The organism is Bradyrhizobium sp. CW1 (genome assembly GCF_023100665.1).
Lineage (GTDB): Bacteria > Pseudomonadota > Alphaproteobacteria > Rhizobiales > Xanthobacteraceae > Bradyrhizobium > Bradyrhizobium canariense_D.
In genome coordinates, this window is sequence record NZ_CP064684.1 from 338,040 (window position 1) to 395,710 (window position 57,671).

The 57,671-nt window shown below is 62.3% G+C and carries 36 protein-coding genes and 1 pseudogene (1 of these 37 only partly in view); 22 read left to right on the forward strand and 15 right to left on the reverse strand.

The window, feature by feature from the left end; all coding sequences use genetic code 11:
- The first annotated feature begins 82 nt into the window (after positions 1–82).
- From IVB54_RS01545 to istB, 7 genes and pseudogenes are all read left to right on the forward strand, one after another.
- On the forward strand, positions 83–1,345 hold the full coding sequence (locus IVB54_RS01545; RefSeq protein WP_247777041.1) for a metallophosphoesterase: 1,263 nt from the start codon (positions 83–85) through the stop codon (positions 1,343–1,345).
- 31 nt (positions 1,346–1,376) lie between these two features.
- Positions 1,377–2,600, forward strand: a complete 1,224-nt coding sequence (locus IVB54_RS01550) for a trypsin-like peptidase domain-containing protein (protein WP_247777042.1) — start codon at positions 1,377–1,379, stop codon at positions 2,598–2,600.
- A gap of 344 nt (positions 2,601–2,944) precedes the next feature.
- Entirely contained in the window at positions 2,945–4,243 is a 1,299-nt protein-coding gene (locus IVB54_RS01555) for a TIGR02594 family protein (protein ID WP_247777043.1), read from the forward strand.
- A 51-nt stretch (positions 4,244–4,294) separates the two neighbouring features.
- Positions 4,295–5,554 (forward strand): peptidoglycan-binding protein, encoded by a 1,260-nt coding sequence (locus IVB54_RS01560; protein ID WP_247777044.1) that lies wholly within the window; start codon positions 4,295–4,297, stop codon positions 5,552–5,554.
- A 409-nt stretch (positions 5,555–5,963) separates the two neighbouring features.
- Positions 5,964–6,887, forward strand: a complete 924-nt coding sequence (locus IVB54_RS01565; RefSeq protein WP_247777045.1) for a lipase family protein — start codon at positions 5,964–5,966, stop codon at positions 6,885–6,887.
- A gap of 581 nt (positions 6,888–7,468) precedes the next feature.
- Positions 7,469–8,959, forward strand: a pseudogene (gene istA / locus IVB54_RS01570) (IS21 family transposase); the annotation flags it as partial.
- A gap of 8 nt (positions 8,960–8,967) precedes the next feature.
- Complete coding sequence (gene istB, locus IVB54_RS01575; RefSeq protein WP_346658833.1) at positions 8,968–9,831, forward strand: IS21-like element helper ATPase IstB; 864 nt, start codon at positions 8,968–8,970, stop codon at positions 9,829–9,831.
- Here the strand turns inward: istB and IVB54_RS01580 are convergent.
- The 3 genes from IVB54_RS01580 to IVB54_RS01590 form a co-directional block, all read right to left on the reverse strand.
- Positions 9,758–14,641, reverse strand: coding sequence for a hypothetical protein (locus IVB54_RS01580; RefSeq protein WP_247777046.1), 4,884 nt, complete (start codon positions 14,639–14,641; stop codon positions 9,758–9,760). The two genes, istB and IVB54_RS01580, sit on opposite strands and share 74 nt — an antisense overlap.
- A gap of 2 nt (positions 14,642–14,643) precedes the next feature.
- On the reverse strand, positions 14,644–22,371 hold the full coding sequence (locus tag IVB54_RS01585) for a methyl-accepting chemotaxis protein (RefSeq protein WP_247360652.1): 7,728 nt from the start codon (positions 22,369–22,371) through the stop codon (positions 14,644–14,646).
- Between the two features lie 137 nt (positions 22,372–22,508).
- Entirely contained in the window at positions 22,509–23,483 is a 975-nt protein-coding gene (locus IVB54_RS01590; RefSeq protein WP_247360656.1) for a hypothetical protein, read from the reverse strand.
- A gap of 124 nt (positions 23,484–23,607) precedes the next feature.
- Here IVB54_RS01590 and IVB54_RS01595 point away from each other — a divergent pair, with 124 nt between their 5' ends.
- Both IVB54_RS01595 and IVB54_RS01600 read left to right on the forward strand, forming a co-directional pair.
- Positions 23,608–24,228, forward strand: a complete 621-nt coding sequence (locus IVB54_RS01595; RefSeq protein WP_247360658.1) for a DUF3238 domain-containing protein — start codon at positions 23,608–23,610, stop codon at positions 24,226–24,228.
- A 239-nt stretch (positions 24,229–24,467) separates the two neighbouring features.
- Positions 24,468–28,127: a DNA/RNA non-specific endonuclease gene (locus tag IVB54_RS01600; protein ID WP_247360659.1), complete on the forward strand. Its 3,660-nt coding sequence runs from the start codon at positions 24,468–24,470 to the stop codon at positions 28,125–28,127.
- Here IVB54_RS01600 and IVB54_RS01605 read toward each other — a convergent pair.
- Positions 28,120–31,449, reverse strand: a complete 3,330-nt coding sequence (locus tag IVB54_RS01605) for a hypothetical protein (RefSeq protein WP_247767449.1) — start codon at positions 31,447–31,449, stop codon at positions 28,120–28,122. The genes IVB54_RS01600 and IVB54_RS01605 overlap by 8 nt on opposite strands.
- Positions 31,450–31,454: 5 nt before the next feature.
- The gene (locus tag IVB54_RS01610; protein ID WP_247767839.1) at positions 31,455–33,110 is read right to left on the reverse strand and encodes a trypsin-like peptidase domain-containing protein; all 1,656 of its coding nucleotides are present in this window, start codon (positions 33,108–33,110) and stop codon (positions 31,455–31,457) included.
- Here IVB54_RS01610 and IVB54_RS01615 point away from each other — a divergent pair.
- Positions 33,099–33,704, forward strand: a complete 606-nt coding sequence (locus IVB54_RS01615) for a hypothetical protein (protein WP_247767450.1) — start codon at positions 33,099–33,101, stop codon at positions 33,702–33,704. The two genes, IVB54_RS01610 and IVB54_RS01615, sit on opposite strands and share 12 nt — an antisense overlap.
- On the opposite strand, the gene IVB54_RS01620 is transcribed toward IVB54_RS01615, so the two are convergent.
- Complete coding sequence (locus IVB54_RS01620; protein ID WP_247360669.1) at positions 33,605–34,801, reverse strand: serine protease; 1,197 nt, start codon at positions 34,799–34,801, stop codon at positions 33,605–33,607. The two genes, IVB54_RS01615 and IVB54_RS01620, sit on opposite strands and share 100 nt — an antisense overlap.
- A 962-nt stretch (positions 34,802–35,763) precedes the next feature.
- On the opposite strand from IVB54_RS01620, the gene IVB54_RS01625 reads away from it, so the two are divergent.
- The 3 genes from IVB54_RS01625 to IVB54_RS01635 are packed head-to-tail and all read left to right on the forward strand — an operon-like array spanning position 35,764 to position 37,854.
- Positions 35,764–35,910, forward strand: coding sequence for a hypothetical protein (locus IVB54_RS01625; protein WP_247777047.1), 147 nt, complete (start codon positions 35,764–35,766; stop codon positions 35,908–35,910).
- Positions 35,910–37,139 carry a hypothetical protein gene (locus IVB54_RS01630; RefSeq protein ID WP_247777048.1) on the forward strand — a complete coding sequence of 410 codons (1,230 nt, stop codon included), beginning with the start codon at positions 35,910–35,912 and terminating at the stop codon, positions 37,137–37,139. The genes IVB54_RS01625 and IVB54_RS01630 overlap by 1 nt, the downstream gene beginning before the upstream one ends.
- A complete protein-coding gene (locus IVB54_RS01635) occupies positions 37,102–37,854 on the forward strand; it encodes a nucleoside phosphorylase (RefSeq protein WP_247777049.1) in 753 nt (250 codons plus the stop codon). The genes IVB54_RS01630 and IVB54_RS01635 overlap by 38 nt, the downstream gene beginning before the upstream one ends.
- A 59-nt stretch (positions 37,855–37,913) precedes the next feature.
- On the opposite strand, the gene IVB54_RS01640 is transcribed toward IVB54_RS01635, so the two are convergent.
- From IVB54_RS01640 to IVB54_RS01655, 4 genes are all read right to left on the reverse strand, one after another.
- Positions 37,914–41,099: a CusA/CzcA family heavy metal efflux RND transporter gene (locus tag IVB54_RS01640; RefSeq protein WP_247476260.1), complete on the reverse strand. Its 3,186-nt coding sequence runs from the start codon at positions 41,097–41,099 to the stop codon at positions 37,914–37,916.
- Positions 41,096–42,508 carry an efflux RND transporter periplasmic adaptor subunit gene (locus tag IVB54_RS01645; protein ID WP_247360688.1) on the reverse strand — a complete coding sequence of 471 codons (1,413 nt, stop codon included), beginning with the start codon at positions 42,506–42,508 and terminating at the stop codon, positions 41,096–41,098. Before IVB54_RS01645 ends, IVB54_RS01640 begins: the two co-directional genes overlap by 4 nt.
- Positions 42,505–42,912 (reverse strand): FixH family protein, encoded by a 408-nt coding sequence (locus IVB54_RS01650; RefSeq protein WP_247360690.1) that lies wholly within the window; start codon positions 42,910–42,912, stop codon positions 42,505–42,507. Before IVB54_RS01650 ends, IVB54_RS01645 begins: the two co-directional genes overlap by 4 nt.
- Positions 42,913–43,006: 94 nt before the next feature.
- Positions 43,007–43,360 (reverse strand): hypothetical protein, encoded by a 354-nt coding sequence (locus IVB54_RS01655; protein ID WP_247360692.1) that lies wholly within the window; start codon positions 43,358–43,360, stop codon positions 43,007–43,009.
- Between the two features lie 557 nt (positions 43,361–43,917).
- Between IVB54_RS01655 and IVB54_RS01660 the strand changes: the two genes are divergently transcribed.
- A complete protein-coding gene (locus IVB54_RS01660) occupies positions 43,918–45,828 on the forward strand; it encodes a diguanylate cyclase (RefSeq protein ID WP_247767451.1) in 1,911 nt (636 codons plus the stop codon).
- 220 nt (positions 45,829–46,048) lie between these two features.
- Here IVB54_RS01660 and IVB54_RS01665 read toward each other — a convergent pair whose 3' ends face one another.
- Positions 46,049–46,279, reverse strand: a complete 231-nt coding sequence (locus tag IVB54_RS01665; RefSeq protein ID WP_018455636.1) for a hypothetical protein — start codon at positions 46,277–46,279, stop codon at positions 46,049–46,051.
- Between the two features lie 477 nt (positions 46,280–46,756).
- Here IVB54_RS01665 and IVB54_RS01670 point away from each other — a divergent pair, with 477 nt between their 5' ends.
- The 4 genes from IVB54_RS01670 to IVB54_RS01685 all read left to right on the forward strand — a co-directional run bounded on the left by IVB54_RS01670 (position 46,757) and on the right by IVB54_RS01685 (position 49,624).
- On the forward strand, positions 46,757–46,975 hold the full coding sequence (locus tag IVB54_RS01670; RefSeq protein WP_027568267.1) for a PF20097 family protein: 219 nt from the start codon (positions 46,757–46,759) through the stop codon (positions 46,973–46,975).
- A gap of 12 nt (positions 46,976–46,987) precedes the next feature.
- Positions 46,988–47,290: a hypothetical protein gene (locus IVB54_RS01675; RefSeq protein WP_247360696.1), complete on the forward strand. Its 303-nt coding sequence runs from the start codon at positions 46,988–46,990 to the stop codon at positions 47,288–47,290.
- Positions 47,291–47,408: 118 nt separating this feature from the next.
- Positions 47,409–49,226 carry a DNA ligase D gene (gene ligD / locus IVB54_RS01680; RefSeq protein WP_247376220.1) on the forward strand — a complete coding sequence of 606 codons (1,818 nt, stop codon included), beginning with the start codon at positions 47,409–47,411 and terminating at the stop codon, positions 49,224–49,226.
- A 5-nt stretch (positions 49,227–49,231) separates the two neighbouring features.
- Positions 49,232–49,624, forward strand: coding sequence for a hypothetical protein (locus tag IVB54_RS01685; protein WP_247360699.1), 393 nt, complete (start codon positions 49,232–49,234; stop codon positions 49,622–49,624).
- Here the strand turns inward: IVB54_RS01685 and IVB54_RS01690 are convergent.
- Entirely contained in the window at positions 49,621–51,594 is a 1,974-nt protein-coding gene (locus tag IVB54_RS01690; RefSeq protein WP_247777050.1) for a PAS domain S-box protein, read from the reverse strand. The genes IVB54_RS01685 and IVB54_RS01690 overlap by 4 nt on opposite strands.
- Before the next feature lie 817 nt (positions 51,595–52,411).
- Between IVB54_RS01690 and IVB54_RS01695 the strand changes: the two genes are divergently transcribed.
- From IVB54_RS01695 to IVB54_RS01710, 4 genes are all read left to right on the forward strand, one after another.
- Positions 52,412–52,780 (forward strand): DUF4142 domain-containing protein, encoded by a 369-nt coding sequence (locus tag IVB54_RS01695; RefSeq protein WP_247360704.1) that lies wholly within the window; start codon positions 52,412–52,414, stop codon positions 52,778–52,780.
- Positions 52,781–53,331: 551 nt separating this feature from the next.
- Positions 53,332–53,733 carry a response regulator gene (locus tag IVB54_RS01700; protein ID WP_247360705.1) on the forward strand — a complete coding sequence of 134 codons (402 nt, stop codon included), beginning with the start codon at positions 53,332–53,334 and terminating at the stop codon, positions 53,731–53,733.
- Between the two features lie 88 nt (positions 53,734–53,821).
- A complete protein-coding gene (locus tag IVB54_RS01705) occupies positions 53,822–54,610 on the forward strand; it encodes an alpha/beta hydrolase (protein WP_247777051.1) in 789 nt (262 codons plus the stop codon).
- Entirely contained in the window at positions 54,611–55,792 is a 1,182-nt protein-coding gene (locus IVB54_RS01710) for a PAS domain-containing sensor histidine kinase (protein WP_247360710.1), read from the forward strand.
- A 22-nt stretch (positions 55,793–55,814) separates the two neighbouring features.
- On the opposite strand, the gene IVB54_RS01715 is transcribed toward IVB54_RS01710, so the two are convergent.
- From IVB54_RS01715 to IVB54_RS01725, 3 genes are all read right to left on the reverse strand, one after another.
- Entirely contained in the window at positions 55,815–57,002 is a 1,188-nt protein-coding gene (locus tag IVB54_RS01715; RefSeq protein ID WP_247360713.1) for a PHB depolymerase family esterase, read from the reverse strand.
- A 3-nt stretch (positions 57,003–57,005) separates the two neighbouring features.
- The gene (locus IVB54_RS01720) at positions 57,006–57,425 is read right to left on the reverse strand and encodes a CopG family transcriptional regulator (RefSeq protein WP_018455630.1); all 420 of its coding nucleotides are present in this window, start codon (positions 57,423–57,425) and stop codon (positions 57,006–57,008) included.
- A gap of 216 nt (positions 57,426–57,641) precedes the next feature.
- A protein-coding gene (locus tag IVB54_RS01725; protein ID WP_247360716.1) for a hypothetical protein crosses the window boundary here: on the reverse strand, positions 57,642–57,671 show its 3' end. The gene runs 417 nt beyond the window's last position; only the last 30 of its 447 coding nucleotides appear in the window; its start codon lies beyond the right edge, outside the window; its stop codon occupies positions 57,642–57,644.

Genomic DNA, 57,671 nt, shown 5'->3' on the forward strand with positions numbered 1-57,671 from the left:
ATTTTCCACTAACCCGGCCTATGATTGCTGTGCGGTCTAGACGGCGCGTGCCGGGGCCGTGCGCTAGACAGTGGAGGACATTGTGGCAGGTGCCCTATCCAAAACTGAGGTCACCAGGGTAGTCACGCTGCGGACCCTGCTGAGCGCGGCCGGCGTAGAATCGTCGGGTCTTCATTCCCATCACGATGCGGTGCAGCACGCGGACCGCTACAATCGCATCCTCGAAAAACTGCAGGCCGAGACTGCGAAAACCAGCGCCGGTGTGCTGATCACCGTGCAGGATCGCGACGCATCGCTTCTTCAGAGTAGAATTGCTGAAGGGGGCGACGCCGGATCGCCGCTGCAGGCTGGCGGGCTCGAAGCGCAGTTCGGGGATGGTGTCACAGGCGGCGACGTCTGGGGCTGGATCCGCAGCATGTTCGACCATATCGACCAGACCCAATGGCATCCAATCGTGAGGCCTCCCGATAACAATATTGGAACCCTCGCCGACACCGGCCGCGTCGCTGTACTCGGTGACTGGGGCACCAACCTCTATGGAGCACCGGTCTCCGCTGCTTCGATCAAGCGAACCGGCGGCTACGAACTTCTGCTGCATCTCGGCGACATCTACTATTCCGGCACAAAGACGGAGGCACAGCAGCGCTTTCTGGAGGCTTGGCCCACGAGCGCCGGCAAGGTGAGCCGCGCTCTTAACGGCAATCACGAAATGTATTCCGGCGGTTTCGCCTATTTTGAGGATATCCTGCCGAAGTTCAAACAACAGTCGAGCTACTTCGCTCTGCAGAATAAGCATTGGTTGCTAGTCGGACTAGACACCGCCCATACCGATCATGCCCTCGACCACCAGCAGGTCGCGTGGGTTAAGTCGGTCGTGCAAAAGGGTGGGCCGCGGAAGGTGATCCTGTTCTCGCACCATCAGCCTTTTTCCCGGCTCGACAAACAGGGACCCGAGCTGCAGGCGGCGCTCGCCGACCTGTTTCAGAAGAAGGTGATCACGGCCTGGTACTGGGGCCATGAGCACGATTGCATTATCTACGACAAGCATCCGAGGTTCGGCCTGCTCGGTCGGTGCATAGGCCACGGTGGTATCCCGGCGCCTCGCAAGACGGGAGTATTGGATGCCGCCGCTGACCGGCGCCTAAACGGGGTCGCCTGGAAGCGCCTGTCGGCAAGCGCGGACGCTCCATCGTCGCTGGCACTCGACGGACCCAATCCGCTGGTGAAAGGCGAGGAGGAAAAGTTCGGACCGCACGGCTATCTTACACTCGATTTCGACGGACCCAATTTGATCGAGCGCGTGCATCTGCCTGACGGCACCGAGGTATTCAAAGGACCGTTGTGACCTGACGATCCGGACAGTGTGGAGGGATCGCATGAAGATCGATTGGCGTCGTAAGGCCGATGCCGAAAGCGTCGGCGAGAGCGCCTCGCTACTGCGGCGGCCGAGGCGTCGGGGCGGGCTAGAGAGCGGACTGGAGAGCACGTTTGAGGCGACGGGGACGGATGATGCGGCTAGCGCCACCCACGCAGGCCCTAGCGAGCGCGAGCGGCTAGACCGGTTGGATGAGGCGCTGGCCACCTTACATCCGGCGGTACCTAAAGTCGAGCAAGACGCGATCAAGGATGAAGTTTTAGCCGGTGCGCGCTCGGGTCTCGCCAAGGTCAACCAGGGCGAACCGCCGCAGAATTTCACGCTCGGCGAACAGATCGGTCTGGAAGCCGTCATTCTGACCAACGGCGAGCGCCCGAGCCTGTTCGTTCGCGATGGCTTTGTCGACCTCAATGCGCCGGATATCGGCGACTGGGGCTTGGGCCTGCACCGTTTCCAGAACGTGATCCGCAAGGTGATATCGTCGGTCGGGCGCATCGATGTTCCGGTCAGGCCATGGTTCGCCGGTACATGCTTTGTGGTCGCCGAAGGCCTAGTGATGACCAATCGGCACGTGCTCGAGGAGATTGCGACCCAGGACGCCGCCGGTACCTGGACGCTGAATTGGCCGGACGAAACCACGGTCGATTTCGTCGGTGAGGACGGCGCGGCCGCCGCCACCAAGTTCAAGGTCACAGGCGTCGCCTTTGCTGGGCCCGATCCAATCAATCGCAGCATCAATTTCGCGCATCTGGACATGGCGATCCTGCGTGTCGATCCCGCCAGCAACCCCACAAATCCATTTCCGATGCCGGTCACGTTCGAGACCGATACAGTGCAGCCGAAAGCGCGCGGCGACCTCTACGTGGTTGGCTTTCCGGGAGAGCCGCGGATTTGGGCGTTTGACGGCAACCCGCCGACCGGACACGAGACCACACAGGTTATCTCAACCCTCTTCAACAACAAGTTTGGGGTGAAACGGTTGGCGCCGGGCACGGTAAGGATAGGCGCTGGCGAGGTCGCTCGCGACGAACAGAATTGGATATGCGCGCATGACGTCAGCACGCTCGGCGGCAATTCGGGTTCCTGCGTTGCTGACCTAAGCGGAGACGGCTTCCGGGTCGTGGCCCTGCATTTTGCCGGTGCCAATCGTGAGCAGAACTGGGCTCACGTTGCGGCGCGCCTGCGCGATAAGCTCTCTAATTTTTCGGCGACGTTCGTGCCATGAGTGACGAGCGGAAAGGATTGATCGAAAGAACTCTAATTGGCTCATAAGCGAAGTGCGGCACCGACGCGGGCAAGAGGAAGAATTGCGAGGCGCCCTCGTGGCTGCATTTCTAAGCTTACCGGGTTTGGTCAGAAGGCGTCGCTGCAGGCCTCTGTGCCTATAAGCCAGTTTCTTCCGGCGCCCGCGATTGCAACCACTTGAGGCGTCAGTGATTGCGATGAGGATTTTGGCCACCATCATGCTAGCATCTGGGTCTGCGCAGAAGGCAGGTTGTATAGCGAAAAAGTACTTGCTTTGCTTGCGGCACAGGAGTGTACTATTTTTTTGTGCCTAGGGGGAAACAGATGCAATCACCCTGGTTTTCTGTTGCAATGCATTTCAAGGGCCTTACCGAAGTTCATGGCTCGGTGGACAATCCAAAGATTGTCGAGACGTTTCGGATCTCCGGTCACCCGGAAGTCAAGGATGATGAAACCCCTTGGTGTGCGGCTTTCGTCGGTGCCTGTCTGCGCCTATCAGGTTATCGCAGCTCGGGCAGCCTTGGCGCCCGCAGTTATCAGAACTTTGGCGAGGACTTGAAGAATGCGCCGCAGCGCGGTTGCATTGTAGTCTTCACGCGAGGTAGTCCGAAGGCAAGCACCGGACACGTGGCATTCTATGATCATGATGACGGGGATCACGTCATCGTACTCGGTGGCAATCAGGGCGACGCCGTGACCATGGCGTCGTTCCCCAAGAGTCGAGTCTTGGCCTATCGGCTTCCGACGGAAACAGCCCCATTGCCAACCGATACGACGCTGCCCAACATCCTGACAATTGACGCAGGCAGTGCGCCCCCGCACGTGCTCGGAATAGGCGCGGCGACGACTGCGACGATCGGGCCTCGTGAGGTGCGGGCGACTGAAATACTCTCGGAAGGTACGAGCGGCCCACGCGTCCGCGCTTTACAGGAAGCGCTCGCCCGCTCGGGCTTTCAACCGGGTGAGATCGACGGAGAATACGGGCCCCTCACGGCTTTCGCGGTGAGCAATTTTCAGGGTACGAGACGCCTTTCAGTTACTGGCAACGCCGACGCTGATACCCTGCGGCATTTGGGATTGTTTGTGTCTGACCCGGCTCTCCCGGTCATTCCGACAATACCGTCCGTACCCGGAGTAATTGCAGCAGACGGAGGAGCCACCATGCGGCCGCAGGACATCCTGAAGCCCCTGTTCGAGGTTCTCGCAGCCAGACATCAGCCGGCGGTTGCCCCCGGCAGTGTCCCATCGGCCGCGGCGGGCGTCGACACGTCACAGCTGCTGCAAATCGCTCTAGCAGCATTGTCCGGGAAGCAACTTGCTCCCGCCCCCGAATCGCCGACCGGAACGGCTCCGGCAGTGATGTCCCCGATCGATAAGGTACTTGGAGGTGAGGCGCTCCAGGGAAAAAAGACACCTTTGGCGATCCTGGCGTATGCGATCTTGGCCATCCTGCAGGCCGTCGATGTCGCCGGTACGGCCACCGGACCAACTGCTACTCCCACCGGCCAGATTCTCACGACATTGATTGGATCTCTCGGCGGGCTCGGGCTTCTCGGCAAGTTTGATCGCGTTGTGCAGATGCTGGGCATCATGGCAGCTAAGGCGCCATCCGCACTCAAATAGGTGCGCGCAAAGCCCCATCGGCCAGCCTCGGTGGAAACACGAAGGTCGATCATGGCAAACACATTCGACGGCTTAAGGGCTGAATACGCAGATCTTTGGCAGCGCATGCGGATTCGACCCGAGCGGCTGACGGAGGTCAATGCCATTGCCAATCGGCTGATTGCGCTAAAGCCGCGGTACCAACAGGTTGCCTCCAAAGTCCTTGTGCCATGGCATATCATCGCGGTTCTGCATCAGCGTGAGGCAAGCGCCGACTTCGCGGGCGTTCTCCACAATGGAGAGCGCATCATCGGTACCGGCAAGCTAACTAGCTTGGTGCCGAAGGACCGCGGCCCCTTTTCCAGTTGGGAGGAAAGTGCTGTTGACGCGCTCACGATGCCGCCCCACTCGTTGCACGTGGTGCCCAACTGGACGGTCGAGCGAGCCTGTTTCGAAATCGAAAGATACAATGGTTTCGGATATCGCAATCATCATCCGCAAGTGAGATCGCCATATCTTTGGTCGTTCTCTACCAACTATGAGTGCGGCAAGTATGTCGCCGACGGCCATTTTGATCCGGACGCTAATGACAAGCAGTGCGGCACTATGCCGATTTTGAAGATGCTGATGGAGCTTGATTCGTCGATTCGCTTGGATGGTGCCCTCGATGGGCGAGTTCCGCAGATCGGCGCCGTCGCTGGTCTTCAGATGGGCGCGAAAGGCGATCCTGTGCGGCAGCTGCAAACCGCGCTCGCAAGGCAAGGATTTCAGGTAGGCGACATCGATGGCGATTTTGGAAACAACACCGCGGCAGCAGTGAGGGCATTTCAACTCTCAACTAGCCTCCCACCTACCGGCGTTGCTGATCAGGCCACATTGCAGGCGCTGGCGAGCGGGCCGCGCCGCTCTCCCGTTGAAGGTTTCAAGCAGGCTGACGTACTGCTCGCCCTCGTTAACGCGCTCAAGGCGCGCGCACCTGCACCGGGCGTGCCTATCGGAACGTCGTCGTCGGAGTCGGGCACCGACCTGCTGCATGTCATCATTGGTGCGTTGATTAATGGTCAGACGGGCGCCGCCGTACCCACCACCCCGATTCTTTCTCCGATCGACAAGGCACTGGGCGGCGAGACACTTGTGGGAAAGAAAACAGCGCTCTCGGTGGTCGCTTACGTAGTATTAGCAATTTTAAAGGCAGTCGGGGTGGTCGGCGTGGCGACCCCAACTGGTCAGATCCTGACAATCCTTATAACCGCGTTCGGTGCTCTTGGCGGGACCGCGAAAATAGACCGCGCGATCCAGGCGTTTGGCATAATCGCCGCCAAGCCGAAGTGACACGTCCATACGGGGTACAGCGCGTCGGTGTCAAAGGCATCGCAGTTAGCCTTTTGCCCGACGCAACAACTGTTAGCAGACAGGACGACGGATGCAATTGGACGCGTTGTCAATTGAATGGAGGGCTATGAGCTTCCTGGTAAAGCTTCCGTTTGAACTATACGACCCGCAGTCTTTTTGGGTTTAACGTGAGACGCGATGTCGCATTTTCTGCGGCAAAGGGAGTTCCCGACACGGGCATTCCGGATGCTGTTTTTCTGATGGCTATCGCAGAGAAATCACCTTTGCTTGTCACTCCGAGCGGGCGATACAGTCCTCCAAGCCTTGCCGTTTCTCCGAGAGGGCTGCGCACTAGAACCGTTATCCGAGTTTCGGTTTCACATCTGGTCTTCGCGGGAGTGAGTATATCATGAGTACATTCGTCGAAATCGCTCCGGAAGAGTATGATCTCGCTGCTTTCAAGAGCTTCGATCCGGCGGCAGCTGGCTTCGAAATCGGTAACGCACGCGCGATGATGTGGCTCGCGCAGCTTGCTTACGAGACTCATCGGATGCCGACGATTGAAATAGTCTCGCGAGCATGGGATTTTAAGTCTGTCGCCTCTTTCATCAAACACAAGACTAGCCTGAAAGGCAGTTTTGAAACCTGCGGGCTTATCGGTGAGCGAGCCGGTGCAGTGATCCTTGCGTTCGCGGGAACCGATCCAGGCATCTGGCAAAATCTCGCGACGGATTTTACGCCCTTACCGCAGGCCGGTTCCGACATACACGAAGGCTTCCGGCTGGCCGCAGCTGCCGCTCAGTCTGAGGTCGAACAGGCAGTCCGTCTTTCCCAGCAGTCACAGAAGCCGCTATTCATCACCGGCCACAGCCTAGGCGCCGCGCTCGCAGCGCTAGCGGCCCAGATGGCCCTTGAGGAGGGGTCGCCGCCGAGCGCGGTTTATGCGTTCGGCATGCCGCGCGTTGGTGGGGAGAAATTCGAGTCAAGCTATGATGCGAGCCTGGGTGCGCGAACCTATCGGCTGGTGCACGGGATCGATCTCGTCGCACGAGTCCCGCCATCATTCGCCGGATTTCGCCATGTAGGCCGCGTGCTTCAATGCGACGCCGGAGCGAAATTCGATAGGGCGATGCCACTGTCGCCGATCGGTTCGGACGATCCTTCATTTGGTGAGCAGCTTCCCAACATGTTCCGGCGCGGAGTGAGCAATGTTTTGGCTGGACGTATTTTGTCGCCAACCGGACCGGGCACGTTCGGTACGATCTTTCGCTTTATTCCACCTGAAATACGGGATCACCTGCAGGATTCTTACTGGACAGCTCTAGCTCCTTAGCAATACGCCAGAGTACGTCCGACGCGTCGGAAGCGCGGAGAAGGTTCGAACCCGGTTCCTCTCCCTCCGCCACCTAAGTGCAGTGACGGAAAAATCCTTCAAAATCAAGCGGATCTAGAACCGTCGATCTTTGACAGTGTAGCACCACGGTGTAGCACCACTTAAGCTCTCGTTTACCACATTTAGGCGGCGACCTCGATCCAAAATGTCTCCGCCCGTGGTCCGGAAGGCGATGGATATGTTAGTCGCTCGTCTGCTCGGCGCGTCTACACGGACAACCCTATGAGCTACAGGTCTGCGGCGGTGTATTCGACACCCTCGCGGAGGAGTCCGCTGAATCCCAGCCGCGGCAGCGATGAGAAGGACGTGCCCCCCACGGCCAGCAACCGGATGTCCCCCATTCGCCACCCAAGCGGGCGCAAATGACATTGGCAGTGGGCTGAGGCTGCGTGACGCGCCAGGCATATTGTCATTCGGCCTGCAATATTGACCCCCTAAGCCGGGGGATCGGCGTCCAAAATTGACCCCCTACAGGTTGGTCTGTTGCGCTGCCTGCTTCGTCATGAAGCAGGTGGTCGGGGATGCTGATCGTGGAGACAATCGCCCGGATACGGCGCGAGCACTTCATCAAGGGCAAGACGATCAAGGAGATCGCCCGTGACCTGAAGGTGTCGCGGAACACAGTCCGGAAGGTGCTGAGATCGGGAGAGACCTCATTCGAGTACGAGCGTGTTGTCCAGCCGCGGCCGAAGCTGGGACGATGGGCAGCAGAACTCGACGGGTTGTTGTCAGGGAACGCGGGCAAGTCCGCTCGCGAGCAACTGACATTGATCCGGATGTTCGAGGAGCTGCGTGAGCGCGGCTATGACGGCGGTTACGACGCCGTGCGGCGCTACGCCAGGCGATGGAGCAAGGAGCGCGGACAATCCACGGCCGCTGCCTACGTCCCGCTTAGCTTTGCGCCCGGAGAAGCTTACCAGTTTGACTGGAGCCACGAGGTCGTCCTGCTCAATGGCGTGACGGTGATGGTGAAGGCCGCCCATGTCCGGCTCTGCCACAGCCGGATGCTGTTCGTGCGTTGCTATCCGCGCGAGACACAGGAGATGGTGTTCGACGCCCACGACCGGGCGTTCGCCCTGTTCAAGGGCACCTGCGTGCGCGGCATCTACGACAACATGAAGACGGCGGTGGAGACGATCTTCGTCGGCAAAGGGCGTCTCTACAATCGCCGCTTCATGCAGATGTGCAGCCACTACCTGGTCGATCCGGTTGCCTGCACGCCAGCGTCGGGTTGGGAGAAGGGCCAGGTCGAGAACCAGGTTGGGCTTGTCCGGGAGCGCTTCTTCACGCCGCGGCTGCGGTTCAAAACCCTCGACGAGTTGAACGCGTGGCTGCTGGACAAGTGCATCGCCTACGCCAAGGCGCACCGGCATCCAGAACTGGCCGAACAGACGGTCTGGGAGGTGTTCGAAGCCGAGCGGCCGAAGCTCGTTCCCTATGCCGGCCGGTTCGACGGATTCCACGCGGTGCCGGCATCGGTCTCGACGACCTGTCTGGTGCGGTTCGACAACAATAAATACTCGGTCACGGCCAACGCTGTCGGGCGGCCTGTCGAGGTTCACGCCTACGCCGACCGCATTGTGATCCGTCAGGACGGACGCATCGTTGCCGAGCATGCTCGCTCGTTCGGCCGCGGCGAGACGACCTATGATCCCTGGCATTACGTGCCGGTACTGGCTCGCAAACCCGGTGCCTTGCGCAACGGCGCTCCCTTCAAGGACTGGGTGCTTCCGGCTGCGATCGAACGTGTGCGGCGTAAGCTTACCAGTGCCGACGATGGCAACCGGCAGATGGTCGATATCCTCAACGCGGTTCTGACCGACGGCTTGCCGGCCGTCGAAGCAGCCTGCGCCGAGGCGATCGCTCACGGCGTTCATTCCGCCGATGTCGTGCTCAACATCCTGGCCCGCCAGCGTGATCCTGCGCCGCCAGCCAACATTCTCACCCCGGCCGCACTGACATTGCGCCACGCCCCGATCGCCGACTGTGCCCGTTACGACAACCTCAGGAGAACCATCTGATGGAACGTACTCAACTCTTCGACCTCATGGGCGAGCTCAAACTCTACGGCATGAAGGCTGCCTTCGACGAGATCATGGCGACCGCTGTCAAACGCCAGCACGAACCCCAGCGCATTGTCGGCGACCTGCTCAACGCCGAGATCAACGAGAAGCAGGCCCGCTCGATTAAGTACCAGCTCACCATCGCCAAGCTGCCGCTGGCCAAGGATCTCGAGGACTTCCAGTTCGAAGGCACACCCATCAACCAGACGCTGGTCAATGATCTCGCCGGCGGCGGCTTCATCGCCCAGCAACGTAACGCCGTGCTGATCGGCGGTACCGGCACCGGCAAAACACATATGGCCATCGCAATCGCCAGAAGCTGCATCCGATCCGGTGCCCGCGGCCGCTTCTACAACGTGGTCGACCTCGTCAACCGTCTGGAGATCGAGACCCGCAATGGACGGCAAGGTCGGATTGCCGAGCATTTGACCCGGATGGACTTCATCGTCCTCGACGAACTCGGTTATCTACCGTTCGCCCAATCCGGCGGCCAGCTCCTGTTCCACCTCGTCAGCCGGCTCTACGAGCGCACGTCCATCGTCGTCACCACCAATCTCGCGTTCGGTGAATGGCCCAGCGTCTTCGGCGACGCCAAAATGACCACCGCGCTTCTAGATCGCCTGACCCACCATTGCGACATCGTCGAGACCGGCAACGACAGCTGGCGCTTCAAAAGCCGCGACGACGATCACGCAACCCGCGCTCGCACCGTCTCCGCAACCCCGACCAGCTCCGACGGTGCGAGCGCTACCGCCAAAACCCGCCGCTCGAAGGGGTCAAAATTGGACGCCGATACGGGGTCAAATTTGAACGCCGATTGACAAGAATCTCGAGAACATCCGTCTTGAAGCCATAGCTGAAGCCGGTCTTGACCTCCGAAGCGATGCGGTCGGCAAGGCCGCCGCGCGCAAAGGGCGGCTCCTGCAGTATGGCGGCGACGGGTGGCGCCGGGGTTCGATCGTCCTCGTCACCGGGGGTCGTGGTGAGCGGGATGAGGGCGCGCAACTGCGGACGGGTCAATTGGATGCGCGACAGATCTGCCAGCATGGCAACCCGCATGGTCCAGTGATGCGCGAGCGTCTTTGGCTGCGCGGCCGCCTGCCTGGTCGGGTCCTGCGTGGGCCAGGCGATGGCTTCACCGCGGCTGCGTTCCCGCAGCGCACCGGCATAGCGGGATCGCAGCCTGAAGCGATGGCGGAAATAGCTGGCGGACTCCGGATTCCAGTAGTGTTCCTGAAGCTTGGTCCTGGCCGGCAGCGGGTCGAGGGTCTTGGTGATGGTCTGTGCATCGATGTCCGGACGGTCGAAGAACGCTTCGAGCTCGAACTGGGCAAGCTCGTCCTTGCCGTCGTCGCCGAACTCGAGCCGAAGCGTCGGGTGCGGAACGGCGTCTTTGGCCGGCTTTCCGTCGAATCTGTACTGGCGGGGATTTAGAAAATGATAGATCGGCCGTCCCGTATTCCGCCAGCGTTGCGTCGTGACGTCGATCTCGGCGAGCAGCCGCCAGTGGCGGGCGGCGTCGGCGCCCGCTGGAAGCGCCGATGTCATCAGATCGAACCGGCGCGTGCGTTCGATGCCCTCGGCAGCAATCATGGCGGCTGCCAGTTCCATCGCCGGCTGGTTGCGATCCTGTGTCGGGTCGTCGGTCGCGAGCTCGGACATTCCGTCGCGCATGGTCTCGATGCGAACCGCGGCTGCCGGGAATGCCAGATATTTGCCCTGCAGCTTGCGTAGCGCATACTGCATCAGCCCCGGGTGGAAAACCGACGGATGATCGCTGTTTTTCTCGAAGCGTTCGCTCGGAACCAGAGAGTCGATCGACAGGCGGGCAACGATACCTTCCGGAACGGTCGCCGAGAAAGCCGGAGGATCTTGATGCAGGTTCGCCAGATCTACCGAATCTCCGGATTGCAAGGCGACCTTGAACTGAAACAGCTTGTCCAGTGGATCGAGGACGTAGAGCCGCAGACGGCGTGGCGTCCAGGGCGGATCGTCTCTGTCGCTTTCATCGATATCCCGGTACTTCACTTTTTCTTTTGCGATCATCCGGTCGATGAGATCGTGGAACTCGCGTGCAAACTTGCCAAGCGTTTCCTTGAGCGGAAGGGTCTGACGCGTGACGCCAAGCGCAGGCTCATGCCCGGTCAGCGTATCGTGGAGCGCCAGTTCAATCTGAATTTGTTCGACCGCCGGGTCAGGCAGCCTGTCGATCGATGCCGCAAGCCCAGGGTCGAGGTGACGCATGACGTAAGCCGAGATCAAGGCCTTCTCAAATAGCTTGACCGCATCTTTGATGGACTGCTCGTCTCCCGGCCGGAAGAACATATCCTCCCGCAGGTCGGCATTGGCGAACCACCGCTCGAAATCGAGATAGCCGACCCGTGGCGTCGAAACCGCGACGTTAACGGGGTCCGCGAGCCCTTGCTTCCAGAATTTCGTGCCGGCTTCCTTCGGGGCCAGCAGCAGCAGCGGATCGCTGACGTTGTCGCTCTTCTGCGCGTCGATATTGGCAAACGTCATCGTCGCCCGCTTCCCGTCGCCGGCGGTGTCGAGCACCAGACGCAGCCAGCCGGCGACGCTGTCGCTATCGGCCAGTTGTTGCGGGTCGAGTGTTGTCCCGCCGCACCTGACGTTCAGCCAGCGCTCGAACGATCCTGACTTCTTCACCCTGAATTCAACGCGGACAGCTATTTCCGAAATGGCAGTGAAACCGGGCACCGTCGCTTCATTGATCACGAACGTCGCATCGCCGGAATCGGAAGGAAATTTCGCCGGCCGGTCGAAGAACCGCAGGGTCAGCGTTTCGGGAACGCCGTCGAATTCGATGTCGCTGAGCCGCCATTCGGAATTCTGCCTGGCGGCCATCTTTCCGCTGCCGTCGGCTTCGCGCAGGATATCCCGGACCGCGGATTCTTTCGGGTGAGCGAGCAGGGCTACGCGCGGATAGTCCTTTGCAAGCGGGGTCACGCCTGCGATCTCCGCGCCGATCCGCGGCGCGCGGCCGGTTGCCGGCATCTCCGCCACCGTCATCTGCGCAATCGCGGTGCGACGCTGATACGGTGCGGTTCCAACAAGCAGAGGCGACGGTGGCGGTTCCGGCAGCGGTGGCGCTGCGGGGCCCGGCTGTGGCGGCCCGGCTTTCGGCATCCACGGCGAAGCCGGGTCCAGTTGCAGGGCAAGCGGAAGCGTTCCGGCGTTGGTGGTGACGAAGCTGAAGGTGTTGAACGCCCGGCCATAGGCCAAACGAGGGACCTTGGCGAATCCGTCCTCGTCGGTGTGAGGATCGTGCCGATAGAATGGCTGCCGTTTTGCGTCGTGCGGCTCGGAATCGCTGTCGATGATGCGGGCATCGATCGCGCGATCGGAGAACGGAAATCCCTGATACTCGATGAACATCGGGCTGCGGCCGTTGCTTGTCGCGGGCAGCATGGGATGAATGGCGGCCTTGACGTCGATCGGATCGTCGTGACCCGCGGTCGGCGGCGTCCAGCCGAGGTCCGTCAGGTTCGCATGCGCCCACAAGTCCGCCCCGGGACTGTCCACGCGCTGGACGGCGACGGCGATGCCATTGAGGTGTTTGGCGAACTCGTCGACCTTGCTGCCGTTGATGTTGGCCGCGATCTGAATGGCCAGCGGCTGCGGCGCGCGGTCGGGAATGAACCGGGCGCTCGGGTCATTGAGGAATTTCAGCGGTTCGATGGCCCCGTAAAACGCCATTCGCAATTGAAGCCGCAAGGCAAAGTACGCAGTGGCTGGTACTCTGGCGATGTCGGGCTGGATGAGAACATCCGTTAGGCCCGGCAGTTGTTTCGGCTTGTTGAAGAAGCGGGCCTCGTAAAACGAGCTTGTGCGCAGAAGCTTTAGAAGATAGGCGGAAGTCGTGCGGGGTTTTTTCTTTTTGGTGCTTGGATGATCTTCTGCGTAGCTCAACAATGCCAGGACAAACGTGCTTCCGGCCGCGCGCCGGATTGCTTCAGCGCCATTGAAGGGACTGTCGAGCAAGGCCCGGTAGTCGGTCCAGGCCGCATCGACAGCACGCTGGACCAGCGGGCGCAAATTGGCGTCGTGTGTGATTTCGTTCGCAAGCAATGCCGAAAGCCTGTCGCTGGGGACCGGTGACGAGCCGTCTGCCGTTGTTTCGACGGTTTCGATCAGACGGACGATCGCCGCTTCCGCTCCGGCTTCGTCGTGAAGAGCCTGCTCGAGTTCAAGCAACGCCCGTGACATGGTTTGCGCCGTCTGGCCCTTGATCGAGATCAGATAATTGGCCGACGCATCGTCGATCTTCTGGCCTGGCGTCTGAAAATCCTCGAGCAGCGCGGTAACGAGTGTCTGCTCGTCGAACACTTTTGGCGCGGCGGGCAAGCCGTAGACGTGCCGCAGCGCTTTGACGAAAAGCGCATCTTTCTGGTCCGGCGTACCACCCCTTCTTGACATCAAAGGGCTGCCTGCGACGATCACATGTCGGATCGCCGCTGCGAGGCCAGATCTGTCAACCAGCTCCGGATCTGGTGAGGCAAACTCCCGTTCGATGCGCGCGATCAATGCTGATACAAAGGGCGCAAGTACCTCGCCTTCGCTGGCCCCGACCCCGGCGCCGGACGTCGGAGGAACGGGCTTGAGCAGGGCGAAGACCAGATTGTCGAGGGCCGAAACCAGTCGCGTTGCGGCGTACCACGATGCTGCCTTGCCATCCCAATAGAACTCGGTCGGCTTGTTGGGCTGCTCCACCGTCCTGATCTGAATCTTGAACAGTTGTTCGAAGGCTTCGGTGTCATCCGCGCTGGTTCCGTGCGGAAACAGCCCGTAATTGGCGGTCATCAGCGATGCCGCGCGTTCCTCCAGCCAGACAAGCAGACGGCGCACGTTCTCGGCGTCGCCATCGACCTTGATATATCCGTCGTCCGTGAAATTCGAATCGATTGTGGACGGAGAGAACGGTTTGGTGATCCCTTCGCCGATCAGATTGGCGCGGCCGGTCACGTTCCCGAATCCGCCTTGCGGATCGTAGTCGTAATCGAGGACGACTTCGTCTCCGGTGTGCTCAAGCACGAAACCAGGCACCGCTGGCGCACCGGTGAGGTGAGTGAAATAGGGCAGGATGACGAATTTCCCGGCGGCGATTCTGTCCCTTGCGACCCGAACGACATGCGTCAGGCCGAACCGGTGCGCGACCGGCGCGTTCCAGGACTGCGCCGCGCGCAACCGGTGGCTCGCGTTCGCATCGTCAGCGTCGACGACGATGCGGGCCTGGGAAGACAGGCTGGTCCAGTACCTGTCCGTCCCGGTGGTCGGCTTCTGGCTGTCGAGCCAGTCGCGCAGAACTTTCGGGTTCTCGGTCGCAAGGCTACCGGACGTGCTGTGGACAGGACCGGCATAGTCGAGCTGCCATCCGGGTCCGGACGACACCTCGTACAGATGGAATTCTACTTTGAGAGCCGCCGAGAGAAAATCGAGATACTGCTGCTTGCCTTCGTCCTCTTCGACCTTGACATCTCCCGCGGTCGTTCCGACGCAATCCAGGCTCAGATTGACGGCGAAGGAAAAGGTTTCCTGACTTGCGTCGCTCGAGTGAAATGCGGTCGGCTCCTGGTCGACCAGACATTGAAGAATCGGGTTAGGCAACGCCATGTCTACTTCCTCGCCGCATCAAGCGTCTTGGCGGCGCTCTGCAATTTGTCGATGTTGGCCTTGAGCTTCGGATCGGTCGGCTCGACGCTGGCGTCGGCGCTGACCGACGTCTCGGACTTGCCGCCGCGCATCTTGTACTTGGCGTTGGCGTGCGCGGTGATCTTGAAGAATTTGGAGATGCGGATCTCGACGGTGAGCGAACCGTCGGCGTCGACCTGCCCGTCGTCGCGGTAGGTCATTCGCAGCATCAGCACGATGCCGATGGTGACGAGGCCGGCGACGTCGACGTGGCCGCAGATGACGAGGACGGCCGAAATCGACAGGCCGCCGCCCGGCTTGCCGATCACCTTGCGGTAGGAGAGAGTGCCCGACAGCGTGATGAAGACCTGGCCTACGAACGGGCCGAACGCGAAAGCGAGCGACGCCGAGCCGCCGGCGCCCGCCTCGACCGTGACGGTGAGCTCCTTGTCGAACGGGCGGTACTCGGCCTCGATCTGGATGTAGCCGGCGCCGCCGATGATGAAGATGGAGAAGATGAAGGGCCGCTCGATCGTCGACAGATTGAAGCGGTTGGACAGCAGGAAATCCGGAAACGCCAGCAGCTTGAAGTGATTCTCGATCGAGATGTTCGAGACGCCGCTGGTGCCGAAATTCAGCGATATCGGCGGCAGTGCGAAGTCATGCTGCACGCCGACGGGAATTCCGTTCAGCTTGATGAGTTGCAGGCCGCCGACCTTGTTGGGAAACAGCGTCCCCAGGAAATCCTGGATGAACTGGAACGTCGGGTTGAGACGGATATTCTTCGGATCGAATTCGATCTTCAGGCCCGATTCGCGGGTGAAATTCAGCGCGAAGTTCTCGAACCGCACCATCGACTGGCCGCCGACAACGAGATCGACCACGGTGCCGATGCGGCCAAAGCCGGTCTCGGTTACCTTGTCCTGGTCCTTCGAGGCCTCGAGCCGGACCTGCCCGGTCAGCCGCATGTCGACGAAGTCGGCCTTGAAGACGCCGATCGAGAACAGGCTGCGGCGGCCGCCCATCGGCGCGTCGATGTCGACCTGGACCCAGGCCCGCGCCTGCTTCTTGTCGAAATCATGGGTGAGCCGCACCGCGTCGCCGACGCCGGACGGGATCTTGTAGCCCTTGAGAAGGTTGTCGAGCTTGCTGCCGCCGAAATTGCGGAACACCTTGCCGATATCGAAATTGGGAAGGTCGGCCGGCAGCAGGCGGTCGCCGATCTTGTCGAACGGCAGCGAAAGCCCGAGCGCCTTCAATTCGTCGCCGAGCCGGTTGAACAGCGCATTGGCCTTGGTGGTCTGGACGATGTCGCTGAGCTCGTCATACCCGGACCGGATGCGGTCGATGTCGGCCTTCAGCGCGGCGATTTCCGGCGCGGTGGTGACGGCGGAATAGAGCTTGAGGATATTGCTCGGGGCGGCCATCAATCCGCCGGCATCGAGCCGGCTGGCGGCGGTGAAGACCCGATCGGCATACATGCGAGCGGTCTCGGTCGACCGCGCCAGATCGTTCTGCAGCCCGCGAACCGAATGGTCGAACGCATTGACGGCGGCGATCAGATCCTCACCCTCGCGGGCGAGTGTCTCGGCGCTGCCGAGTGTTTGCCTGATCCGGCTGTCGAGGCCAGTGAATACGTTCTGCAGGTCGCCGACTTTCTTGTCGAAATAGGCCTTGCCGTCCTTGGCGAGGTCTTCAAGATAGCTTTTTGCCTTGTCGACGGTGTCAAAGGCTGCGCTACAGGCGCTGGACACCTGCTCGAGCGCACCGAGCACCTTGACGTCAAGCTTTCGGATCGGCGCTTCGATGGCGTCGCTCAGCGCAAAAAGATTCTCCCGAATCAGCTTGAGCGCCGTTTGGGTATCCTGGAAATCTCCGTCACTCAGGGGCTTCAATACCTCTTCGAGAGCGGGGCGAAGCACATACTCCCTCACGGCGGTTTGCAGCAGGCTTTGCGGCGCCAGCGCGAGTTGCACGGCGCTGAGGGCTCCCTGAATGTCTCCGATCAGGCCGTTGAGGCTGCCTTCGAGGGTGTGCACGTCCGCGCGGAACTCATCGACCGCGCTCTGCACGCGTTTCGTCGTCTTTTCGACGACAAAGTCGAGCAGCGTGCCGAGGTTGACCAGTTCGTTTTCGATCGGCTTGATCGTGGTCTCGACGGCGGTTTTGAGATTGCCGAGTTCGGCGTCGACTTTCGGCCAGATCGCCAGAAGCTGATCCTTGACGGCGGCAAAGCCCGCGTCGGAGAGCTCCTGCGCAACCTCGACCACATCCCTGGCCTTGTCCGCCAGCGAGGTGACGATGCCGCCGAGTTGCCCGGCGACCGCCTTGATTGTCGATCCGGCCTGGTTCAGGAGATCGTCCGCCATGTTGGCAGCGCTCTCGACGCTGTCGCGGCCGGAAGCCACGACGGTCTTCGCCTGGACGGCCACCGCTTTCAGTCCGTTGAGTGCGAGGTTGGCTTTGTCCTTCAGCCCCGCATTGATGCCGGCATTGCCGTCAATGTCCGTTATTGCCTTGTCGATCTCGGTGATTGCCTTGTCGATGGTGCCGGTTCCGGAAGCCGGGACCAGTGTATTCAGGGCCTTGCGGGCATCGTTCAGATAGGGCTGCAGGATGTCCTTGAGCGATCCGATGTCGGAAAGCGCATCGCTCCTGCTTCGCGCGATATCGCCGAGTGCTTTGGCGAGATATCCGCCGACAGCCTGGCTGGCGTCATTCAGTTCGGTGGCGAAGTGCTGGCGGGCTTCGTCGATCAGGCTGGCGACGTCGCTTTCGATATTGCTCGCGCATGCCCGCAGTCCGGCGTGAAACGCCTTGCGGCGCTGGTCGGACCACGGCTTGTCCCGGTCGTAGCCCGCTACGAACTGGTCGATGCGCTGCCGGGCGCGATCGACGGTCGCATCGAGCTCTGCCTCGAGATTGAGAACGACGGCACGGGCTTTCTCTACGCCTTCATTGGCTTTCCCGACATCCCGGCTCGCTTCATCGAACAACGGCCGCAGGTACTTTACCCCGACGTGGAGAAGAGCGTTAACGGCCTCCGCCTTGGTCTTGATTTTTGTATGCGGAGGATACGTCCCGCCCAAGGTATTGGAAGGGTCGGGCTCGTCGTCCGGGTGCTCAAGTTCAGGAAGAATTCGTTCCGCATCCGCCGTCCAGTCGTGCAACGCGGTCCGGATCAGCATTTCCTTGCGCTTGATGACGCCTATCGCGTCACTCTTCAGTTTGTCGCACGGGTTCTCGACTGCGAGCAAGTTGGCGCCCAGCTTCGAGCCGGCAAGGAAGCCTTTTGCCTGATCGAAGCCCTTGCCAAGGTCGTTCTTGAGTGTGGCGGGCAGACCGGTCCATTTCTGCGCAAGGTCCGCGAGCGCGGGGGAAATTTGAGCAGCGTCCTTTTTTTCGATTGCCTCCCGGAGGGTCATGATTGCGTTAGAATATTTCCGGGAATCGTCGCTGCCGCCGGTGCCGTCACTCGCCCAATATTTGAGAGCCTGGATTGCCTCCGGTTCGTCCTTTGCCGCCAGCGACACGGCCGAGCCGAGCAGCGTCGCGAGGTCCGGCTTCAGCGTCTTTGCTTCATCGGCTGCGTGCGTTGCGCGCATGAAGCTCGCGCTGCCGAGACCCGCATAGACCGGCTTTTCCGCGCGACCGGCATTGATGGCCGCCTTTTGTGCCGCTGGCGCGAGACGCCAGGTAAAACGACGAAGTCCGGGAAGGATGCGGCTGACCGACGGACGCCGTTGCTCGAAGCCCGAAGGGTGGTCGTCGGGCTGGCTCGACGATCTCTGATCCGCCGTTTCGGCAATCGCCTGCGCAGTCGGCATGTTGGGGAAGTCGAGGTTGAGCCGCGACACCCAGGTGTCGCTCTCCGCCGTCGTCGTGGTGCTGAAGTCGGCGAAGAAGAACAGGTAGTCCGGATCGAGGCATTCCTGTGCGACAACCGGCTTCTCGCCATCGCCTTCGCAGGTCGACACGAAGGCGATGTCGGGCATCGGATAGACCTGAGGGCGTTCGCGTGCGCTCAACCGGTTCCACAGCGGGATTTCCCAGCCGAAGTCGCCGACGTCGTGAGCCCAGGCGCTGTCGACATTGATGATCCGCGAATTGAAGCGCACGCGCTCGAGGAAACCGGCGCTGCGCTGCGCCGCCGTGCTGAAGTCCGGATAGTTGCGCTCCGGCTGCAACAGTTCGATATATTCGCGGACCTTGCGCAGGATTGGCCGGCGCGAGCGCGTCTGGTTGGGATCTTCTGCCTGCTTCGGCGCGAACTGCGGCGGCAGGTTGACCGTGCGCTCGTAGACCACGACGTGCTTGGCGCGATGCCAGAATGCGCAGATGCGTCCGAGCACCTCGACCTGCTGGCGCTGGACAAAACCGTTGCGCGTCTCGCTGATGATCCTGACCTTGCCGCCGAGGAATTCGCCCTTCTGCACGGCATCGCCGCCAATCGGCGACAGCGCGATCTGTTCGATGGCCCCACCGCTGGATTGCGGCGCGCGCAGCAGCGTCCTGAACAAATTGAGCGATTCGACCGGCCACAGCGCGCCGCCGCTCAGACCCTGCGGATGGTGCCGCGGATAGAAGGCCATCTCCGGCGGCACCTGTGCCGGATCGATTCCGCCGATCTTCGGCGGCGCTGCGTAGTCCGTGTCGCTTTCCGGAGCATCGGCCGAATACTGGTCGATCACGGGCGCGCGGTGCAGGGCGGTGTGACGCAAAGCGAATTGGGCGCCGTCGGTGAAGCGCGCGGGCGTAAAGTCGATCGCCGAATCGAGATCGCGCGCCCAGACTTCCAGCCGTTCCGGCCGGCGCGCGACTGCACTCCGAAGCGCGTTCCAGCGCGCGGCGAGCTGCGCCTCGGCGTCGGTCTCGTGTGGACGTCCGGTCAGCTTGCCGGTCAGCGCTTCGATCTCGGCGACGCGCGCGCCACGCGAAATCGAGTGCTCGCGCGAGACATCGATGCCGACCGCTAGGCCGTAGAGGAATTCGGCGCGCAGGAATCCAAGCGCGGCGCCCACTCCATATTCGCCGTGCTGCCGGAAGATTTCGTAACTGGTCGACTCCGGCATGAAATAGCCGCGTTCGACGTCGCTCGGATGAATCCAGATTTCCGCCGACGGCGTCAGACGAAATTCGACCGCGCGACGCCGCATCTGGTCCGGTATCGGCTTTCCGTGGTTGTCTATGATGACGTTGTTGTGCTGGTCTTTCTGATAGAGAAAGGGCCGCGGCGGCGTTTCGCTGTCATCGACCAAGTCATGAATTTCAAGACGCCGCGGCTTGTCGGCGCTTTCGCCCACGGCCTGCGGCGGCAGGACGTAGTGGTAGAATTCGGAAACGCGCTTGTACTGCCAGAGCCGGTCATCGCCGGAATAGTCCGCCACGGAAGCGTTGCTTGCCTCGCCGCGGTCGTAGAGCGAACGATGGGTGAAGCGAAAGATCGTGAAGGGCTCGGACGACAGCACCACATAGGTGCGATCACCGGTTTCCGGGCTGTCCTCGTGGAGGGTGGCCTGCAGCCGCCGGTCCTGCGTCGGCGAAATCGTCTCGGTCGCGGTCAGCCATAACTGCCCCGGCAGATCGGCGCCATCCGTCGGCGGAGGACCGAGGGGAATCAGAAGTGGAGCGGGCCGCTCGGTACGATCGTTCCTCGCCACGTCGACGCCCTTGGGCTCGACCCGCGCCGTCCGGATGGAGAGGCTGAGTTCCACGGCGATGCGTCCGTCTGGATAGGTGAGGATGGGCGCGCCGTCGCCCAATCCCAGCCGGGTGCCGCGTCCGCCGATCCGCAGATAGCCGCTCTTGTCTGGGCCGCCCTTTTTCGTACCTGCAAATTGCAGCGAGGAGAGCCGCCCGATCCAGGCCTTGCTTGCTGTGGCGTTGACCGCGAAGGAAGCAAAGAACGCAGGGCCATTATCGACGTCAGTGAAACTCTGCGGCGGCCAGTCCTTGTCACGCGTCAAGTTGAGCGTGAGCTTGATGTCGTCGGTCTCAAAGAAGGCCAGCTTGCTCGCTTCGACTTCGAGTTCGAATTTGTCCTCGTCCCCGGTTTCATCGGTACCGTCGATCAGAAGCGCCTTGTCCGTGATGCTGAGCCGCATGCCTGGCCGCCGCCACGCCTGGTCGCCGTCTCCGCGCGCCCGCCGGCCCCATGCGATGGTGCCGTCGGCGTCGCTGAAGCGTGCCGGAAGCGGTGTGCCATGGAGTGAGAAGCGCACCCATTTGCGGTCTGCCGTTGTCGCCAGATCGGGAAGGAAGGAGTGCGGCTGACCCGCCTCGCCGGCCTCGAGCGCATCGCGAACGGTCTGGAACGAATAGGCGGCCTGCGCCAGCAAGCCCGCCCGGAAGACCGTGTCAGTGTCGACGGCCGCGGTCAGTTTTCCCGCTTTGTCGGTCTGCTCTGGCCAATGCAGCCGGATCGTGACCTGAGGCGACCAGTCGGCGTCGCGGTCGGCGGTCCAGATGCTGTCGCGCGAAATCTCCCACGACAGCTCGCAGTCGGTCGAAAGCGTGCCGCCGGTCGCGAGCCAACCCTCGACCTTCGCGTTGTCCTCGCCGGTTTTGGCGTCCGCAAGCCCGAACTGGGTGCCGTCGGCGGTCCGGCCGTCGAGCTCATCTTTCAGACGGATGCGCAGTCCCCGGCTGTCTCCCTGCAACTCGTCGCCGTCGGTGTCGTGCGACGCTGCTTGCGTCACCGTCGCACGATAGATCAGGGCGCTGCGGTGGCTCCTGCCGCCGTCTCCGGCGCTGATGGAGGCGAAGCGAAGGCTGGAATCGGGGATGCCGAGATTGGTCGGACCCAGCCAGTCGGCGTCCGATACCGTGATCCCATACGGCCAGAGGATATCCTGGACCACGGCCTTGCGATTCAGCGGCCAGAACCGGCCGGTGACGCTGGCTTTGCGGCGGTAGAGCGCGAATTTGTTGCCGGCGCCGAGCCCATATTCCGAGAGGCCGAATTTGCCGAGCTGCTTGTTCTTGTCTGCCGGTGCGCTGTTGCCGAGGAAAGGAAAGGATGTGTCGTCCGTGTTGGGCGGCTGTGTCAGGTTGGGAAGTGCGTCGTCCTTCTTCCAGCCGGCGACCAGGGTGTCGATGCCGAGGAGGGCCGCCGGCACCGGCGCGAGACTGTAGACGGCAGAAAACGGGAAAGCCCTGGTCTTGTCGTCGTCGCGGCTGGTGCGCCGGACCGGGAAGGGCAGGTGAAAGCTGAAATAGAACAGCGGGCGGTCCGTGCTGCAAATTCCGAGGGCGGAGTGGACCGTCGTGCCGCTCTTGTACTGGCATTGCGTGACCAGCGGCCACTGCACATCAAGAATAGGCGTCGCCCCCCTTTGGTCTTTCGGTTCTCGATACTGTTCGAATAGGAAGGCGCCGCGAAACACCAGCCAGCTCTTGTTTTTCGTCAGGCTTGCCGGCGGGTTGGTGGTGTCGAGCCAAATCGCGACCTCCTTGGTCGCGTCCTGGAACAAGGCGGCTGCGTTTTCCGGGCTGATGTTGAAAAGATGATCGGTCGGCAGGTTCGCCGGCTGCGGAGGATCGGCCGCATTCTGTGTTGGATACCAGCGCAGAAAAGCGCGGCGCGGCGCAGTTTCCGGGTCGCCAAGCCTCACCGCATAATGGATTTCGACAACGCCCTTGGCGATTTTGTCTGTCAGCGCAGGCGTCGGCGGCCAATGAAAATTTCCGTAAAGCCTGAATGCTAGAGCCACGTACTCCCCCCAAGGCAAATCCCAAGGCGAAAATCGTCAACACGCCGGCCGAGAAGCCGGATCCCGGGTACCGTGGCCGTCACACCCCTGCGAACCACCGCCCCCGATGCATATTCAAAATCATTTGTGTCGTGGCGCTAGGCGGCCACGGCAAAGTGAATATGGTTCTTGTGGTCTTCGAGAACCGTCGCATCGTATTCATGCTTTACGCCGGCGCCGTAGTTCCACTTGTTGCGATCACCCTCGTTGACAACGGCGGCGTCGAAAATGACCTCTTCGATGCCTAGCTCTTTGACCTTGGCATCGGTTGCGACCTGCGGAAGCAGGCTGGCTGCGAAATCTGGGCCGATATTGACGGCCCGCCCCGCAACGTGAAGGGCATCCGTGGACGGCAGCAGCAGGTCGCGAATCCGGACGGGCTTCTCCGGCGACGACATCTTCGACAATTCAAGCACGAGCTTCTGGAGCTTTCCGGTTATCTGGGTGCCGCTGGTGTTCTTTCGCAGCAACTGGTCTTGAAGTTCTCCCTTGCCTGGATCGAAGGTGATCGTCTTTTTTTCGATCATTTCCTGAAGCTGCTGGTCGAGCGGCACTACGGCGCCCGCGGGCTTGGGTTGCTCGGCAGGCTTGTCACCCGGGTTTATTCCGAAATAGGCGTACGCAGCCGAGACAGCGAGACCGAGCCAGGTGGTGCCAAGATCGGATACTGTCTTGCTGGCGCTCGGATAGAGCATGACGCCGACGACCAGCGCAGTAACGCCGGTAAATATCCAGACGAACAGAAATATCCCCACGACGGAGTTGGTGGTCCAGATCCCGGCAGTAGACTCCGGGCGGAAACCTCCGATGCCGGGGGCATCGCCCGCTTTCGTCACGCTGAGCTGCGCGATGACCAGCGCCGAGACCAGCCCACCGACGGTCGTGAGGACGTAGACATAGCCGGGCCCGATAGCATCCAGCGCCTTCTTGGCCCCCTCGAGGGCAGCCGCATCCAAGCCTTCCTTGTTCGCGGCGAGGATCTTGAAGATCAGGTTGAAGGTCGAGCAGGAAAACAGGGCCAGCAACACCAAGGCCAATATTGCTCCGAAAGCGGCCCCAAAACGGTTGCTCATTTTCAAATATCCAAAAAACAGACCGTCGGAAAAATTAAGACTATCAATGCAACCTCGGGTAAGTCAAACTCAAAGTTGTTTTTTTGCTTCAAGCTACCGAATGACCTTTAGTCCGGAGAAATCGATGGCATTGAAGATTTGGATTTGCAGTTTCATCCCCAAGGACATCGCCAACTACACGAAGCCCGTGCCGAACGGCGGCGGAAAGACGATGATCCCAGGTCCGCCGCTGACCAATTGCTACCTGACCGATCAGCGCACCTTCTCGAACTCGCCGACTGCTTCGTCGCGCACCCGTTCGACGGTCGAGGTCGATAATGCGACGATGAGCCTCACTACGCAGAACCACCATTGCGACAATACCGTGGAGGTGGGGTGCACTGACGGCAGCGAGAAATGCAATAAGACGCCGGATTCGGGCAAGCTGAAGATAAACGGCGCTACATCCACCGGGACGAAATGCTCGTTTGTCTTCGATGGCGGTGCCGGTAATCCGTGCGCCGGATCTGCCGCGCCTGACATTGACTGGCTTGTCAAGGTCACCGTGGAGAAGCAGGGCAATAGCATCTCCGTCAGGCTGGACAATGGCAGCCTTGTCGAGCCGTTCCCGGCATTCGAGATGTATGCCTCACTCAACGGCGCGACGAAAATGCTTTTTCAGCGATCGCCGGACCCGGGCGCCACGCCGTGGGGTTTGTTCGGGCCGCCGAACAAACCGGTCACGGGGAGCGTGGTGTTTCCATGATTGATTGCGGCGGCGAAGCCTGACGCTGACCAGGGACGCAACGGCTCGAGCTAAGCGTTTATGATCGAGGCGGAGCGCCTTTGACGATCCGGCAGAGAGCCCAAGGGAGCAAATAGCCGCCCGGCACCGTGCAGGTTCATCTCGGGGGCCGGCAGTGCGGATACCGATGCGCAAGCCGTGGGCGGAATACAATCAAAGATCGGGTTTGGAAACGTTTAACGGACCAATTGGAGGGCAGCATGGCAGAGGCCGATCAAGCGAAGCAATTCCTGGCGCGCATTTCGGGTGGGCTCGAGGCTATGTCCGATCCCGTCCGGGTTGCGGAATCCGCTGTCGCCCGCTCACGCCTCGACGAGGCGATGCGGGATCCGATGGCCGAAGCCGCGCGCGCCGCAGCTCGCAAGGTCAACTCTCGCGAGAGCCTGTCACCGCGCGAGCAATTCGCGCTTGAGGCTATCATCATTCCGGACAAACGACCCGCCATCGACATCATCAACGGAGACTTCCAGGTTACGCATCCGGATTGGACGGGCTTCAATGCGGATCCGATCAAGAGCAATTTGCGGCGAGTCATTCCCTCGGTGGGTCGCGTCGAACTGCCGCACCATCCGACGCTGCCTTATGGGGGCACGGGCTTCGTGGTAGGCGATGGCTTGCTGATGACGAACCGTCACGTCGCGCAGATATTCTGCGGCGGTCTCGGGCAGCGCGACCTTGTCTTCCTGCCCGGTCGGGAAGCGGGTGTGGATTTCCTGCGCGAGAAGGGCAACACCGACGCGCAGGTGCTCAAGATTGGTGAAGTCCTGATGATCCATCCCTACTGGGACATGGCGCTCCTGCGCGTCGAGGGTCTGGGAGCCAATCACCCATCCTTGTCGCTCGCGCTGACGCAGCCGGACGCCCTGATGTCCCAGGAGGTCGCGGTCATCGGCTATCCGGCCTTCGATCCCCGCAATGACGCCAACGTGCAGAACACGGTGTTCGGCGGGGTCTACTACGTCAAGCGGCTGCAGCCAGGCAGGGTGGGACCGCGGCGCACGATCGAGAGCTTCGAGAACCGCGTGTCTGCCATGACTCATGACAGCTCGACACTCGGGGGCAATTCCGGCTCGGTTGTCGTTCTCGCCAAGACCGGACAGGTGGTCGGCCTGCATTTTGCGGGCGTCTATCTCGACGCCAACTTCGCCGTTCCCACGGCGGAGCTGGCGCGGGATGGCCGGGTCGTCGACGCCGGTGTCAACTTCCAGCCGGTCGCGCAGCCGGATCCGGCCGTTTCGCAGACCTGGTGGGCGAACATGCCGGCGGAGCGCGCCAGCGCACCGCCGTCCACCGTCCGTCCTTCGCCGTCGCGTCCAATCGAGGTGCGCTCGCGGCCGCCGTCGCCTCCGCCCCCCAGCACGCAGGCCCGCGGTTCGGAGTTGACCTTCACCGTACCGCTCGAGATTTCGGTCCGGCTCGGGGCGGGTGCGCCAACGTCCGCACAGCACACGGACGAGGCTGCGACGACGGAAGCGATGGTCGAGCCGCTCCATGATGACGACTATTCGACCCGGATGGGCTACGATCCCGGCTTCCTGGGGCCGCGGGTGCCGCTGCCGGATCCGAAGGATGTGTCGCTGGTCGCCAAGCTCGACGACGGCGATCACGTGATCCCGTATCATCACTTCTCGCTGGTCCTGCACAAGCGGCGTCGCCTGGCGCTGTTCACCGCGTCCAATCTCGACGCCTCCGCAGAGATGCGGGTGCCCGAACCGGGAAGGAAGTTCACCCGCAAGGCCTTGGGCGACCTCGGCAAGTCCGACACGGAAAAGTGGTTCTCGGATCCACGCATTCCGGCCATTCACCAGCTTCCCGACCGCTTCTTCACCAAGGACCATGGCGCCTTCGACAAGGGCCACCTGGTCCGCCGGGAAGACGTCGCGTGGGGCGAGAGCTTCGACGAAGCCCAGCTCGCCAATGGCGATACGTTCCACACCACCAATTGCTCGCCGCAAGTGAGTAAGTTCAATCGTCCGGACCAGAAGAGCAATTGGGGCGAGCTCGAGAAGTTCGTCTCGAAGGGAGCCGATGGCGGCCGGCTCTCCATCTTCGCCGGGCCCGTCCTGTCGGAGGACGACAAGGTTTTCGTCGGGGTCGACGATGAAGGCGAGGTGCGGCTGCAGATCCCGTCGCAATACTGGAAGGTGGTGGTTGTCGCCGAGCACGGAAAGCTGAAGAGCTACGGCTTCATTCTGCGGCAGGATCTTGGCGGAGTCCCGCTCGAGTTCGCGGTGACGCCGAAGTGGCGGCAGCACATGATCTCGATCGCGGATCTCGAGAAACTGCTTGTACTGGTCAAGTTTCCGGCCGCGGTTCGCAATGCGGACCAAGCCGGCACGCCGCAGGGCGAGGTCGTGCGTGCGAGCGCCGGCGTGGAAGCGATGCCGGGGCAGCCCGGTCGCCCGCCAGCAGCCCCGCAACCGGACCCCACATCGCGTGCGCGCGCCGCAAGTGCAGCAGGACCGATCACGTTCCGCGATCACTTCGCCTCGCTCTATCAGTCGGCGGTGGACGATATCGCGGGCAAGGTTGCTGCCGAGAAGAAGGCCAACGTCGAGTCACTCTCGTCCGACACGTCCGAGGAGCTCGTGCTGGCGGCACAGCAGATCGTCAATCTTCAGATGGGCGGACAGGTCTCCTCGCAGCCCGGAGCGGATGCGACAGCGACCGAATCGATGCTGGAGGGCATGTCGGTCGCGGAGCATGCCCGAGCCTGCGCCTCCCTAGGCTGGCAGTACATGCAGGCCAAGGTGTTCGGTGATGCGGCTTCGGCGCGTCGTCTGGAAGGTGAGCTCGACTCCGGAACCTGCGATCCGCGCTGGGCGCAGACGATCAGCGAGTACGCCAAATATTTTGGCGTCGGCGGCTCGCGCGTGGAGCCGCTCTACGTCACGCCCGAGAAGGCGGGTGACGGCGTCATGGTGATAAAGAAGGATGCGAAGATCGGCCTCATCGGCGATTGGGGCACCGGCGCGGAGCCGGCGCAGCGCGTGCTGCGTCGGCTGCAGGAGCAGAAGCCTGACGTGTTGATCCATCTCGGAGACATCTATTACTCCGGAACTCCGGAAGAATGCCGCATCAAGTTCGAGGCGCCCGTGAACCGGATCTTCAACCGGCCGGCCAGCAAATTGCCGGTGTACACGCTCTCCGGCAACCACGACATGTACTGCGGCGGGGTGGGTTACTACGAGCTGATCCAGCGCCTCAACAAGGGCCTTAAGGGGGCCAACGGCAAATCGCTGGTCCAGCCGGCAAGCTTCTTCTGCCTTCGGGCGGAGGACGACAGCTGGCAGCTCCTCGCCATGGATACCGGACGCCATGACTATAGTCCGTTCTCGGTCACGGATGCCGTGACGTTCGTCGACCTCGCCGAACAGGAATGGCTGGTGCGCCGCATGACGGAGTTCAACGGAAAGACCATCCTGCTGTCGCATCACCAGCTGTTCTCGGCCTTCTCGCAGATCGGCACCAATGGCGCGAACGGCCGTCTGACCCCGGTCAATCCCAAGCTGCAGGCGACCTATGCGGCGCTCACGCAGAACAACAAGAAAATCGCGGCTTGGTTCTGGGGCCACGAGCACAATCTGTGCATCTACGAACCCTATGCGGGCCTCGAGCGTGGCCGCTGCCTCGGCCACAGCGCGATCCCGGTCTTCGTCGACGACGAGCCGTACAAGACCCTGGCCGATCTGGCCAACCCGCCGCGGATCGCCGCCAACAGCATGCTGTCGAAGGACGGGCAGTTCTTCACGCACGGCTTCGCCACGCTGTCGCTTGGCTCGGATGGGGTTGCCATTGCCGACTATTTCGAGGATCGCGACGGCGGCAACCGGAAGATGTACAGCGAGAAGATCAGCTAACGGGTGGCAGACTGAGCAGTTCGCCCCAACGCAGAAAGGCATCGGCGAGCATAAGGAAGTCGCGCGCCGATAGCGGAGAATGGGCGAGCGCGTCGCGATAGGCGCGGACCGCCTCGGTGAGACTTGCCGCCTCGTCGGCGAGCGACAGGATTTCGTATCCATCCGAGGCAGCCGAACGGCGTTGACCCCGCGCGTCACTTCCCAGATAGCGGGAGATCGACGACCACCAGCCAAGCTTTTCCGGAACCTCCCCGCCGTAGGCACGGGTCAGTGCGTTGCCGAGCGACTCCAGCCAGTCCGGATGCGTCAATGCCAGCATGGCGCGCACCTTGACGTTGGTAGCTGGTGATCCCTTTTGCACCAAGCTGGTCATGATCTCCGCGAATTCCCGTGTGATTGCGGGATCGGCAATCACCCTGAACCGGTCTCCCTTGTCATGAATATCGAGAAATCTCAGGCCTCTTTCCAGGGTGACGCTCCCGCGCAGGCCGTCACTATCGTTTGCCAGGACGAGAAGAGACCGGAACGCCTTGAGCTCGGCGGCGCTGAGGGTGGAGAAATGGCTCGCGAACTCGATGCGGCGCAGGATGGGTTGCGCTGGATTGTCGTCGAAGATGGCGAGGATCCGCAGGGCGCCGCCGTCATTGACGCTGGTGGGCAGCCGCTTGGCCTCATTGCAGCGCTGGCCGGCGATTCTCAGTACGTTGGCCGCAATGTCGGAGGCGCCTGCGCGGCGGTTCATCGCGCAGGCGAATGTCGCAAAATCCCAGAACGTATCGGAGCCTGACAGGAATTCCGCAGCTGCGCCCGACCAGGCGCTCAGGCTGCCCCTGACCGTCTGCAGATATTCGTCTGCGCGAGCATCGTGAGTCGCCCATCGCAGCAGAAAGCGTGCGGGACTACCGGTGCGATCGTCGATCGCGCGAACGTCCTTGAACTGGCCCAAGCGTACGGCGGCAATGAGATCGGCTATGGTCGGCGAGGTCCGCGTCTCATCCAGGATGTCGCTCCATCGGCCGGTGCGATAGCATGCTTCGAGCTTGACGGCGGTGAGATCGGGATGAGGCCCATCGACCGAGCTGACTTGCAGCAACGTCACGACTGCTTCCGGAGAATAGCGCTCGATCATCCTGCGTCCTTGCGCCAGCAGGATTGCGGTCAATGAGCTCGGAGGAAGCGAGCTCAGCGATTCAACCGGTACGCTGCGGCCCAGGCGTGCCGTCAGATAGACACGGCTTTGTCCGCGAAGATCTTCGACCGCTCCCGACAGCCGTGGAGCAAGGTCATCGCTCCAGATCCGGTCAACCGCGCTCAAGTCGACGCTGCTTGCGAGCAGCATATGATAGACCGCCTCTGCGCGGGCAACGGGATCGTGCAGGCGGGACATGAAGTAATCCAGCGCCCGCTCATTCGTCGCTTCGAAGCGTTCCGCGTCCTGTGAGCGCATCAGCGAGAGCATCGCCTGACGCACTTCCGGGCGATGCCGGATCACGCCTTGACGCTCCTCGACCAGCCAGCGCTCGCGAGACAGCCGCTCGAACAACTTGTTCTCCCCCCCTGGCGCGAGATCCTTCGCATCGCCGACAAGGCCGCTCGCCGGCGCCATGACCTCGCGAATGACGTCGGGCGTGACTGCCCGAACCACAAGACCGGGATTGGCGAGCTTTTCCACTTCGCGATCCTTGATGTGGCTGATCATGCGCCGGATCAGGAATCCGGTGATGAGTTGCCTACCCAGATCCCCTCCCACGGCCGGGTTGCCCGCCGACTGCGCCGCCTTGGCCTCGGTAACGATATCCTCGACGAGCACAGCTCGCGTCTCCGGCTCCCGCTCCCTCAGCCAGTTCACGAACAAGGCGACATCCAACGGACTATTGCTGAGCGGGGTGGCAAGTGCGGTCGCTTGTGCTGAGGTGAGGCCCAGGTTTTCGGCCTGGCTGCGAAGCGCGAGCAGTCGCTTTGTGGAGGGCACGTTCAGGGGCTTGAGCTCGATCGGCTTCTGGCCGGTCGATATTTCGGGCACTTCGGCGCGACCGGCGATGACGATGCGGAGGTTGCTCCAGGGATCGCCATCGCGATCTGTCAGCGCGCTGATCAAGGCCTGCACACCATCGACCGCAACGGCATCGTATTGGACGATCTCGAAGGTGTCGAAGAGTATAACGACGGGAGCCCGCGCTTGGTTGAATTCCTCGGTTATGCCGCGCAGCCTGCGACAACAGGCCTTGAGTTCGGAGCGCGTACGTTCCTCGCGTCGGCGCTGATTCTCGTCCCGTGCCAGCTTGTCGATGCCGTCGCGCATCTGGGCGCGCAATTCGCGCAGCGGTGCTTCGATCTCGGGGAACCACGCTTCCAGCTGCAAGGCGATGTCGATCAGGAGCTGCTGGGGTTGACGCGGCGCGAGGGCTGCACGGTCGAAATCCAGATAGACAATGGGAAGGCGAACACCCGGGATCAGCGCATGATCGAGCACGAACTTCGCGATCAAGCTTGATTTTCCAACGCCCCCCAGTCCTTGAATCAGGAGCGGCTCATTGCCGCTGCTGCTGCGGGTGACCGTCGCCCAGAGGTTCGACAGATTACGGGACAGCATATGCCGTAGTTGTTCCGGCGGAACGATCCCGACATAGGAGCGCAGTCGCTCGATTTCGTCTTCACGGCCAACGATACGATCGTTGGCGGGATCGGCACCGGCCTGAACCGAGCGGCCTACGAGTTGGCGGAAAGGATCAAACAGCTCCCGGCGATAGATCGTGCGGCGTAGCTCGGCGGTACTTGGCAGCACGCCGAGTTTCGTCCCGGACAGCCAATCGGACATGGTGGCAAGTTGGTCAAGTTCCTCGATCGACAGGAAATCCAGATCCGGAGTCGCTCCGGCCAGCACGGAGCGCATGAGCTTGCCGCCCCGGTCGCTTGACTGCGCGTCGGGTTTACTCGCTGCTTGAGCGGCGACGATGGCATCCTGGAGTTCCCCAAGAGGAACGCTTTGCAATATCTCGCGTCGGATCGCCGCCTTGAGCTGCCACGCGCGCTGCGTCCCGACAGTCACGACATTCGAGTGCGCCAGCACGGTTTTCAGATCGGCATTCTGATCATCGCTCGTACCGAGGAAATAGAGGTCATCCGGCTGGAAGGCATTCCGCAACGCGGCGGCAAGCGCGATACGGCCCTGAGGAAGCGACGGTGGTGCTTGCGTCAGTTTCGTTTCGGAGGGCGAAGCAGCAAGATTGCTGAGACCGCGCGTCAGCTTTTCGACGTCGATGCCGGCCTCGCGCAGCTGTTGCGACAGCCCCTCCAGGTTGGGAATCGCTTCTGATGTCATCTCGGTCATGCTCCTCCGGCCGGAGGCTGAAGTGACAGGATCGCCTGCGCGGCGGCACCCGCAATGCTAGTAAGCCTGCTCCTGGGATCGCTGGCTCCAGGCAGCATGCTGACGGAGAAGTCATACAAGGCTTGAGCAGTGGCTTTGTCGAACCGGTCAGCTTGGCCCGAACTGACGAAATAGGCGCGCAGCCAATCCACCCATTCCGCCTTTCCGATGGCGCTCGGCGACACGATATCGGGAATGTATTCATTGACGCGATCACGCACGAAATCCGGAGCGTGGCCGATCATCAGCCAGCGCAGCGCCTTCAAGCCGGGGCGCAAGACCGGTTGCGTATCGGTGACGCCGGCCATCCCCGCCAGCAGTTCCTTCATGCCGCGTTCGGGCGGCGTCTTGTGGATGTCGTCGATGACGATCCAGATAAGTTCCTTGATCACGAGTTCGCGGCCTGTTGCCGGAGCCGCGTCGCGCTGTCGGGTAGACGCATCTCCGTTCTGCCCGGCGGCCGCGCCGTTGGCTTGCCCGGCAGCGGCGCCTGCATCGCCCTGCCGTTCGAGCGCCGCGACGACCGCCGAGATGGCGCGATGTTCGATCAACTGTCCGAACCAGTCCGGCAGCTCGGTCGAGAGCCAGCGCGCCAGCTGGCGTTCGCCGTTCGGCTTTGGCGGCATCGTTTCGAACTGTTTCGCATCGATTCCGATCCTCCGGCCCAGTTCGAAAATGAATTCCTCAGGGCTGAACCTGGCAAGTTCGGACGCCGGAAAGTCCAGCACCATGGCCGGACGGTCCCGTGCAATAGCCTTGAGGATGCCCGCCGAGAAGGTCTTGCCGGACTTGCCTGTTGCCGCCGCTTCGCTCGCCTCCTCGACGACGATGATGCGCTTCTCCGCTTTTGGAACGAAGAGCTTGAGCACTGCTGTCTGGAAGTCCTTGCGGCCAAGCACCGGAATTGGACGATCGCCGCGATCCGCCAGCGACCACAACGCGCTTTCGCCGATCGTGCCGTCGCGGGAGGCGTCCTTGAGCTTCCGCGGCAAGGCGTTGACAACTTGAGCAATGTGGATGCCTTGATTGCACTCCTTGGTGGCGCCCGTGTAGGCTGCAGGAGGACGGCCCGCGTTGTGGAAGCCGACGATACCGGTTTCCCGGTCGAAGCAGGGTGAGCCTGACGAGCCCCCGGAAGCCTCGGCTGTGTACCAGATGCGCGTATCCGATGCATCCGCTCTGACGAATTTCCCCTTGTCCAATCCCTGGGGTCCACCGTTCGGATGCTGAAGAATGGCAACAGGATCATCGGTCGTCATCTGTTCGACGGCGTCAGGCAACTTGATCCAGCCTCGCAGGCGGCCGCCGCCGGCCGCAAGAGCTTCGGCTCCAATGGGTCTTGACAACCGAATGATCGCGCAATCGAGACGGTCGTAGACGTCCGGCGGATACGGGAATTCGTGACTGCGACCGTCTGACGGATGCCGGAGACTGTGCCATTCCAGCCATTTTTGCGGAGTGTCGGCTACGATCAGTTCGGATCCGTTCGGGGTTTCGACATCGCGAGGATAGATGTTCGCCCAATAGTCGAAGACACATTTGACGACAGCGCCGTCGAGTTCTTTGTCGCCCGCTGCGGTCAAAGCCTTGTCGAGTACGTGATGCGCCGTCATCACGAGATCCGGCGCAATGAGGAACCCGGTTCCTTTGAACTCGCCTTCTCGCGCACCGGGGCGCTTGATCCAGATCGCACAGACACGACGCGGCGTCGAGGCCATGAAATCGCCGAATGTCTTGGCGTTCAGAAACGGGCTGACGCGGCTTTCCAGACTCTGCAGATGGGCCTGGTCGATATCGCCGGAGTCGTTGATGGAAATCGTGCCGTTGAAGATGCCCTGCAACCGGATGTCCATGGCCCGGGAGCGAAGCAGCGTCTGGATGAAGACATTGATGAGGTCTCGTGCTGCGAGCTCCTCGGTGAGCGCCTCCATCTGGAGCGGCAGTTCATTGAGCGCATCGGGCCTCAGATTTTCAATGAAGTGCTCCCGGGCATCGCCGGTGATGTCCAGCGGCAGCACAGCGTCCAGCGTCGTGTGCACGCTCGCCTGCCGGACGTAGCGCGTGAGGATCTTGGCCAGGACCTGCTTGGTGCGGGGATTGGCCATGATCAGCTCCAGGCGTTGTTGACGCTCTTCGCGATCGCCGGGTGGTCCGCGACCGCGGCAAGCAGCACCGATTCATTGCGCGCGCCCGGTACCCCGAAATAGTGCAACCCGACGGCCTTGAGCGAGACGAAGTCGACGATTGGGCTGCCTGACGAGCCGTTGGTGGTCGAGCAGTCGTGTGCCAGGACTTTGTTGCCGAGCACGGCCGTCAGCTTGCCCGGGCTGAAGCGCTTTGTCGCATCGAGCTCACCGAAGACGAGCGCGACGTTGGAGGAGTCGTTCTGCTGATCCCGGATCGGGTGTCCGACCGCGAAGACGTCCAGGCTGCGCCAGTCGGCACGCGACCGCAGGTCCACGGGAACCGGCGATGGGAACGCCTTGGTGCGATTCCTGAGCCTGAAGACCGCGAGGTCGGGATCGCCGGACGTCTGGACATGAAGGACGTCTTCGATCTCCCAAACGAGATCCGAGGCTGGCCGCTGGTGCTCGAACGCGAAGTTGACCACTCCCTTGTGACCCGGCTGCATTCGCCAGCGATCCCGCGGGTCGTCGGCGGGTAGACCACCGTCCTGATGCGCTAATTCTCTTGCAACATGGGCGTTGGTGATGATGGTATCCGATCCGATCATCCAGGCAGTGCCGAACGGCACCGGGCTCCCGCCGGTGTCCAGCATCACGACGCCCGCCCGCGAGCAGATGCTGCGCAATTTGTTGCCGGCACTGCCGATCTTGACGATCCAGAACTCGTCGTCCCGCGTCCTGTCCGCCCCGGCCTCGGGCGCGGGAACATTTTGGCGCACGTACCAGGCCGGGCGTCCGACCACGCGGATCACCGCCTCGAGATTGGAGAGCGCGTCGAGATTGAGGTCGGCGAGGCGAGCGTCGCCGCCCCGGATTTGTGTCGCGATCTCGTGTCCGGACTGCGCGATATCGCGCGCCATCGCCTCCTTGGTCAGTTGCGGGAGATCCGTGTTGCTGTCGGCCGCATCGAGTTGCGCCACGATGCGCTGCTGCAGCGCTTCAGGGCCGGGGAGTCCGCCGTCATCCATGCTCTCGAGCGCCGAGGAGGACTGGTGCCCGGCGGCAGGCGCCGCAATGCCTCGGGCGAATGCGACGAGCCGCGCCGCCCTCTCTTCTTCCGATTCGGGAAAGCGCTGCCGCGGACGCGTTTCTGGCGGGTCGTCAGTAGTCGAGGCCATCGCCTGCCCCTACAAATCGATAAGATAATAAATTCTGACTGCGAAATTACTAGGTTGCATGACGGGCATTTTACAATGAAATGGCGACTTCGCAAGGGCGATCCGGTACGCCCATGTCAGGTCTGGCGAAATGCGGCTGATCAAGCGCTGATCACCAAAGCGGTCTACACTAACGCCTGCGCACTAGTTAGGGGGCGAATTCCACTCTCTCCGCCACCGATTTTTGGCAGCGAAAAAATCCTTCAAAATCAGGTGCTTCCTAAACAGTCAGTTTTGAGCGGTGTAGCACTACAGTGTAGCACCACGTCACCTCTCCTTTACCACACTTTGACGGTCCTCGAGGGCCCCCGCTGCTGAAAAGTTCGCTGAGCCCTGCATCAGAGTGGCAAGACCGACGTGCCACCCACGACCAGCAACTGGATGTAGTCCTACTCCATAACTCTTCTTCGGCGGCCGGGTTTGTCTCTGCACTATTAGTCTCGAGACGAACCGCGCGCGACCCTGCGGGTAGCTCCAGAACACCCTGGCGCCTCGGTCGGTATTCGTGGCTTCAGTGCCGTCCAGTGGGAGCACGAGCAAAGGTTGGCTGCCTTCGAACTCCGGTCTCGAAGAGAGAGCCTGTGAGCGAGGGCGATACCACGCGTAAAGAAGCACGCTGCTGACCGGTCTGCGTCACTTCTCCAAGCCGCCGAAAGTCTACAGCCAACCGCATCGGCAGCATGCCTCCCGCAGGTTCGCGGCCGTCGACCTTGGGATGCGAGCAGCAAGTCCTCTCGCGCAGTCCAACGGCGATAGCCGTCCACAATCACTAGTTAAACTTATCGACTATTGCACCTTCGGTCGCGAATATTGTACAGGAGCCTTCAGGGAAGCCGATGAAATGACGTCCCACGCACGGCGATCGTTGCGACGCAGCGCGAAGCCGGGCGTACTTTCTCACGACTCCTTTGAAGCGGACCCTGATGGTCAAATTTGACCAAGGGCAACGTGTGGCTTACATCACCCTTCTGCCGACGATAGTAGGGGATCGTCGTGTTTTTGATCAAGGATTTTCCATGATTACTTTTACGGTGCATTTGCGCGTCGCTTCTGACTACGCCAGCTTCTGATGTATAAGTGGATTTCTCTGGCGACCAGCGCTGACCTCGCGCAACTGCCCAATCACATCACCTCCGAGTACAACCCAGACCGAGTCGCAAAGACGTTGAGCCAGGGGATCTCGGATGCAGTGAAGGGCGTGCTCATCGAATATAATTACATCGATAAGGACTATCGAAGCACCTACTACAATTTTTATTCGAAGAAGGGGCAGCATTATCGCAGCGACTGCGTGCGGCTGCATTTCTTTGACCAGACCGTGACATTCGACGATGCCACCTGTGCGCTGGTTTGTCCCGATCGCCAGATCGAAGAACATTACTTCGGCTACATGGTGTTGCGGCCGACTGGCATCGCCACAATCGGTCGGACCGTGCTCTCTCCGGACATTCGCAAGGGCGCAGGTCGGTTCATCATTGCTGCCGACCATAAGGTGCACTTGCTCGGCTATAAGCTTGAGATCCGCGGCTTTCCGTCGATGGATCAGCATGTCGATATTTCGGTGTGTGCGCATGCTGCCTGCTGGTCGATCTTGCGCCACTACAGCGAGCGCTACAACGTTCATCGAGAATATCTGGTCCATGAGATTACGATGATGGCGCACGATTACAATCCGGGCGGATTGGTGCCGTCAAAAGGCTTGCAGATTGCTCATGCAGAACGTGTATTCCAGGAAGCGGGCACATTCCCCATTCATATCGCGCGCACTGCTGGAAGCCATGACCCTCAATTCTATCGGCAACTGATCGCCTATGTGGAATCAGGCTTTCCTCTTTTCGCCGCGATGCACTTGCGTCGTCATGCCGTTGCGCTCGTGGGCTATGAATGGCGTCAACCTGTGAGAGGTCACGCTGGACTCCGGTATGCCTGGGATGAAGTTGAGACCCTTGCTGTTGTCGATGACAACCATCTGCCGTATCTGTGTATTCCGAAGTCGACTGGAACTCCGTACGCGGCGGAAGCGATTGACGCGTTTATCGTGGCGCTTCCCGAGAAGGTTTATTACCCGGCCGATGCCGTTGATCGGCTGGCTCCCGCCTTGCTCAAGCTTGGCCCCGCCATCGGTCTTTCGCCCGGCAACGATATCATCATCCGCTACTTCATCACCACGGGCTCCTCGTATCGTCATTTCGCGCGAGAACATGCTTCCGAGTTTGATCCGAAGCTGTTGCAGTACATTATGACCCTGCCGTACGCTCAATTTGTTTGGGTGGTGGAGTTTTCCACGGAGGAACAGTGAGCTAATGAAAGGGTTGAGGCGCGGGCTGTCATCGACGCGACGGCCAGCTTGCGCGAGCCCATGCCCCGGCGATCTTGTGCGCCATCTTCGCCGTACCGGGCGCGCAAGGCCCTTCGGAGGATGGCCATGCTATCACACCGAGCTCGATGTGTTCTCCCTTGCCGGACGGGAGGTCGGCATCGTCGGGCGGGCTGTGGGGGCCTCCTTCGCCGTTCTTGTCGCCGAGGAATTGTTTGCCAGCGGTTGTCGCCTCCTGGTCAGCTTGACGTCAGCTGGGCAGATCGTGGCCGCCGGTGAACCGCCGTACTTCATCATCATCGAGCGGGCGTTGCGCGACGAAGGAACGAGCTACCATTATGTTCCGCCTTCGGAGTACGCCACCGCTTGTCCTCACCTGCTGCAAGTCGCGAAAGAGGCAATCAAACACGGCGCACCGCGAACTATCGCGGGCGCAAGTTGGACCACGGATGCCCCGTTCCGCGAGACCAGCCAGGCCGTTCAAGCAGCCGCGGACCGGGGAATACTTGCGGTCGAGATGGAAGCGGCCGCGCTGTACGCCTTCGCCGCCGCCACGGGAAGCAAGGTTCTCTGCGTCGCTCACGTGACGAACACGATGGCTCAAACGGGCGCGGACTTCGAGAAGGGTGAAGACGACGGCGCGGTGGACGCGTTGGCGCTCCTGGGCCCAATAGTAGCTGCTTTGGCCGAAGAATAGAGGGGTTCGTCTGCTCAATCGGCTATGCTCGGCGGGTTGCACAAAACCCCCTTCTCACCTCACCCAGCAGGCTCCAGCAAACGCAATACGGTGGGCTTCGTCACTTCCGGCGCTTGTCCCTTCGTGTTGTCCTCGGGAGGCAAGCGGAAGCCTTTGACGAGCCCAAAGATCGCCGGGATCACGATCAACGTCAGCAGCGTGGATGAGATCATTCCGCCGATCATCGGCACTGCGATGCGCTGCATGATTTCGGAGCCGGTCCCGGTGCTCCACATGATCGGCAGCAGGCCCGCCATGATCGCGACCACCGTCATCATCTTGGGCCGCACGCGCTCCACCGCGCCTTCCATGATGGCGTCGTACAGATCGCCGCGGGTCACGGCCCGCCCCTGGGCGGCACGTCTCTCCGCAGTCTCCGCCAGCGCCTGGTTGAGATAGATGAGCATGACGACGCCTGTTTCGGCGGCCACGCCGGCGAGCGCGATGAATCCTACGGCCACCGCGACCGACAGGTTGAAGCCCAGCCACCACATCAGCCAAAGCCCGCCGACCAGCGCGAACGGCAGCGACAGCATCACGATCATCGTCTCGGTGATCGAGCGAAAGTTCAGGTACAGCAGCAGGAAGATGATCAGCAGCGTCACGGGAACGACGATCTTCAGCCGCGCGGTGGCCCGCTCCAGATATTCGTACTGGCCGCTCCACATCACGTAGTAACCGGGCGGGAACTGGATGCTGGCCTGCACGGCGGCTTTGGCGTCGGCCACGTAGCCGCCGAGATCGCGGTCGCGGATGTCGACGTAGATGTAGGTCGCGAGCTGCCCGTTCTCGGTCCGGATCGAGGTCGGCCCGCGCGCCGGCGCGACCTTCGCGACCTCTCCGAGTGGCACAGCGCCGCCGGAGGGCATCGGCACCAGCACGTCGTTCGCGATAGCCTGCGGATTGTCGCGCAGATCACGCGGATAGCGCATGTTGACGGTGAAGCGCTGCCGGCCTTCGACGGTCGTGGTCACCGTCTGGCCGCCGAGCGCCGTCGCGATCGTGTCCTGCACGTCCTGGACCATGATGCCGTAGCGTGCCAACGCAGTCCGGTCCGGCGTGACCTCCAGATAGTAGCCTCCAATGCCGCGTTCGGCGTACGCCGAGGAGGTGCCCGGCACGGCCTTGAGCACCTGCTCGATCTGCTTCGCGAGCTTGTCGATCTCGACCAGATCGGTCCCGATCACCTTGACCCCGATCGGCGTCCGGATCCCCGTCGACAGCATGTCGATGCGGGCCTTGATCGGCATGGTCCAGGCGTTGGAGACCCCGGGAAACTGCAGCGCCTTGTCCATCTCGGCGATCAGCCCGTCGATGGTCATGCCAGGGCGCCACTCCTGCTTGGGCTTGAGGTTGACGATCGTCTCGAACATCTCGGAGGGGGCCGGGTCGGTCGCGGTCGCCGCACGCCCAGCCTTGCCGTACACCGAGGCCACCTCCGGAAACGACCGGATGATCCGGTCCTGGGTCTGCATCAGTTCGGCGGCCTTCGTGACCGAGATGCCCGGCAGCGTGGTCGGCATGTAGAGCAGCGTGCCTTCGTTCAGGTTCGGCATGAACTCGGTGCCGAGCTGGCGCGCCGGCCAGATGCTGACGGCCAGAACGGCGAGCGCGAGCACGATCACCAGCGTCTTGGCCCGCATCACGCCCTTGATGACGGGGCGATAGATCCAGATCAGGAACCGGTTGATGGGATTCCGGTGCTCCGGAACGATCCGCCCGCGCACGAATATCACCATCAGGGCCGGCACCAACGTCACCGACAGCAGCGCGGCTGCCGCCATCGAGAACGTCTTGGTGAACGCGAGCGGGCTGAACAGCCGCCCCTCCTGCGATTCCAGCGTGAAGATCGGCATGAACGACACCGTGATGATCAGCAGGCTGAAGAACAACGCCGGTCCGACCTCCGCCGCGGCGGCGATCAGGACGTCGATCCTGGACCTTCCGGGCTCCGCACGTTCGAGATGCTTGTGAGCATTCTCGATCATGACGATGGCCGCGTCGACCATGGCCCCGATCGCGATCGCGATCCCGCCGAGGCTCATGATGTTGGAGCCGAGGCCCAGCAACTTCATGGCCCCGAACGCCATGAGGACGCCGACCGGCAGCATCAGGATCGCGACAAGCGCGCTGCGGACGTGCAGCAGGAACACGATGCAGACCAGCGCGACGACGACGCTTTCTTCGAACAGCGTGTGCTTGAGCGTGTCGATGGCCGCGTAGATCAGGTTGGAGCGGTCGTAGACCGGCACGATCTCAACCGACTTCGGCAGGCTGGAGGCGATCTCCTGGAAGCACTTCTTGACGTTCTGGATGACCTCCAGAGCGTTGAGGCCGAAGCGCTGCAGCACGATGCCGCTGGCGACCTCGCCCTCGCCGTTCAGCTCCGTGATGCCGCGCCGCTCGTCGGGCCCGAGTTCGACCCGGGCGACGTCCCGCAGCAGCACCGGCGTGCCGCCGGAGGTCTTCAGCACGATGTCGCCGAGGTCGTTGATCGATTTGATGTAGCCCTTGCCGCGGATGACGTACTCGAACTCGGAGAGTTCGACCGTCCTCCCGCCGACGTCGGCGTTGCTGGCGCGGATGGCGTCGCGCATCTTCTGCATGGTGATCCCCCGGTCGCGCATCCGCTGCGGATCGAGGATCACGTTGTACTGCTTGACGAAGCCGCCGACGCTCGCGACCTCGGCGACCCCCTCGGCCTTCGCCAGCGCGAACTTCAGATTCCAGTCCTGGATGGTCCGGGTGTCGGCGAGGTTCAGTTCCTTCGAGATCACCGCGTACTGGTAGACCCAGCCGACGCCGGTCGCGTCGGGACCGATCGTGGGTGTGACGCCGGCGGGCAGGCGCGCGCTCGCGCCGTTGAGGAATTCCAGCACGCGCGAGCGCGCCCAGTAGATGTCGGTGCCGTCCTCGAAGATGACGTAGACGAACGAGACGCCGAAGAACGAGAATCCGCGGACCACCTTGGACTTCGGCACGGTCAGCATCGCCGTGGTCAGCGGATAGGTGACCTGGTCCTCGATCACCTGCGGCGCCTGGCCGGGGTACTCCGTGTAGACGATGACCTGGGTGTCCGAGAGGTCCGGGATGGCATCGAGCGGCAGATGCAGAAGAGCGTAGAGCCCCGCCGCGGCGGCGAAGCCGGTCCCGAACAGGACCAGCAGCAGGTTGCGGGCGGACCAGGCGATGAGGCGCGCGATCATTGCTGCGCCCCCTCGGCAAAGCCTTTCAGCGCGGCCTTCAGGTTGCTTTCGGCATCGATCAGGAAGTTCGCCGAGACCACGACGGCGTCGCCCTCCGCGAGGCCCTGCCGGACCTCCACGAACCCGCCGCCCCGGTGGCCGAGCTTGACATCGCGCGGCTCCAGCCGACCCTGCCCCTTGTCGACGAACACGGCCTGCCGGCTGCCAGTATCCATGACCGCGCTCTCCGGCACCGCGAGGACGGCCTCGCCGCTGCCGGTGTCGATGTTCGCGTCGACGTACATGTCGTGCAGCAGGATCAGGTCCGGATTCTGCAGTTCGATCCGGACGCGCGCGGTGCGGGTCTCCTTGTTGATCTCCGGGTAGATCACCTGGACCTTCCCCGTGAACTCCCGTCCGGGAAAGCTTCGCGCCTTCACCGTGACCGGCTGGCCCTTGGCGATCATGCCGAGGTCGCGTTCGGCGACGTCGATCAAGGCCCACACCGTCGAGTGATCCGCGATCCGGAACAGGACTCCGCCGGGCTCGACGCGCATGCCCTCGACGGCGTTGCGCTCCAGCACGATGCCGTCGCGCGGAGAGGTCCATCCGATCGAGGTCGGCACTGTCCGGCTCTTCTCGATCGCCGAGATCGCGGCGTCGGGCACATCCAGGTTCATCAGGCGCTGGCGCGATCCACGGCCATACTGGACGTCGCCGCTGGTCGTCTTGGAGGTGATGGTGGTGAGGTACTCGGCTGCAGCCGAGGAGACGGATGGGCTGTAGACCTCCATCAGCGGCTGCCCCTTCACGACGTGAGATCCGGTCGTCACGTCCGCCACCTTCAGGATGAAGCTTTCCGCCCGCATCGCGACCACTGAAATCCGCCGCTCGTCGAGCGCGATCGTGCCCGGCGCCCTGACGGCGGTCCGGACCACGCGCATTGCTGCGGGCTCCGACTTGACGCCGGTCCGCTGGATCTTTCCGGGCGACAGTTTGAGGAAGCCATCATCGCTGTCCTCGCCCTCATAGACAGGGATGTAGTCCATCCCCATGGAATCCTTTTTCGGGGTCGGCGAGATGTCCGGCAGGCCCATGGGATTGCGGTAGTATTTGATCTTGCGATCTTCGGAGCCGTCGGCCGTTGTAGTCGTCGGGGCTGCCGCCTGGTCATCGTCGAAGCTGACATCGGCGCCGGCCGGCACCGCGCGGTAGTCGCGGCCGTCCGGCGTCTTCCTCGGCACCAGCGAGTACGATGGCTTGCCGTCCGGATCCTGGTAGTAGATCGGGGCGCGGCGCTCTTCGGCCGCAGCGGGGCCGATCAGGGCGGCGGATCGCGCCGCCAGCCGCTGCGGGCCGGTGACAACGAATGCGATGCCGGCCGCCACGATGAACGCGGCGGCCACACTTGCGGTGAGGGCGCGGGTCACTTCTGCGCCGTGATGACGAGCTTGTTCTCGACGGTGCCGCTCTCGCCCTGGACTTTGGCTCCGAGCGAAAGCTGCCACCGCCCCGCCATGCCGAAGGTCGCCTTGAAGCGGTAGGTGCCCGGCTCCGTTCCCGGCATGGGCGTGACCTTGGTCGCCATCTCCTGCATCCCGTCCGGAGCCATGTCCAGACGGCTGGCGAAGATCACGGCATCGGGCACAGGCTTGCCGTTCTTTGTGTTCACGAGCTTGACGGTGATGACCTTGTCGGGCCCGGCCTGGACCGACTGATCGACGAGCTCGAACTTGTAGTCCTTGATATCGGCCAGTGCGGCCGGGCTTGTGCCTGCGACTGCGGCAGCGATCAACGCCGCCTCGACGGCGCGCGCGATGGTAGAGGTCTTCATTTTCTGGTCCTCGAATGTCCCAAATGCGCCGCCGAAGCGGCGTGCATCATCCGCGCGCGTGAAGCGCACGGACGCGATCGGCGTAGAGCGCCGTTCAGCCCAGGGTTCGAGGGGGTTGGTGGGGAGGTGGACGGGTCAGACCGTCGCCGATTACGTCGTCCGCGACCAAGTGCGTGGTGCGGATGGCGTGCCGCAGCGGGAGGGCGGCGGTCTCGGAGAGGCCCGCCTGGGCCGTCTTCAGGACGCACATCGCAACCAGCGGGCAGTCCTGACAGCCCGTGCTTTTCTGCTCATCGGGGCAACAGGGCATGTCGGCCGACACGGACATGTCGCTCATGCTGTCCGAGCGAGCTTGCGCGGCTGCCGCCGGCGCGGCCAAGGGCGCCAACGTCAAACCGGCGGTCACCAAGACCGCGAACGCAACTCTGAGCAGCCCGCGCAGATTCATGGACCTAGCATCCCACGAGCGGACTCGCTTTGGAAGTCGCGCCCCTTCACATCTTCGCCACCCTGGACCCGCAGCGACATAGCTCAGCCGGCAGTGGCAGCACCCCTGCACCTCGCGCTCCGTCACTCAGCGGGCGTCTTCAATCTGGCCTGGCCTGCACACGGAGGCCACATCAGTGCGGACGAGCCTTTTATCCTCCACTGCGCAATATCGCCGAATGGAACTGCGATATGGATCGTTAACTCCACAACCGCAGACTTCTGCAAGACGCACGGCTTCGCCTCCGTCTGTCGAGTCAACCGGTCCTGTGCGTTCCCAGCGCGCGGGGACCGTTCCTTTTTCGCCCCATTCCTCGGCGGCAGAACCCCTCCGGCGCAGCGCGGCAGGGGCAGCGCTTCTGTGAGGTCAAACCAATCGCTCACTCCGTCCGCAGCTTCTCACGAAGGCCGTGAGCGACTTGGAGAGGAGGCGTTTACCACCTCGCCTGCCGCTGCCGGGCAGGCAAGCCGACATTAAGACCTCGGTGGGAACGTGCCGCGAACGGAGCCGCCTCCTAGATGTCAACCAGCCGCCGAGAAGTGGGCAAGTCCCGCGTCCCGCTATGGGTCGCGGGCTTTGTCGCGTTGGCTTGCGTTGCCATCCTCACCCTGAGCGGATGGCGGGAATGGGAAGCTCGCCAGGTCGACCTGAGAAACGCGGAAGTGGACATGGCCAATCTGGCCAGTTCGCTCACCCAGCACGCCGAGGACATGTTCGAACTTGCGGACACCATCCTGGCTGGCATGGTCGATCGCATGGAGATCGGCGGAACGAGCGCCGGCGCAGTGACCAAGATCCAGACCTTCCTTCAGGCTCGCAAATACAACAGGAAGCGGATCCGCGGCATCTTCGTCTACGACGAAACCGGCCGCTGGCTGGCGACCACCGAGGACGTCGATCTGGCCGGCCTGAACAACAGTGACCGCGACTACTTCCAGCAGCACCGCGCAAGTGCTGACCGCGGCACACTGCTCGGCCGACCTGTCAAAAGCCGTTCGGGCGGCCAGTGGATCATCACCGCGTCTCGGCGCTTCAATCATCCGGACGGCAGTTTCGCTGGTGTTGTGCTGACCAGCATCGACGTCGCGTACTTCGCCGAATTCTACAAGCAGTTCGACATTGGTCCAAACGGCGCGGTGTCCCTGCTCAGCGCCGACGGAATCATGTTGGCGCGCAGCGGCGACGACCAGGGCGCTTATGTGGGGCGGGACCTCTCCAAGTCGCTGCTGTTTTCGAACTTGGGAAACGGACCCAGTGCCAGCGTCTACTACTTCAAGTCTCCGATCGATGGCCGGCAACGCCTGAGTTTCTATCGGTTGAGCACGCGTTATCCGATCCTGACGGTGGCCACCAAAGCAGAGGAAGACGTTCTCGAGCCGCGGCGCCGGCAGGCGGCCGTGCGCATGAGCATCGTCTCCGGCCTCACACTGGCGATCGCGCTCATCGGGTGTTTTCTGGTGCGCTACCTCTCGCAGCGCCAACGCATGGCGGCGGCGTTGGTGGCGAAGGAGGCGGACTTTCGCCTCTTGGCCGAGCAGTCGAGCGACATCGTCATGCGCATCGGTTTGGACGAGCGAATCCTTTACGTCTCGCCATCCTGTACGCGCGTTCTCGGGTGGGAGCCTGCCAAGCTGCTCGGCACGCCGGCGCTTGCTGGGATCAATCCTGAGGATCGGTCCCGGTTGGAGCAGGCCATCAACTCCCTCAAGTCGGGCGAAGCCGAAGAGGCGCGGATCATCTACCGGACTCGCACTCGGGCGAAGTCCGAGATCTGGGTCGAGACGGCGCTGCGGGTCACCCGGTCCACGCTCAGCAACGAGATCGACGGAGTGGTCGCCATCTCACGGGACATGACTGAGCAAAAGGATCTGCAGGACAAGCTGGCAACTCTTGCCACCTCCGATGGTCTGACCGGACTTGCAAACCGTCGCCATTTCGACGAACGTCTTGCCGAGGAATGGGCCCGGGCCAAGCGCGATGAAACGCCGCTTTCCTTGCTGCTGATCGACGTGGACCACTTCAAGAAATTCAACGACCAATACGGCCATCAGGCAGGCGATGCCTGCCTGCGCTCGCTGGGCAGGATTTTGGCTGAGCAGGTTCGCAGGCCCGCCGACCTGGCTGCTCGGTACGGCGGCGAGGAGTTCGCGCTGTTGCTGCCCAACACCGACGCCGACGGATGCGCCGAGGTGAGTGAGCGAGTTCGGAAGGCGCTGCGCGAGCTAGGCATGTTGCACGCGCTGAATCCGCCTTCCAAGTTTGTCACGGTCAGCCTGGGAGGCGCCACCAACAACCCCATCCAGGGTGTCACCGAAGACGCCCTTGTCGCGACAGCAGACCGGGCGCTCTATGCGGCCAAGGAAAGCGGTCGCGATCGGCTGGTGGTGGCAGGTCAGGTTATCACTTGGCCCGGCGCAAAGAGCGCATGAGCCCAGCCGCTGTTGCCCGGCACTCCTGATGCTGAGGCGCAACGGAGCGCTGGCAGCGTTCCGCCCGCCATCCGATCAGGTCGTTCTAAGACCGGGCGGACGAGCGAGATTGAGGAGCGCCACCCACCTTCTCCCGACCAGGCGATGCGCTCGAGCTGGTCGTCTGGATAGTGCCGCCGGCAGGCTCGCGCTCGCCGGGGGCCGAAGGAGCCCCGATAGATTACTTCTGCCCGGACGGAGCTTGCGCGTTCGAGTTGTTCGGGTTGTTGCCGTTCTGCTTGTTAGCCTCATGATGGCCCACCGCGCAGCCCGCCACCGCGCCGAGCTTGCCATGGCCCGCCATGTGGCCGGCAACACCGCCGACGATCGCGCCCTTGATGCACCCCTTCGCTTGCACCGGCGAGGCCAACGCCAGTGACAGCAGGCAGACAGCCGCAAAGATGGTCTTCATGATCTCTCCTCCGAAAAATCGACGCTCGCGATGGTCAAGTCGCGAAGTGAATGGCCGTTCCGCGGCCATTGTTCGTGTAGATCCATTGCTGGTCTCACGTCACCCGCTCGGCTGGGCCTGATAAGCTCGGACGCCGCAAACGCCCGAGCTCATGCTGAGCGCACCGCGAGCATCTGAATTCGAGCTCGACACCGGGTGAAAGGTTTTTCGGCAGGTTCGCGGCCATCGGCCAGGCGCCGCAGTTCGGGCACTTAACCAGCAAGGTATCGGTTTCAAGCATCGTTGCCGTTCTCTGCCGCCCCGCTGGGCAACCGCGCCAAATCCGAGACGTTCCTGCGTGCTGCCAGACCTAGGAAAAGCTGCCGCGAAGAGCAAGGACCGATGTTGCCTGGCTCACTGAACGGTGGCGGCGCTCAGACGAGGGGAGGGCGCTGCTCAGGAGCTTGTAACGTTCGGTAGTCCGTCTACGATCCCGAAATGACAGAGCACAAAGCTTGCCCGAAATGCGAGGGGACCATGGAGCAGGGTTTCATTCCCAGCCTGGGGCGTGGGCAGTTGCTCTGGTTTGCGGGAGTGCCGCCCGCCACGTACCGCGAGTCGTTCATGTTCGGCAGGAAGGCGCTTACGGTGGCCACGTATCGCTGCTCGGCCTGCGGCTATCTGGAATCGTATGCGGAGGCAGGATCGCCCGAGTAAAGAGAGCGCTTCATGGAAACGATTGCTGGATCTACCGCCCTTGTGCTCGCCATGGTCACGGGGCTCGCGTTCTATTTCCGCTTGAAAATGACAGGCCTGCAGCGGCGACTTGTCACGCTGGAAAGAGTTGAAGCAAAGCTCGATTTACTACTGAAGCAGGGCGGTGTGAGCTATGAACCGCTGGGTGGTTCGACGGAAATAGAGGACGCGCTCAAAGCCGGCGAGAAGGTCCGCGCAGTTTCACTTTACCGCGCCGCGAACGGCTGCCCGTTGGCAGAAGCAAAGGCAGCGATTGAAAGGGCGCAGCGGCCCTAACCATCGTCACGTCAGTTGCCTTATGAAGCTTCGGCGTGCCCTCCTAGCTGGAATTGGACTTCGCGCCCGCGGTAGGCGGCTCGGACGGAACGAATCAGCGCGACCGCGTTGAATCGGCATGTGTGCGGTGGCGTTGCGTCAGTCTCGTTCGGGAGTATCGCGCGTCCATGGCGCCGTCAAAGCTGCTATTCCTGGTTACATCGAGCCGTGTGATCCCACGTTGCGCGAGAGGCCGCCGCGCGGCGAAGACTGGGTCTACGAAATCAAGGCGGACGGCTACCGCGCGCAGCTGCATCTGCGAGATGGTGACGCCAAGGTCTACTCGCGCACCGGCCTTGACTGGACCGAACAATTCTCATCGATCGCCGCGAGCGCCGACCTACTCAAGGCAAACACTGTGATCATCGACGGCGAGGCCGTGGTGTACGGCAGTGGCGGCCTCCCGGACTTCCAGCAGCTCAGGCGGGAGCTCGGCTCCAAGCGTAGCGCCCGTGTGCGCTACCACGCGTTCGATCTCCTGTACCTCGATGGTTACGATTTGCGTGGCGTCTCGTATGAGGATCGCAAGCGCCTGCTGCAGCGTCTTTTGAAGGACGCACCGGAAACATTCATTTACGTCGAGGCGCTTGCGGCGGAAGGCAACGTGATCCTCGACAAGGGGTGCAAGCTGGGACTGGAAGGCCTGGTCGCCAAGCGGCTGGGCCACCCGTACCGCTCGGGTCGGCAGGAGAGCTGGATCAAGCTCAAGTGCAAGAAGAGCGAGACCTTCCCAATCGTCGCCTTCGTGGAGAAGCTTGGGGCGCGCCCGCGCAAGGTCGCCTCACTCTACGTCGGCCGGCGCCAGAACGGCAAGCTGCTCTACGCCGGCAAGGTGCGTACCGGTTACACCGAGACGACGGCGCGGGAATTGCGCGAGCGACTTGATCCGTTGATCCGCAAGACTTCTCCGCTCGATGCGGCGGTCAAAAAGCCGAAGGCGACCTGGGTGGAGCCGACCCTTGCAATCGAGGTGCAATACGGCGCGCTGACCGATGATGGCCTGCTGCGCGAAGCCGTGTTCAACGGCTTTCGCGATGATCTTACGGTGCGCAAGGTCAAGGCGCCACGGCTGGTGCCGTCCGTCGCCGGCCGGCCGAAGCTGGGCGTCCCCCGAGCGAACATCCTGCAGCTTCTGCCCGAAGCCGTTGCTCCATCGAAAGAAGAACTCACAGAGTATTGGACGCGGGTCTGGAAGAAGGCGCTGCCGCACCTCGGCCATCGTCCGCTGAAGCTCGTTCGTCACGTGCACGGCACGACCTTCTATCACAAGGGACCGCTGCCGAAGGACATTCCGGCCGCCGTGCACCAGCTCCGTATTCAGAAGCGCGAGGGCGGCCAGGGAACGCGCCTGTGGGTCGACAGCCTGGATGGCTTCCTTGGGCTCGTCGAGATCGGCGCTGTCGAGCTGCACCCGTGGAATGCGACCGTCGAGGACTTCGAACATGCCGACCGCATCGTAATCGATCTCGATCCCGGCGAGGGTGTCGGCTGGGATGCGGTCGTGGAGACCGCGCTCGATCTGCGCACGCTGATGAAGCGCGAGGGCTTTGAAACGTGGCCCAAGCTCACCGGCGGCAAAGGAATTCATCTGATGGCGCCACTGGATCAGCCGGTGCTGCACGACAAGGCGCATCGGGTCGCGCATCAGTTGGTCTCCGCCCTCGCAGCGCGCCATCCAGACCGCTACCTGCTGTCCGCCCAGGCAAAGCGTCGCGATCGCATCTTCCTCGATTATCTGCGCAATGGCCGCGGCACCACCGCGATCGGCACCTATTCCCCGCGAGCCCGGGAGGGATTCCCCATCGCAGCGCCCGTGACCTGGAAGCGCATCGAGAGCGGGATCGAGCCGGACGCCTTCACCATCGACAGTCCGTTCCGCGCCAAACCAAGGAGGTGAGCGATATGTCGGACGCATTCGATCAATGGGTGGAATGGCGCTCCAAGCCTCTGGGCGACAGCCGCAGCATTCCCGCCGAACTCTATGCCGCGGTGACGTCGCTGCCTGAAGCCGATCGCTCGGACCGCCTCGAGCGCCTCCAAGAAGCCCTGGCACGCGACGCTGGGGAAAGCGTCGCGGATCGGCTTGCCGACCCAGTGCTTCCTGTTGAAAGCGGATCGATGGGCGTCGTTGAAGAATTCGAGGACAAGGGCCGGCCCGCCCATGATGATGATGACCCGGGGGCCTGCTGGAAAAGTCTTTGTTTGCGTGTGGCCAGATGGCTGCTGCCTCACTGCGGGACGGACAAGCTTCCTCCCGGTTTTTTTGGGGGGGTGCGGTCGAACTCAGGGAGCTAGGATTGAATTTGCACGCTTAAAGGGACGCCGGTCGGGCGCTGGATCGGAGCGGTGACGAAGCACTGCAGCCCTTCTGGCTCGAAGCCGATTGTCACGTCGCCATCCAGGTCATGCGCGAGTGCGCGCTCGAGCAGGACGGTTCCAAAGCCCCGACGCAAGGGTTTGGACACCGGTGGCCCGCCGCTCTCCTGCCAGCGCATGCAAAGCTCAGGTCGGGCTCCTCCGTTCTTTTGAAACCACTCTAGTGTGATCCGCCCTTCCTCGGTCGAGAGAGCCCCGTACTTGCGGGCGTTGGTGCATAGTTCGTGCAGCGCCATTCCGATCGAGACCGCCTGCTTCGGGGACAGCAGGACGCTCGGGCCCGCCAGCGATATGCGATTTGCATTGGCGCCTGCGGTGTCGAGCGTGATCGCGGCGAGCTCCTGGAGCGAGGCATTTTCCCAATTGGCTTCGGTTAGCAGATTGTGCGCCCCCGCGAGCGCCACCAAGCGCCCCTCGAACGCCTTGCGGGCCTCCGTGGGATCGCCACCGTGTCCGAACGTCTGGTGCGCAAAGCCCTGGACGATCGCCAGCGTGTTTTTGACGCGATGGTTCAACTCGGCGACCAGCAGTTCGCGCGCCCTCTCGGCCTCTTCGCGCTCCGTGATGTCGACATTCGCCCCGATCATGCCCATCAACTCGCCGCCGGCGGACAGGTGCGGATGCGCCCGGGTCTCGAGCACTCGGTAGCGGCCCTGGGCGTCGAGATAGCGCGCCTTCACCGAAAACCCGCTGCGGTTCTTGATACCTTCCATGACGCTACGAGCGACGGCGGGCGCATCGTCGGGATGAAGTGTAGTTGCCCAATCGAACTCTCCTACCCGATCCTCCGTTACGCCCCAGAAGGCGCGCAGTCTTTCGTTCAAGTGCAGACATCGGCCTTCCCGATCGCTGATCCAGATCATGACGGGCGCGTTCTCCGCCATCACGCGAAAGCGCATCTCCGATTCGCGCAATTCCTCCTCGGCGAGCCGCCGCGCGATCGACAGCGCGAGCTGCCGCCCGATTGTCGAAGCGAGGTCGATTTCGGTGCGCGGGAAAACGTGTGGCGCACGGTAGTAGGCCATGAACTTGCCTATCAATCGGCCGTCGGTGAGCAGCGGGACAAAAGCCAACCCCCTCAGTCCCTCGCGTGCAACGATCTCCTTCAGCTCAGGACTTTGTTCTGAGGCCTCCATATCGGCCAGGAAGATCGCTTGTGGCGCGGCCGCGTCGGCATTCCACGGTGAATGGCCGTCGACCGCCTCCCGATAGGCCTCCGAGAGGCCGCGCGAGGCGACGAACCGCATGACCTTGTTCGCATCGAAGAGGAGAATCGAGGCACAATCGCAGTCAAGGGCGGTCGTGATGGCATCGAGAGCGGCGCCGTAGATCTCGTCCAGACTATTCGCGGCCTGCAGTCGCTCCGAAAGCGCGTGGATGGCCGTCAGCTCGGTCAATCGTTGTGCAAGCGAGGCCTCGAATTGCTTTCGCTCGGTGATTTCGCGGCACATGGTCGAGACGCCCAACACGTCGCCTGCTTCGCCGAGAATGGGTGAGACCGTCATTTCCAGATCCACTGCGGTACCGTCCTTGCGGATTCGCACGGTCTCATAGTGGGCGTACGATGCACCAGCCCGGACGCTCGCGATGACGGCCTTGGCCTTGACGTGGCGATCGGACGGGATCAGGCGCAAGAGAGATGTTCCAATCATCTCCTCGGCGCTGTAGCCGAACAGATGCTCGGCTGCCTTATTCCAGCGCACGATGGTACCATCCGGATCCCATCTCCAGATGGCGTCTCTGGACCCTTCCAAGACGGCGGCGAGCTCCGACCGTTCCGCCTGAAAGCGCTGATTAAGCGCCCGCGCGGAGGCCAGCTCCCGTCGGCAATCTTCGAGAGCCTGCTCGATCGAGCCGGCCGGCGCGCTTCTCGACTGGGACAAAGGCATGCGCGAAAATCGCCTCCATCAGGCGAACCCGATCAAAAACACCAAAAATGTGGCACGGCTTGCGGATGGTGGGCAAGCCGGATCCGTAAATTCCTCGCCAGTGTATCGAGAGCTTCGGGGCCGCTATGCGCAAAACCAACTGTGCAGCCAAGCTCTTTGAGCATAGATGCGATCACGTCGGGCACGCCGGGATCATCATCTACTGCCAAAACTGTAATGACTCATGGCGAACACCTCGCCGACTTAAGTGTGCATGGCTGAGGTTCCCCGGGGTTGAGCCACATGCCGTACGTAGAAGCTCAGGATGAAGCATATCCGGGAAGCTGTTGAGATTAACCTGGATCAGCGAGTTTTCACGGTGCGGTAGCATTCGGCAATTGGGCGGGAACGGCTCAGAATACGCGGGGTTGCGGGACATGGACGACACATTGTCTTCCTCCCCTTGACTGACCCGGTCAGCACCGCTGGCCGGGTTCTTCTTGCCGGAAGGTTGTACCCGACGCGAAACGGGGCAGCGACTAAGGGCTACAGGAACCCACTTACGATTTGTATGTTGGCGCCTATGAAGACTGCATCACAATACCTGGGCCTCTCGGCGGAAATATGAAGAGGCTGCGGCGCAAGCCGCAGACCCATTTTCCCGCCATCAGTTTCTCGTTCTAGCGAACAGCTTTTCTGACGCTGGCTCGCGGTGCCGAGTTTCTGACCCGACCCCAGCGCTTTAGGGTAGGCCACCACCGGCAAGAGAAAATCCAAATCCGAGGCTCGCCAGCACGTCCCGCAGGGCGAGCAGGCCACGCTGCAGAAGATGGAGCAAATGCAGGGCAAGGAGTTCGAGGCGGCCTATGTCCGCGCGCAGACCGAAGGTCATCAGAAATTGCTGCGCATTCAGGAGGACTATCTCGCCAGCGGCAAAGATCCAGCCCATATCAACGTGGCCAAGCTCGCGCGTGGGCAGATCAAGGAACATGTGAATTGCTGGCGGATCTGCGCGAGGATGACGACGATAAGGACGCGACAACGGGTCGATCATCACGCGTCAAGAAGTAAGGCTCCTGAGCGCCACAGCTTCGGGCCAGGGCGGGACGCGGCGGAGCGGCTCGCCCGGCCTGGTTCGTGTCGACGCCGGCGTGCAAGCGCAGCACTTGCACCGGTTGCTTCTGCGCTGCTCCGACACCTGTTGTAGCCGGCTCTGCTCCAGAAGCTCGATGAGCGCAAGCGGCGGTCTTCGCACCCTCGTCAGCTGATACTGCAGGCGAAGTGCCCCGACTGGCGGGCGGGCTGGCCGCCCGCATTCCGTGGCTGGAGACCGAGGCCGCCCGATCATCCTCATGCCTGATGTGAACGGCCCCAGGCTTGCCGCGGAAGCGCGACGTCGCTGGCCCGTTCGAAGGTACTCCTCATGTCGGGCCACACGCGGGACGCGGTCGTCCATACCGGGGTGGTTGAGCGCGGGGTGGAACTGATCGCAAAACCGTTCACGATCATGAACTGACGGCTCGGGCCCGCCACGTGCTCGACAAAAGGGTGTGACATGGGATGCTGAGAGCAGTAGCTTTCAAGGACCCACTCGTGAGCCATCTTACAACCAATAGCCAATTGACCGCGGCCGTCGAAATCAGGGAACGCTGCAAGCCGTTTCTCGCTGCCCCCGAGGGTTCCCGACGGTTTCGACTTGCCGGGTTAAGTGAAGCTTCTTTCAAGGTCATGTCTTTCGGAAATGAGAGATGCGCGAGGATGCAGCTGAGCAACTCCCAAGAGGCCGCAGGAAGACCGAAAATCCTCCTGGTCGAGGATGAAGATCTTCTCCGCGAGATGCTTGAGGAGACCTTGATGGAGGCGGGTTACGGCGTCGTAAGCGCCGCATCCGGCGAGGAGGCCGCCGATCTGCTCGGCGGGGCGCCGCTACCGCGAGCTCTCATCACCGACATCAATCTGGGCCGCACCAGGATGGACGGCTGGACGCTCGCCCGTCTCGCACGCCAGCATGATCCGGGCTGCGGGATCCTCTACGTCTCCGGCGATAGCGCCCATCGGTGGACCTCGAACGGCGTGGCGCGCAGCGTCATGCTATCCAAGCCCTTCGCGCCCGCGCAGTTGGTCGAGGCTTTGTCGGATCTCCTGATCCGGAAGTCCTAATCACCTGCCGACTCTAAAAAGGATGCCCATCAAGTTGCCCCTAGGCTTGTCCAAAGAATGATAATCGCCTGAAGCGAAGGAGAATTGGGTGTCAGTCGAATTCCGCAACAACGTGCAGGTCCGTGGCCGCGGCGAGCGTGCAATGATGTTCGCCCATGGCTTCGGATGCGACCAGAACATGTGGCGCTTCGTGGCGCCGGCCTTCAAGGCGGAATTCAGCACGGTGCTGTTCGACCACGTCGGAGCCGGCCGGTCGGACCTCAGCGCTTACGACCGCCAGAAGTATTCCACATTGTCCGGCTATGCTGATGACGTCGTCGAGATCGGCCGCTCGCTGCGCCTGAAGGACGCCGTATTCGTGGGGCATTCGGTCAGTGCGATGATCGGAGTGCTCGCCGCGATCAAGGATCCGACACTGTTCGATAGCCTGGTGCTGGTGGGGCCCTCGGCGCGCTACATCGACGATGGCGACTATGTCGGTGGCTTCAGCGCCCAGCAGATCGAAGAGCTTCTTTCGTTTCTGGAGGAGAACCACATGGGGTGGTCGGCGCAGATGGCGCCTGCCATCATGGGCAACCCCGACCGTCCCGAACTTGGCGAGGAACTAACCAACAGCTTCTGCCGTACCGACCCCGCCATCGCCAAGGAAGTTGCCCGGGTCACCTTCCTCTCCGATAACCGCGCCGACCTGGCCAAGGTCAAAGCGCGCACACTGATCCTCCAGTGCAGCGAAGACATCATCGCCGGACAGCAGGTGGGTGCGTACGTCCAGCGCAACATCCCGCACAGCGAAATGGTCGTGCTGAAGGCGACCGGCCATTGTCCCAACCTGAGCGCCCCTGACGAAGTCGTCGCCGCAATCCGAGATTTCGTCTGAGTGAGCAACAATCATCCCGCCGACAGCGATTTCGAAGACCTGTACGAAAACGCACCCTGCGGCTACCTCTCCGTTCGTCCTGACGGCCGCATCGACCGGGCCAATCGGACCCTTGCGGACTGGATGGGCTACCCACCCGATGACCTTCCCGGGATGCGGCTGAGCGACTTGCTCAACAACGCGGGACGCATATTCCTCGAGACCCATGTCGCGCCGCTGCTTCGGATGCAGGGCTTCTTCGATGAATTCGCGCTCGATCTCCTCACGAAGACCGGGGCTCGGCTGCCGGCCATCGCCAACGCCCGCGAGCGGCGGACCGACACGGACGCGCTTCTGTTCACCCGCCTGACGATCATGCGCGCGGCGGACCGGCGCCGCTATGAGCGCGGGCTGATCGACGCGCGCAAGGAAAGCGACGAGCTCAAGACGGCGCTGGAGGAGCACCTTCAGCAGGAGCGTGCAAACGCAGAACTGCGCGAGCAGTTCATCGCTGTGCTTGGTCACGACCTGCGCAATCCCCTCGCATCGATTGCGGCCGGCGCACGGCTGATGCTCAAGGCCAAGACTTCGGAAGACGCGCTTCGCCTCGAGTCCATGATGCAGAGCAGCGTGGGCCGGATGGCCAAGATGATCGAGAGCGTCATGGACCTGGCGCGAGGCCGCCTTGGCGGAGGCATCACGCTCTCCAAGGCTATGACCGCAATTGAGCCCGTGCTCGATCAGGTCGTGGCGGAGTTGGCCACCGCCCATCCGGATCGCGGCATCGAAACCATATTCGAGGTTGAGTCACCCGTCTTTTGCGATCCGGCCCGCATCGCCCAGTTGTTCTCGAACCTTCTCGGCAACGCGATTAGCCACGGCGCGCCTGACTGCCCCGTGCGGGTCGAGGCGAGCGCCAAAGCAGAGCTGTTCGAACTCTCAGTCGCCAACGCAGGCGCGGCCATTTCGGAAGACGCGCGCAAGCGCCTGTTTCAGCCATTCTACCGCGGAGAGGCGCACGGGCCTTCGCAGGGACTTGGGCTGGGTCTCTATATCGCAGCCGAAATCGCCAAGGCGCACGGTGGCACGATCGAAGTGGATTCGTCCGAGACCGAGACCAGGTTCATGTTCCGGATGCCACTCGAAGGCGACGGATCGCTGCGGCCCAGTCCCAGCACGCGAGTTCGGGGACATGCCGGTTGATCTGAGCGCGGGCGAGGTCCGCCTACCCAGCGAGCGAATGCTCGAGGAAGAAGCGCAGCATTTCCCTCGTCGCATCCGGCCCCTGAGCATCGGTATAGGACCCTGCGGGACTGCCGCCCGACCACGCGTGTCCGGCGCCGTCGACGTTCCAGTGTTCGGAGATCGCCCGACCGCCCCCGTCGATCAGAACGGTGCGAGTATAGCCATGGCCGTCGGGTACGCGTCCGCGAAGCACCTTGCTCGTCGGTCTCGTCGCTCCGGCCGACTGCTCGATGATCTGATCGCCATTCTTTGGATGGACCGTCGTGTCGCGATCGCCATGGAAAACGATGGTCGGCACAGAAGTTTTGCCGTTGGTAATTGCCTTGGACTCGCCTCCCTGCCGCATGGCGGCGAACGCAGAGGGAAGATCGCTCGCGGCGCCGCACGCCAAGCCCGAATGAACACCGACGGCAGCGTAAAGGTCGGGATACGTCGCGCCCATGATGGCGGCGGCGGCCCCGCCGGCCGACAAGCCTGCGACGTAGACGCGCTTCGGATCGATCGCATGGTCCCGCATGACCTGGCGGGTGATGCCGGCGATCATAGACGGCTCGCCTCCGCCGCGGCGCTGGTCGCCCGTCCGAAACCAGTTCCAGCACTTCGACTGATTGGCTCCGCTCGGCTGCTCGGGATAGACGACGAAGCAATTCCGCTCCTCTGCCATGAAGTTCATCCGGGTGCCGGCGGCGAAATCGTCCGGCGACTGGGTGCAACCATGGAGCATGACGATCAGGGGGAGCTGTTTTCCCTGAGGGCGGCTCGGGATGAACAGCTTGTAGGTCCGGCTTCCCGCTGCGTTGCTGAAGGTACCGGCGATGAACTGGGTGCCCTCGGGCGCGATATCCGACGTTGACGGCGGAGCGCGTCCGATCGGGCCTTGCACGCCCAACCCGGAAAACTTCCTCATGCCATCGAGCGACGAGTTGCGTTTGCGTCCTTGAACAGGGCTAGGGGGCGTCGGCCGACTTTCCCTCTGCTCGACGACGTCGGCCTTGGCATCGATGGTTGGCGGCTCGAGCCGCGCGAGCGGAGCCTGAGTGCCGCTGCGAGACGTCGGTGCTGGGGCGCTGCCGCCCTGAAGCATGCGCTGCAGGAGTGCGGTGGCTTCGACCAGTTGGCCGGCACGGGTGAGGCGCGTGGCTTCGCGGACCATGTCTTGATTCAGCATCGTTCAACTCGTTCTGTCGGCGAGAGCGGCCTTGACCGCGGGAGTGGCGTGAAGCGCCCCAAGCACCGACACCGACACGATGGTCGCGCGGGCCAACTCGGGAGTGACGTCCTGCGCGATGGTGGCTAAGCCCAAAACGTTGATCTGCAGCATCTCGCCGGCACGCCGCGCCGCTTCGAGATCCTCGCGGGTGTAATTGCGCAGACCGAGGTCCAGGCTCTTCCGGGCCGTGGATTGCCTCACGACGTCTGCATGACGTTCGAGCTGGTTCCGGATGGCAGTCCGGATGAAATCGGTCCGATTGGAATAGAACCCCTCCTGCACCATGAGATCGACTTGACCGAGGTCCACATAGCCAAGGTTGATCGTGATCTTCTCGGTTTCGGGAGTTTTGGGTCGCAGTTCGCGCAGACTATCAGCCATATGTCATCCCCTCACCATCCAATCGGATGGCTTTACGCTAGATGGATGCTTTATGGCCTAGTTCAAGGGGCACATGGCCTCTGGAGCTGTAAGCGCCGACGTAAGCAGAGTTGCCGGGGGTCACTTCACCCGGTTGACGAATTCCACCGGCGTGCCCTTGGAGAGGCGTTCTGCGACTCGCTCGGCATCTCAAGTCGTGAGCCGTACGCAGCCGTGCTATTCCGACTGGAAACTTCTCCCGGGATC

Excerpts from the sequence above, each read along its gene's own strand:
- IVB54_RS01550 (WP_247777042.1), top strand. The coding sequence starts at position 1,377 with ATGAAGATCGATTGGCGTCGTAAGGCCGATGCCGAAAGCGTCGGCGAG.
- IVB54_RS01555 (WP_247777043.1), top strand. The coding sequence starts at position 2,945 with ATGCAATCACCCTGGTTTTCTGTTGCAATGCATTTCAAGGGCCTTACC.
- IVB54_RS01560 (WP_247777044.1), top strand. The coding sequence starts at position 4,295 with ATGGCAAACACATTCGACGGCTTAAGGGCTGAATACGCAGATCTTTGG.
- IVB54_RS01565 (WP_247777045.1), top strand. The coding sequence starts at position 5,964 with ATGAGTACATTCGTCGAAATCGCTCCGGAAGAGTATGATCTCGCTGCT.
- istB (WP_346658833.1), top strand. The coding sequence starts at position 8,968 with ATGGAACGTACTCAACTCTTCGACCTCATGGGCGAGCTCAAACTCTAC.
- IVB54_RS01580 (WP_247777046.1), bottom strand. The coding sequence starts at position 14,641 with ATGGCGTTGCCTAACCCGATTCTTCAATGTCTGGTCGACCAGGAGCCG.
- IVB54_RS01590 (WP_247360656.1), bottom strand. The coding sequence starts at position 23,483 with ATGAGCAACCGTTTTGGGGCCGCTTTCGGAGCAATATTGGCCTTGGTG.
- IVB54_RS01595 (WP_247360658.1), top strand. The coding sequence starts at position 23,608 with ATGGCATTGAAGATTTGGATTTGCAGTTTCATCCCCAAGGACATCGCC.
- IVB54_RS01600 (WP_247360659.1), top strand. The coding sequence starts at position 24,468 with ATGGCAGAGGCCGATCAAGCGAAGCAATTCCTGGCGCGCATTTCGGGT.
- IVB54_RS01605 (WP_247767449.1), bottom strand. The coding sequence starts at position 31,449 with ATGACATCAGAAGCGATTCCCAACCTGGAGGGGCTGTCGCAACAGCTG.
- IVB54_RS01615 (WP_247767450.1), top strand. The coding sequence starts at position 33,099 with ATGCGCCGTCATCACGAGATCCGGCGCAATGAGGAACCCGGTTCCTTT.
- IVB54_RS01610 (WP_247767839.1), bottom strand. The coding sequence starts at position 33,110 with ATGACGGCGCATCACGTACTCGACAAGGCTTTGACCGCAGCGGGCGAC.
- IVB54_RS01620 (WP_247360669.1), bottom strand. The coding sequence starts at position 34,801 with ATGGCCTCGACTACTGACGACCCGCCAGAAACGCGTCCGCGGCAGCGC.
- IVB54_RS01625 (WP_247777047.1), top strand. The coding sequence starts at position 35,764 with ATGGTCAAATTTGACCAAGGGCAACGTGTGGCTTACATCACCCTTCTG.
- IVB54_RS01630 (WP_247777048.1), top strand. The coding sequence starts at position 35,910 with ATGTATAAGTGGATTTCTCTGGCGACCAGCGCTGACCTCGCGCAACTG.
- IVB54_RS01640 (WP_247476260.1), bottom strand. The coding sequence starts at position 41,099 with ATGATCGCGCGCCTCATCGCCTGGTCCGCCCGCAACCTGCTGCTGGTC.
- IVB54_RS01650 (WP_247360690.1), bottom strand. The coding sequence starts at position 42,912 with ATGAAGACCTCTACCATCGCGCGCGCCGTCGAGGCGGCGTTGATCGCT.
- IVB54_RS01655 (WP_247360692.1), bottom strand. The coding sequence starts at position 43,360 with ATGAATCTGCGCGGGCTGCTCAGAGTTGCGTTCGCGGTCTTGGTGACC.
- IVB54_RS01660 (WP_247767451.1), top strand. The coding sequence starts at position 43,918 with ATGTCAACCAGCCGCCGAGAAGTGGGCAAGTCCCGCGTCCCGCTATGG.
- IVB54_RS01665 (WP_018455636.1), bottom strand. The coding sequence starts at position 46,279 with ATGAAGACCATCTTTGCGGCTGTCTGCCTGCTGTCACTGGCGTTGGCC.
- IVB54_RS01670 (WP_027568267.1), top strand. The coding sequence starts at position 46,757 with ATGACAGAGCACAAAGCTTGCCCGAAATGCGAGGGGACCATGGAGCAG.
- IVB54_RS01675 (WP_247360696.1), top strand. The coding sequence starts at position 46,988 with ATGGAAACGATTGCTGGATCTACCGCCCTTGTGCTCGCCATGGTCACG.
- ligD (WP_247376220.1), top strand. The coding sequence starts at position 47,409 with ATGTGTGCGGTGGCGTTGCGTCAGTCTCGTTCGGGAGTATCGCGCGTC.
- IVB54_RS01685 (WP_247360699.1), top strand. The coding sequence starts at position 49,232 with ATGTCGGACGCATTCGATCAATGGGTGGAATGGCGCTCCAAGCCTCTG.
- IVB54_RS01690 (WP_247777050.1), bottom strand. The coding sequence starts at position 51,594 with ATGCCTTTGTCCCAGTCGAGAAGCGCGCCGGCCGGCTCGATCGAGCAG.
- IVB54_RS01695 (WP_247360704.1), top strand. The coding sequence starts at position 52,412 with ATGCAGGGCAAGGAGTTCGAGGCGGCCTATGTCCGCGCGCAGACCGAA.
- IVB54_RS01700 (WP_247360705.1), top strand. The coding sequence starts at position 53,332 with ATGCAGCTGAGCAACTCCCAAGAGGCCGCAGGAAGACCGAAAATCCTC.
- IVB54_RS01715 (WP_247360713.1), bottom strand. The coding sequence starts at position 57,002 with ATGCTGAATCAAGACATGGTCCGCGAAGCCACGCGCCTCACCCGTGCC.
- IVB54_RS01720 (WP_018455630.1), bottom strand. The coding sequence starts at position 57,425 with ATGGCTGATAGTCTGCGCGAACTGCGACCCAAAACTCCCGAAACCGAG.